Raw genomic sequence first — 55726 nt, 5'->3', positions numbered from 1 at the left:
TCTGCTACGGCAGGGAGGTATACGCAATTGCCGATAAATAGATTATTGGCTCAAAGTAAGAATCTGAAATCGGAGGCGTGCATCCAGTATAACTTAGGTGCCCAATTCGGGAGTGAAGGGTGTTTTTATAAAGCGGAAGTTTATTATAAGAAATACGACCACCTGGCATTGATAGAGAAGGGAAACATGAATATGGCAGAGATGGTAACTTCCAATGGATACGGTCATAGCAAGGGGTTCGATTTGTTTTTCAATGACCGTGTGCTGGTGAAGAATCTGGAATACCAGCTTTCTTATACCTATAATATCTCCAAAAGAAAGTTTCAGGAGTACACGGAACTGACTACTCCCCAATATGCCACCCGTCATAACGCATCTGTAGTTCTGAAATACTCCATTCCCCGCATAGGGACGATTGTCGGACTGACAAACCGTTTCAGTAGCGGCCGTCCTTACCATAATCCCGGTTTGCCGGGGCTAATGAACGATGAAGTGAAGCCTTATAACAGCCTTGATCTGGGACTGACTTTCTTACCGAGCAAAAAAGTTATCATCCACGCCTCTGCCACGAATATCCTTTGCCGGAAAAATGAATTCGGTAAGGTGGATAATAAGGCGATATTGGCTTCGAGTGACCATTTCTTCTACATCGGTGTATTTATCACGATAGGCAAGAAAGCGGCTTATGATGTATCTAATTTCTAAATTCAATAAATTAACTCTTTAAAAAACAATGAACATGAAAGCATTTATTATTAGTTTTGTTTGCGTTTTGGCATTTGTTGCTCAAAGTCTGTCTGCACAGAATCTTACTCTGGAAGTACGTGGTATTGAGAAAGTAACCGGGAAACTCTACGTTGCCATTTACAATTCCCCGGAAACATTCATGAAGAAACCGCTTGCCGGGTTTGTGGTCGAGGTAAAAGATAAAGTGATGTCCGTTCCTTGCAAGGGCCTCCCCACAGGCACCTACGCTTTCTCCATGTATCAGGATGAGAACGGGAACGGTAAACTGGATACTGTCGCTTTCGGCATACCTACCGAAAAATTTGGTTTTAGTAACGATGCCGAAGGAGTCATGGGCCCGCCGTCTTACGAGAAATGCAGTTTCACGTTTTCCGCAGACACTACTTTAGTGGTAAATTTAAAGTGAGTTTCCGGATAATTCTTTAACTTTGTAGCTCACACCTTAATATATAAGTATTATGAGACGAGCTACACATCTTTTCGGAATATGCTGGCTGCTTTGCCTGCTTGCTTCCTGTGGAAAATCCCATTTCATAACTGATGAATCCTACCGTTCCCGTGTGGAACAGGACTTGCAGCAAAAGCAGACGATGCTATCGCAAGGAGAACTGTTTACCATATTGGACGATGAGTCGCTGACCACCTATGAGCGGGAAGCTCTGGAGTTTCTCTATGCCTATATGCCGTTGGCAGATATCACGGACTATCCCGGACAGTTCCATCTGATGAATATCCGCACTTCCCGGCGCACGGCGGAGGAAATGCCTTGGGGAAAGACTATTCCCGAAGATTTATTCCGTCACTTCGTGCTTCCGGCACGGGTGAACAATGAGCATCTGGATAGTGCCCGGGTTGTATTCTACGATGAGCTGAAAGACCGTGTGAAGTCTCTTTCCCTATATGATGCCATACTGGAAGTAAATCATTGGTGTCATGAGAAAGCAGTCTATATGCCCTCCGACGCCCGTACCAGTTCGCCGTTGGCAACTGTGCGTACTGCTTACGGTCGTTGTGGAGAAGAATCCACGCTTCTGGTAGCCGCCCTCCGTTCGGTAGGTATTCCGGCACGGCAGGTTTATACGCCGCGTTGGGCGCATACCGATGATAACCATGCCTGGGTGGAAGCTTGGGCGGATGGCAAATGGTATTTCCTGGGTGCCTGTGAGCCGGAACCGGTTTTGAACCTTGGCTGGTTCAATGCCCCTGCCAGTCGCGGCATGTTGATGCACACAAAGGTGTTCGGACGTTATGAAGGAAAAGAAGAAGTGATGTCTGTCACCCCCAACTATACGGAAATCAATGTGATTGATAATTATGCACCTACGGCACAAGCCAAAGTAAAAGTGACGGATGGACAAGGAAATCCCGTTTCCGGTGCACAGGTAGAATTTAAACTCTACAACTATGCGGAATTTTACACGGTAGCAACCAAGCAGACCGATGCTGATGGTACCTGTGCCCTGACAGCCGGAAAAGGAGACATGCTGGTGTGGGCATCCAAAGACGGAAAGTTCGGTTTCGCCAAACTCTCTTTTGGTAAGGACAATGAGTTGACCGTGGCGTTGGATAAAACTCCCGGTGATAACTGTATTATCGACTTTGATGTTGTTCCGCCCACAGAAAGTGCCGACCTGCCTGCCGTTACTGCCGAACAGCGTGCCGAAAACAATCGCCGTCTGGCACATGAAGACTCCATTCGCAATGCCTACGTTGCTACATTCATGTCAGAAGATTCTGCCCGTCGTTTGGCAAAGCAGTATAAGCTGGATGCAGATGTAGTGGCGAAGATTCTGGCTGCTTCCCGTGGCAATCATAAAGTGATTGCAGACTTCATTACCCGTCTGCGTTCTGAGGATTCCAGAAAAGGCGGCATCGACCTGTTGCAACAGATTTCGGCAAAAGATCTTCGTGACGTTAGTTTGGAGGTGTTGATAGAAAATATGCTGTCTCATGTGCGCACAAGTGCTGTGAACTTCCGCAAATATGTACGCAATCCGCGCATAAGTAACGAGATGCTGACTCCATACAAAACTTTCTTTGACAAGGTGATTTCTCAGGAAACAGAGCAGATTTATCTGGAAGAACCTGCCAAACTGATAGCGTGGGTAGCTGAGAATATCCGTGTGGAGAAAGATTGCAATTTGGGTGGCCCGGCCATTTCTCCTGCGGGAGTGTGGAAAGCACGCGTGGCAGACGCTCATAGCCGTGATATTTTCTTTGTAGCTATGGCTCGCAGCATGGGGATGCCTGCACGTATTGACGAAGTGACTGGTAAAGTGCAATTGATAGAAGATACAGGTCTTATTGATGTGAACTTTGAAAAAGCGCTGTCCGAAGGAACACGGTCGCAGAGAGGTAAACTCATTGCCGGATACAAACCCGCCAAGTCATTGGACAATCCGAAATATTATTCTCATTTCACTATATCCAAAGTCACTCCGCAGGGACGTTTGCAATTGCTCGCTTATGAAGAAGGCGATGCGGATATGGGCAGCGGTACCACATGGAGCAGTCTGTTGAAGGAAGGGGCAGCGCTGGATGCCGGAAACTATGTATTGGTCACCGGTACGCGTCTGGCTAGCGGTGCAGTGCTGTCCAATATCACTTTCTTTAGTGTCGAGCCGCAAAAGACAACGAAAATAGACCTGGTGATGCGTGAGAGCAAAGATGAAGTGCAAGTCATCGGAAACTTCAATTCCGAGTCTCTTTTCACCCCGATGGCGGATAAGGGAACATCCTCTTCCAAGCAAAGTCTCTTACAAGCTTGCGGACGTGGCTATTTTGTGGTCGGCATATTAGGCGTCAATCAGGAACCTACCAACCATGCATTACGTGACATAGCCGTGTATAAAGCGGATTTGGAGAAATGGGGACGAAAGATGGTGTTGCTTTTCCCGGATAAGGCTCAGGCCGGAAGATTTGCTAAAGAATCATTCCCCGGTATGCCTTCTACTATTATATATGGTATAGATACGGACGGCGTCGCCAAACAGATAGCCGAAGTCATGAAATTAAAGAATAAGAATAGTTTGCCTATCTTTATTATCGCTGATACCTTCAACCGCGTGGTGTTTGTTTCGCAAGGATATACCATCGGGCTGGGCGAGCAGTTGATGAAAACGGTGAAAGGATTATAAGGGATAAGGAGTTGACGAGGGAACAAGGGGCTGCGCTGTACTTTGTTCCCTTTTTTTGTCAACTGATTCAAATCTGTATAGTAATGAGTCAAATGATGATTTAGCGCAGCCCAAGCCTGAAAGGCTTTTATCTTATAGCCCAGGGCAACGCCCTGGATAATGGATGGCCTCACAATCTTACGCCCTGTAAGGGCAAAAGCCAGTGTGTACTGTTATGCCCTTACAGGGCGCAGGGATAAACATTACTCAATTCCCAGGGCGTTGCCCTGGGCTATAAGATAAAAGGCTTTCAGCCTTGAGCTGCGCAATGAATGCCTGCTCTGTTCAAATCCCTACAGAAATGAACAAAAATCAACTACTAATCCGCCTTGTTTATTAATACTTCAATCGTTTTTCTAACCCGTCTTGCAGTAGTCACAGGGTGGCAATACTCTTCTATATGTACTGTTCCTCCCATAGATACTGCCTCATTGTGGTGCGTCATGGCACTTTTTACATTCTCCCTTGCCGAAAAGTGATATTCACGGATTCCTGTTTCGGCAGCAATGCGGGCAATGTTGTTTTCGTTCACTCCGCATCCCGCCAGTAAGGTGATGCGCCCTGCTGCCTGTTGCTGCAACTCTTTCAGCAAAGGGATGCCTTGTTCTGCCGTGGACTGCTGCCCGGAAGTAAGGATACGGCTGCATCCTAATTCAATAATCTGCTCCAGTGCTTCCTGTGGATTGCGGCATACATCAAAGGCGCGGTGGAAGGTGACGGGCATACCTTGCGAAGCCTCCATAAGTTGCTCCATAAACGGTATGTCTATATCACCTTTGGCAGTGAGGCAGCCGAATACTAATCCGTCCGCTCCCAGCCTGTGAGCGTTACTGATATCTTTCAGCATGATGCGCTGTTCGATGGGAGAATACAGAAAATCTCCGCCACGCGGGCGGATAATGACGTGCAGCAGAGTATTGTTCAATACTTCGCGTGCAATAACAATGTCTCCGTAGGATGGGGTAATACCGCCTTCCGGTATCCCTGCGCATAACTCCACCCGATTTGCTCCCCCTGCCTGGGCGGCAAGGCAACTCTCTACGGAGTTGGCACAAACTTCAAATTGATATTGCTCCATAACTTTTATAATGCAAGAAATGATAATGATGTCTATCCTGTTGTCATTCTGAGCGAAGAATAACAGATAACCTCTGCAAAAATATTAAAAACTCCGTGAACTCTGTGTCTTCTGTGGTGAAATAAAAGAGGCGGAGAATCAATTCCCCGCCTCTTATCATCTATTTCAAACTTTACAATTTACTTCGCATAGCTTACAGCGCGTGTCTCACGGATTACCGTGATTTTCACCTGTCCCGGATACGTCATCTCATCCTGTATCTTCTTCGCTATTTCACCGGAAAGGTTTTCTGTCTGCTTGTCGTCAATCTTGTCGGCACCAACGATTACGCGCAACTCACGACCTGCTTGGATAGCATAAGTCTTTGTCACACCCGGATAAGACATTGCCAACTGCTCCAGATCATTCAGGCGCTTGATGTAAGCCTCAACGATTTCGCGGCGTGCTCCCGGACGTGCACCTGAGATGGCATCACATACCTGTACGATAGGTGCCAGAAGGCTTGTCATTTCCACTTCGTCATGGTGAGCACCAATGGCGTTGCAGATGTCCGGTTTTTCTTTGAACTTCTCAGCCAGCTTCATACCATAGAGTGCGTGCGGCAATTCCGGCTCTTCATCGGGCACTTTACCGATGTCATGCAGCAATCCGGCACGTTTGGCTTTCTTCGGGTTCAGTCCCAGTTCCGATGCCATCACAGCGCAGAGGTTGGCTGTTTCGCGAGCATGCTGCAGCAGGTTCTGACCATAAGAGGAGCGGTATTTCATCTTACCGATAATACGGATCAATTCAGGATGCAAACCGTGGATACCGAGGTCAATCGTGGTACGTTTACCGGTTTCAATGATTTCTTCTTCCACTTGCTTGCGCACTTTGGAAACTACTTCTTCGATGCGTGCGGGGTGGATACGTCCGTCAGTCACCAACTGGTGCAAAGCCAGACGGGCAATCTCGCGGCGAACCGGGTCGAAGGCTGACAAAACGATTGCTTCCGGAGTATCATCCACAACGATTTCAACGCCTGTAGCTGCTTCCAATGCACGGATATTACGACCTTCGCGACCGATGATGCGGCCTTTGATTTCATCCGATTCTATATGGAATACGGTAACTGAGTTTTCGATGGCAGTTTCCGTAGCCACACGCTGGATGGACTGTATCACGATGCGTTTGGCTTCCTTGCTTGCAGTCAGCTTGGCATCGTCCATAATGTCGTTGATGAAGGACTGTGCCTGCGTTTTGGCTTCCTCTTTCAAAGATTCTACCATACGCTCTTTAGCTTCTTCGGCGGAGAGCCCGGAAATGGTTTCCAGTTTTTCGATTTCCTGCTGTTGCAGTTTGTCCAGTTCTTCCTTCTTCTTATCAATAATCACTAATTGGGCTTCCAGGTTTTCTTTCACCGCTTCGGCTTCCGATTTCTTGCGCTGTATCTCTTCCTGGCGTTGGTTCAGCACCAATTCGCGTTGTTTCAACTTGTTCTCCGCTTGCTGAATTTTCTGGTTGCGGATGGCTACTTCTTTCTCCAAGTCTGCCTTTTTGTTCAGGAACTTTTCCTTTACTTCGAGCAGCTTATTCTTCTTAATCACTTCCGCTTCAGTTTCGGCTTCCTTCAGAATGTTGTCATATTTGGACTTCAAACCATGTTTGAAGAACATGTACGACAGAAATCCACCGATAATGAAACAGGCAATGGATACTAGTATTGTTACTGTCATTTCAATTTGTTTTAAAAATATAAATAAAAAGCGCACTGTAGAAAAGTCGCCTCCGTTTTCTGGAGGTCACTTTTACACAGTGCGCGGGGTTTCTTAATCTTTTGCTGGCTCTGGTGTTCTTGAAAAGTCTTCCGGGCGTTTACAGTCCCTTAAAGTATGTTTCCAACACCTCTGTCAGTTCTTCTATCTTGTCGGCATACGGACGAGTGTCGTTTCGGTTTTTCATTTTCAGGTTCTCCAAAGCAAATTGATAGGCCACCATGGCTATAATCTTCTCAGGAGTCACATTCTGGTAATGTTCTCGATACGCATTGAGCCGTATATCCACCTGTTTGGCGGCTTCTCTCACCATTTCTTCCTCTTCACGCAATATGGTGAGGGGATAGGTGGAGCCTGCCATCTGTAGGTTTATCTTTATCTTATCGTTCATACATCTTGTTATTCATTCAACAAAGCGATGCATTTATCGACTTCACGCACTAATTTGGACAATCGCAGTTTCGTCTCTTTTACGTCGCTGCCGTTAAGGCTGATTGTCATTGCTGTTTTTAGGTTCGTATAGTCGCCTTCCAAAGCTTCATATTCAGCATGTACCTGCTCGCATTCTTCTTGTTTAGTTTTTAGAAGTTGCTTTAGTTCAGCATTTTCGCGTCTCAATTCGTCATGTAAAAAGACTAAATGACGCAGTCTCGCTTCAAAGGTACTTAATCGCTTCTTTTCTTCGTCAGTCATTACTATACCAAAATTGTACACAAAAATACAATTAACTTGGAGATTACAAAAACTTTTCAGGGAAAAATGTTGCCTGAGTATCGAAATAATATGAAAACGGTACTTATGCGGACTGAAAAGGGTTTGTTTGGCGGATGCTTAAAACTATTCCTATTCTTACAAGAAACTAATCCCAGCACTGCGATGAACTAATATTTTTCTTGCATCTTATTATTCATTCAACAATTATAAAAGTTTCCTACAATAATTATATTTCTTTCTTACAACATCTGTTGTAGGAAACTATAATATATATAGTATGAATAATAAGATGCAAGAAAAATATTAGTTCATCGCAGTGCCGGGATTAGTTTCTTGCAAGGTAGGGATTAGTTTCTTGCAGCGTAGGGGTTGGCTTTTTGCAATGGTGGAATTATTCGTCTCTATTAGGGTTTTGAATCAAATGGACTATTTCAATTCCCCTCCTCCAGTTGGAGGAGGGGTGCCCGCAGGGTGGGGTGGTAGGTGAGAAAAGAAGTCCTTAATGTTCTTATTAATAGGTATTTTATTGTTTTGCCTACCACCTCCCCCTACGGGTGCTCTTCCTCCGGGGAGGAGGAGAATTAAGATAGTATCGCTTATCATTTGCTCCCTTTCTTATCACTTGTGAATTAATTCCGGAGTATTCGTACCTTCTCGAAAGCTTTCTTTTTGTTTTCTATAAATTAATTTATAGAATAATTTGGTTTATAGAATAAACTACTTATATTTGCACCGGAGTTCGAACCCGAAATGTATGATTATTGTAGAAATTTAATTGGTGTACAGTTATGAAAACGATTGGTTTTAAATGGGTTGCATTGTTTGTTGTAAGCGTATGTGTGGTCTCGGCATCAGCACAGGGCGACTTGACAGTGAAAGTGAAGAACATTCGTTCTGCAAAAGGAAAGGTGATGATTGCTGCCGATAAAGGGCAATATGCAATGGTGGATGCTACGGGTGATACGGCAACTCTTGTATTAAAAGAGATGCCCGAAGGAAAATGCAAATTGTATGTGTATCACGATGAAAACGGCAATTATCAACTGGATCGGGAAGACGGGGTGCCAGTAGAGAATTGCGCGATTGTAGATTTAGACATGACGGCTGAAACAAAAACGATTGATATAGAGCTGAAAGATGTAAAGGCCTTACAGGACAAAGCAAAAAAATAATTTTATATATAAAGAGAAACACTGTTATGGAAGACAAGAAAATGACTGAAAAGGAGAGTTTGGAGCTTATCACGCAGATGATACAGAATAGTAAGAAAAACCTTCGGTTGGGGAATGTGAATATTCTTTTGCTATGGGGGTATCTTTGTGCGATAACTGCGCTTGTGGTTTATGTTCTGATTTTGATAACTGGTAATCCGCTTTGGAATTGGGTCTGGTTGGCTATACCGGTTATTGGTTTTCCGGTGATGTACTGGTTGAAGAAAAAGGAAGATAAGCCGGTTTTGACTTACACGGATAAGGTTTTACTTGCTATCTGGAGCAATATCGGGCAATATGGAATTGGTATTTCTATAATAGCCGCTCTCTATTTTGACTCCATGTTATTATTGCTGCCGATTATTCTGCTGCTGTGTTCATTGGGAGTTAATATTACGGGGAGCATTATAAATGATTCATGGATGAGAAATGCTGCTGGTTGTTCATTGGCAATATCCGTGGTTATGATATCGCATATCTTGTTAAATCCGCCTGAATTCAACTTTATGTATCCTGCTTTTGCTGTTTGTTTTATTATTATGCTGATTATTCCCGGGCATCGGTTGAACAGAAGATACACAAAAGAATAATTGCATTAAATCAATAAGTTATGGAAGATAGAAAAATAACTGAGCAAGAGAGTTTAGAACTCATCTCTCAGATGATACAGAATACACGTCGTAATCTAGATGCGGGTAGCGGAAATATATTTCTGTTGTGGGGATATATTGGAACCATAGCGACTTTAGTTGTGTACGCAGGCTTATGTTTTACAAAAGACCCTCATTGGATGTGGGGCTTTTGGGGAATACCTGTTATTGGAATCCCTTTGGGAATATATTTAGAACATAAATCACAGAAACGGGCTAAAGCCTATTCGGATAGGGTGCTGACTGAAATATGGCGTATACTGGGTGGACTCTGTATGGCTGTGGCAATAGGAGCTACCTGTATGAAACAGTTTGAATTTATCCTGCCGTTAGGAACATTGATTATGTCGTTGGGGAGTATTATTACAGGTATTATTGTTCGCTACAAGGCTTTTTATCTTTTCTCGTCAATCGGGTTGGCAATAGGCTTGTATATGGTGTTTGCAGCAATGGGAGAAGATGCTCCTACCTATGTTTCTTTACTTTGTTTCGCTGTGGCTGCTGTCTTTGCAATGATTATTCCCGGGCACATGCTGAATATTGCTGCGAAGAAAGAAAACTATGTTTCAAATAAATAATTAGGAGGAACTGCGATGAACTCATTTCTTGGTTGTCTTCTCATTGGAAACATGGTGTTGCTGGCTTTCTTGCTGGTAAAGGTGCTCGATCTTACAGATTATTAACTTCTAAAGTAGAGATGAAATGATGGATGTTGCAAGATTAAATAAACAAAAGAGCCAATTATGGTGGACGGTTACGATACTGATGATAATGTGCATGTATTGGCTTTCCAATGTCGTATTATGGGTTCCTTGGAGTCATAATCCGCAGTTGGGAATACTGTTGATGCTTACGGTGAATCCTCTTTTCTGGGCGGCAGGTATTTATATTTGTCTGGCTTCTGAAAATAGAACAGGGAATCTGATGAAAAAAGCCCTTGTGGTGGCATCGCTTGCCGTTGGGATATCGTTGATTTCTGATTACCTGTTTTTTGCAGTATACATGGGGTCGAAGGATGTTTGGCATATCACGACTTTTTATGGTTATGCCTGGTTGGCTGTATTGACATTTGGCGAAGTACTTTTATTAAAGAAAAAGTTGCTTGCCAGACAATATGCTGTGACGACAAGGCTGTTGCTGATATTAACCCTATGTTTATTGTTTCTGCTGTTCTTCCTGTTTTATTATTTAATGTAAGATAAGGAATGAATGTTCGTTTGTATGTATGATTTCGGATAAATAAAATAGTTGGTAATGGATAATAAAAATATGACTGAGAAAGAGAGTTTGGAACTCATCACTCACATGATACAGAACGCAAAGTACAAGATGGCTGAGAATGCTGGAATGCCTTTTCTGATATGGGGATATTTGTGTACGGTGATATCTCTGGTGATTTGGTTTCTCCTGAAAGAAACCGGTAATTACAACTGGCAATGGATGTGGTTCCTGTTGCCCGCGATTTCTTTTCCTGCCACCTTGTGGATAAACCGGAAGAAGCAGAAGATGGCACGAACCTATATCGACCGGATATTAGGGTACGTCTGGACCGTGTTCGGATTGGGTGGTTTTCTGATAACCTGGGTGGCCATCTTCTATTGGAGTTTGCCTGTCTTGTTCATCATACTGTTGATAATGGGAATGGGTACGGCATTGACCGGTCTGATTGTAAACATGAAGGTAGTGACTATAGGAGGAACTTTGGGAGCTCTGTCGTCATTAGGTTGTCTCTTTATACACGGCTTCGACCAGATATTGCTTTTTGCCTTGGCTTTTATTTTTATGATGGTTATTCCGGGACATTTCCTGAACTATAAAGTGAAGAAAGGAGGCGGTGCGTGACAAAAAGTCGTTTCGAGAATTTCCTGACCTCTTGGAAGTTCTTTTTGTTACTTGTACTTTTGCAGTTCCTTTTGATGCCGGTGGCGACGAAAGGCTTTAAGTTTGAGGCTGCGGGAGATTTGATATTTTACACACTGGGACATGCCTTCATTATGGATATGTATCCTTATACTGTTTATTTTCAGATAGTAATGATACTGACTTTGGTGGCTGTTATTGTCTGGAGAGGTAAGTTCGGCAGATGTTTTATGGCGATTGCAGGGTGTTTCTATCTGCTGTATGCCGTGATACAGAATATGGCTGTGACGGAACAGTACGGTTTCAGCATGGGTTGGGTATGTCCCTATTTGCATTGTTGAGTAGTAAACGAAAGAAAAACGAATGATATGTTTAAAGAACTGAACCCTTTGCTCCACTCTGAGCTGCGTTTAGCGGTGATGTCGTTGCTTATTGGCGTCGAAGAGGCAGACTTTGTCTTTATCCGCCAACAAACAGGGGCAACGGCCGGTAACCTCAGCGTGCAGATTGACAAGCTCAATAAAGCAGGCTATGTGGAGGTGACAAAGACGTTCAAAGGAAAAATGCCTTGTACTCTCTGCAAGATTACGCCGCAGGGGGTGGACGCCTTTGAGGAATATGTGGAGGCACTGAAAACGTATATTATTAAAAAATAAAAAGATACTGTATGAGAATTTTAGTCACTTACGCTGTTCAGGGCGAGTTTACGGAATTGAAATTTCCCGGATTGATAGGGGAGGAAGAAGTACACGTTGGGTATCTCCGTACGGGGGTAGGAAAAGTGAAGTCGACGTATTATCTTACCGAGGTGATAAATCAGGGACAACCGGATCTGGTGATAAATGTCGGCACGGCAGGAAGCATCGACCGCCAAGTGGGTGATATATTGGTATGCCGTCATTTCATCGACCGTGATATGGAGAAGCTTGCCAATCTGGGTGTGGAGTATGAGATAGACTCTTCTGCTTTGCTTGCCGAAAAGGGATATTGTATGCATTGGACAGGAGAAGGGGTTTGTAATACGGGTGATACTTTCCTGACGGAGTTGTCGGATGTGAAAGGCGATGTTGTCGATATGGAAGCTTTTGCGCAGGCATTTGTGTGCCGTGCCAAGAAAGTACCTTTCATTGCGGTGAAGTATGTGACGGATATCATCGGACAGAATTCCGTGAAGCATTGGGAGGATAAACTGGCTGATGCACGCAAGGAGTTAGGGGAGTTTTTTGAGAAGATTGGTGGGGTGGTTAAATGATAATTTATTTCAGCGTCTTGAACGATAGAATATGATACGTCACTCCTGCAGCGATAATCAGAAGCAATATCTTCATCCATAGATAGGGAATGATGAAGAAAACACAGTATAGCATCGTAATCCACATCAAGGAGATGGAGATAATCTTTGCTCGTAAAGGAATGGCTTTGTTTTCGCGGAAGTTGCGAATATAAGGACCGAGATGTTTTTGGTTCAGTAACCATGTGTATAAGCGGGGAGAACTTTTGAAGTATAGTGCGGCAGTGAGTAGTAAAAACGGTGTGGTGGGCAGCAGCGGCAGGAAGATGCCGAGGATGCCGAGAGTTAAAGAAATTGTACCAAACGTGATATAGAGAGTTTTCATGCCGCAAAAGTACTCTTTTTTTGTTTACGGGAAAAGTCCGGATGATTTTGTGAGGAAGAATATCCGGAATTCTTTCCTCGCGGTGGGCTTAAAAATATAACCTTTTGTAATACAGTATTCGTTTTAAATGCTTATGTTTGCGGAAGTATATCAATAAAGTCAAGCCATGAATTTCCACAAGGCCACCCTTATATTGTTGTTGATGCTCTGCAATGCATTTGTTGCATTGGCACAGACTGCCGCAGACTCTTTAGTAATTGTTACTGCCAACTGGAATACCACTCCTATGGGAAAGGGCATTCTTCTCCGTGAAGCGGAATTCACCTCTTTGTATGGTGTCCCCCAACACATCGCTATCCTGGAAATAAAACCTGAGCAGCATCGTTTTGACATCCTTGTTCATTCACCTAAAGAAGAGACGAGCAGTGCCGCCCGTCGTTCGGGAGCAGTGGCAGCCATCAATGGCTCTTATTTCAACATCAAGCAGGGAACATCTGTCTGTTATCTGAGGAAAGACGGCGTAGTGATAGATACCACCGCTACCGGCGTACTCAGTACCGTCTCTACCGGTGCTGTGCGCATCAGTAAAGGGAAACTGGATATTATCCCCTGGCATAAACAGAATGAAAAAACTTGCGATCTGAAAGAGGGCAGTATCCTTTCTTCCGGTCCGCTGATGCTGCTGGATGGGAAAGATTGTGACCTTTCGGCTTGCGATCGCTCATTTGTCAGAACCAAGCATCCGCGTAGTGCGGTGGCCGTGATGAAGGATGGAAGTATCTTCCTCATTGCAATAGCCGGTCGTTTCGCAGGTAAGGCAGAGGGCATCAATATCCCCGAACTGACACATCTGCTTCGCGTATTGGGTGCCGAGAAAGCCTTGAATCTCGATGGTGGCGGTTCTACCACCCTTTGGAGTGCGTCTGCACCGGATAATGGTGTTGTGAATAAACTCTGCGACAATAATCTCTATGACAATAAAGGAGAGCGTAAAGTGGCCAATTCACTTTGCGTTTACGAATAAAAGCAGAAGATTCCGCCCGTAATCCATCTATTTTTTGTACTTTTGTGCCGTGCCGAGGTGACATCAGGTGCGACAACAGACAGAGTATTTTCTTAATCAGTGTATTAATAAGAGTATGTATACAGTTATTAAACGTATGGAAATATCGGCTGCCCACAGTCTGAAACTTTCCTATCGCAGCAAATGTGAGAATCTGCATGGTCACAACTGGATTATCACAGTCTACTGCCGTTCTCGGGAACTCAATGCCGATGGAATGGTGGTTGATTTCAGTCACATCAAAGAGACGGTGAAAGAGAAGCTCGACCACCGGAATCTGAATGAAGTTCTTCCTTTCAATCCCACTGCCGAAAATATAGCCCGCTGGATATGTGAGCAAATTCCTACCTGTTTCAAAGTCGAGGTACAGGAGTCCGAATCCAATGTTGCCGTATATGAGAAAGATTAATGAGATTTTTTATAGCTTGCAGGGAGAGGGGTATCACACCGGTACACCGGCTGTCTTTGTCCGTTTCTCCGGCTGTAATCTGAAGTGTTCATTTTGTGATACACAGCATGAGGAGGGCACGTTTATGTCGGATGAAGAAATCGTAGCGGAGATACGGAAATATCCTGCTGTTACGGTTATCCTGACGGGCGGGGAACCTTCCCTCTGGATTGATGAGGCTTTTATAGATTGCTTGCATCAGGCTGGCAAGTATGTGTGTATCGAAACAAACGGTACACGTTCGTTGCCGGAGAATATCGATTGGGTGACTTGTTCGCCCAAACAGGGAGTGAAGCTGGGTATTACCCGTATAGATGAAGTGAAGGTAGTGTACGAAGGACAGGATATAGGAGTATATGAGTTGCTTCCTGCCGAACATTTCTTTTTGCAGCCTTGTTCGTGTGCCAATACGGCGGAGACGGTGGCATGTGTGATGCAACATCCCAAATGGCGGTTAAGTCTGCAAACGCATAAGCTGATTGATATTCGTTAGATTGACTGTTACGTATTAGATTGCTGTTACGCAAATGTAACAGGAATGATATCTTTCTTTTCTTTTTTACCGTTTACTTTGCCACGAAATAAAATTGTAAATGAGAGAGAATATGAAATCAATTCGTTTTTTGTCCCTGATGTTCCTGCTGGGTTTGCTGGCAGTGAAGGGATATGCAACCGACCAGCCGGTCAAAAAAGAGATTACCGTAAAGGGTGTGGTGACCGATGGTGTTAATTTCACCCAAACAGATGAAAAAGGACGTTGATTTGAGGTGATATTCTGTTGATATAAGGATAGAAAAATAAAGAGAGAGAAACCAATTTCGTTTCTCTCTCTTTATTTCTGCACGGGAGGAGAGGCTCGAAGTACAACGACGTTGTGCCTGTTCCTTATGCTTATTGACTGTTAACATCTTACTATTTCTACCTTGGTTAAATGAATATTATTCTGTGTCCGAAATATGTCCGACATTGAATGTTTATTTATTATTTAAAGTATCTGATACAAAGTTTAATACCGTGGACACTTTATTTGGTTATCGTTAAACCTGACCCACTTGCATCGGCACATCCAGCAGATATGTCCTGATGGGCAACTATTTTTTTCATCTCAGCAATTTGTCCTTCAAGGCGTCCAAGTTCACGATTTAATTCTTCATTTCTTATTTTTAATTCTTTATTTTCTTCTTTTAAATGCTGAAAAAGGGCATCTGTAGGTTCAGGAGTTATGAACTTTTCTCCTTTTCCAGTGATAAGCCACATAATATTGACTTGAGGATATGTGATTAATATATCATTCAAAACTCCTGAGGTTATATCATTATTTAAACTTGTCACATAGGTTGATGTACGACCTATGCTGATGGAAAATTCACGGCGTGATAGCTCTAATGCCTCACAGAGAGCAATTAATCTATCTCGAACAGCTGATGACTTTTGTTCTGTATCCATAATAAAGGTTAATTGAATGATATATAGTTCATATTTTATTTGTTTTTAAACTATATATCATTCATATTTGTATTGTATTTTAAATCACACGAAACAAATGTACAAAGAAATCGAAACCCCTGCAATAGCGAAAAAACGCTATTACTTTAAAAAAGGCTATCGGCAAGTGACTATAGCTCAGAAAGATGAAGTTCGCAAGAATTTGATGTCTGCATTAAACATCACGCGTTACACCTATTTCTCGCATTTGCTTAATAATGGTATTGTGGATATTACCATGTCTAAGTATGAAGTTATCACCCATATTCTTCAGAAATATGGAGTGACTGATATTTGGGATATTGTTCCTGAAGATCAAAAAATATGATGATATGGCTGCATTATCAGAACGGGAAGTACAGATTGCGGAGCGTATAGCTTGGGGTGCTTCCCAAAAAGAAGTTGCTGATGATCTTGGTATTTCCCGCTATACAGTAGATAATATTCTTCGTAAGATATATCAGAAACTTCATATTGGCAAGATAAACGAACTGTCTGCATGGTGGTTCTGCACACATTTCAATATCAGCTTTGAACTATCACCTTTAAAGCGTGCCATTGGTGCGGTGGCTCTGGTCGTTTTGATAATTTTCAACGATTTTATCTCAGGAGATTACTATTGCCGTAGTCGAGGGCGCAGAGAAAAAACAGAGGTGTCGGTTCGCTTGAAGGAAGTTTAACTTATTTGTCTAATATATAATTAAAATGATTATGGGAGAAAAGATTTTTCTTTTAGCTCTTAAAAAGAGTAGCAAGCATGAAGGTACTACTTATTGTATAGGAGTATATAAACTGGGAACTCCAAGTATGGAGTTTGTTTTAGGTGAAACTGACAATGACCGGGATTATAGAGCAGGTGATGAAGTTTCATATATTTATAATGCAGATTATACAGACAATTTACAGAGCGCTTTAAATTGGCTGAATAACATTAAATAGATGGTTTGAAACAATAAAAACTAACTAATATGAAATTGACAAAGGAAGAAGATCAAGTAATCTGCAAGTTTTTAAAGATCGTAGCAGAAGAAGGTGGTAAGGAGATGTTAAAATTGATGCAGTTTGTTCTTATGAAATTATCTGAAGAAGCCATTCAGATGAATGCTGCTGAAGTTGTTTTAAGCCAGGTTCTAAATTATAAAGGTGAGAAATACAATACGCGTATGGTTATCCAGTATTCCAAAGTGGGTGAAAAAACATTGGAAGAACGTGCATACGAAATTGCTGACCGTATGCTCTTATCAGGATCAGGAAATTGTGATCTTCGGGAAGAGCTGAAGAAAGCTGTATTAGCTGGGTATAATTTATATAATGAGGATTTCGATGACGAAGTATGAATGATTTTATAAAAAAATGAATTTAAATATAATATACCTAATCCCCTTTATGCTTTATATCATACTCTTTACATTTACGAATAATAAAACCGATGAATGCAATAGGAGCATAAATAATAGCAGAAGATCTAAGAAATATTGATAAAGCATATTCGTGTCCAAGTGAATAGCTTTCTGGTGAACGTATAAGATAAAAAGATGTAGCTAGCATTGGACATATGAGTATTAGAATTTCAAGCTTATATTGATGTTTTGCCAATACAGAACATAAGCATAACATTCCATAGGAATAATATATTGATAAAACGGAAGCCGTAGCAGAAAATATAACTTGCAAATAGATATCTAAACTGTTGAATTGTGGAATATATAAATATAGTATAGTGAAGATTAATGGCAGTTGTATGCAAAAGCCTGTAAAAACATTCTTTTGTTCTATATTATAGATTTTGATTATTTCAGATATATCCATAAAGTATTTAATTTTTCACAAAGTTAATATTAAAATTAAGAATAGAAAGAAATGAAAATTAGAAATAACGATTTATCAAGCCGAAATATAGATATAGATATATCAGATGGCGTTTCAATTCACTTGTACAAGGAAGAATATAACGAACTTATTCGGTTATTGCTCCCAAGTATGGAACAAGAAATCAAAGATGCTCATGCAATTCAGGAAAAAGCAATGACTTTACATATGGATTGCTGGAATTTTCTAAAGGAAGTTAGAGAGCATTTTTATGATTGCTCTGATGGAGAATATTGTCTTCGTAAAGAGTTGAGTGAAGTGAATGAAGATAAGCTATTTGAAACGCTGGATAAGTTCAGTAAGCTATTAGGGTTTGCGTAAATCTAATTATGTATGAAAAAGCAATATGTTATAGCACGTTATTTTCGAGGTTGGCACGTGGAAACGATGTGCCAGCCTACGACAAAGAAGGATGCTGATAAACGATGTGCTAAACTGCAAAAAGAAGCGTCTCCATTGACTGAATACAAGGTGCTTAAAATTGGCACTACGAATAAAAAAGTAACTTACATTTAACGTAAAACATTAAGATGGTGAGTAAGAAAAAACAAAAGGATGACCGTAAACAACTTCTAATACGGTATCGTATGAATGAAAAAGGTTGTATATCTTTTATTGATCCTTGTTGTGATGAAATTCCAGCTCTTCTTTTTGGCAAGATAATGGAAGCCATATCCGATGTCGAAAAAGAATGGAATGCTCGCAGGATAAATAAATTGAGGGTCTAAATTTGATAGAGATAGAATGACGATGTATGTCCTTGATGACATATTTGTCTTCTCTTTCCTTTGTACCCGGCCAATGTTTTAGATCATGGATTTGCTTCAATATTTTCCGGACGACTGTCAATCCTGGATTTCGTCTTATATTGAGTTGATGGGGGTGGAGAGGTTGACGGAATATTATAATAAAGTACTCATCAGGCTGTATGATATGCAGCCCGGTGAATCTTTCCGGGTACTTGAAAAGGTCAGTCCGGAGAACTATGATCTTTTCATGAAATGCGTGTATTCATGCCTGTGTGCGTTTGACTTATATGGCATATACAGCTACTATATCGAAGAACAGGGTACTGTCATTCTCAGAAGATAGTACCTGAATATATAAATGCAATGATAGACGAAAGAATTATAGAACAAATTTTGGATCGTGCCGACATTGTGGACGTGATATCCGGTTATGTTGAACTGAAGAAGAAAGGTGTTAATTATGCAGCTTGTTGTCCGTTCCACAAAGAGAAGACACCCAGTTTTATGGTGAACCCGGCACGCGGTACATGGCACTGTTTCGGATGCGGTAAAGGTGGAAATACTATTGGTTTCTTGATGGAACATGAAACTATGACTTTTCCGGAGGCAGTATGTGCTCTTGGTAAACGGTATGGCATTACCGTTGAGGACGAGAAATTGACTCCTGAGCAGGAACAGGCACGGATGAAGCGCGAAAGTATGTTTATCATCAACCAAAGATGTGCCGAACATTTCCGGCAGAATTTACTTCTTCCTACTAATAAAACGGCTGCTGAATATGTTAAAGGACGTTGGGGGCTGGAGTATGCCGAAGAAATGGGAATTGGTTTCGCCCCTGACAAATGGGATGATTTGTTGGGGTTCGCCCGATCATCCGGTCTGTCTATCGACTTGATGAAGGAAATGGGATTGCTGAAGGTCGGTGAAAAAGGTAATACTTATGATGTTTATCGTAATCGTGTCGTTATCCCTATACGGGATCGGTTCCGGAGAATAATCGGCTTTACTGCCCGTGATATGTCCGGTGATAAGGTGGCTAAATATATGAATTCTACCGAAAGTGATATCTACCATAAGAGAGATTCAATATTCGGTATCGATACGGCTATACGCCAGGCGGCTAAGGAAGATAAATTTTATCTGGTGGAGGGTGCCCCTGATGCGATGCAGCTTAAACGCATTCGCGTCAATAATGCAGTAGCGCCGCTTGGGGGAGATTGGACTGAAAACCAAATGGAGCAACTGAAGAAGTATGCTACTAAACTTTGTTTTCTTCCGGATGCAGATCCGCCAAATTTGGAGAGAAGCGAAAAATTAGGTGCAGGTATTCGTAACGTGATGCGTAACGGTATGTTGGCTATGAAATGCGGATTTGGCGTGTCGGTTAAAGAACTTCCCATGGGGGAGGAGCAGAGCAAGAACGATCCGGATAGTTATTGCACAAGCATTCAGAAGTTTCAAGAACTAAAAGAAGTTGATTTTATACCATGGTACGCAAGTTACATATTTCAGGATATAAATACTACTGAAGAGCGCAGTGATGCCATCAATACCATTTGTACGATGGTAGTAATGGTGAAGGATGAAGTAAAGGAGTCCATGTACCTAAAGCAGTTGCAATCATTTTATGAGGACAAGAAACTTTGGCAGAAGGCCATTAACCGCGCTAAAAAACTGGATAAGGCCAAACAGGTTATTGATGAAAGCAAGAAGATAGACCGGGATCTTTATCAGAAATATGGCTTTTACGAAGAATACAACGCTTATTTTGCTTTAGCTGGTGACAGTGGTAAGGCGGTACAATGGAGTAATTTTATCATGATGCCCATGTTTCACATTAAGGATTCTTTACTTCCAAAACGTTTGTATCGCATCAAGAATCAGAATAAACAGGAGGAAATCATTGAAATGAAGCAGGAGGATCTTGTGTCACTTTCCAAATTCAAGCAGAAAGTTGAAGGTCTTGGTAATTATATTTGGCTGGCCACAGAAAAGGAGCTGACCAAACTGAAGATGTTTCTTTATGAACAGACAGAAACAGCGCTTGAAGTCACGCAGCTTGGTTGGCAACGTCAGGGATTCTTTGCATATGGTAACGGTTGTTTTGATACGGAATGGCATGCTGCTGATGAATATGGCATCGTACGTCTTAAAAATGGCAACTTTTATCTGCCCGGTTGCAGTACTATTTATCGTGATGATGTGAAGCTTTTCCAGTTTGAACGCAAATTTATATATACCTCTTATAATAATGTTAGCCTGCGTGAGTATAGCGAGAAATTGATTAGGGTATTCGGAGATAACGCAAAGGTGGGATTATGTTTCTTGTTTGCTACATTATTCCGGGATATCATTTCCGGACAAACCAAAAGTTTTCCCATTCTTAATATATTCGGTCCGAAAGGTTCCGGTAAGTCTGAGCTTGGTAAAAGTCTGATGTCATTTTTCGTCATTGACAATAAAGCGCCCAATATTCAGAATGCAACTATCGCAGCATTGAGCGATGCGGTTGCACAGTGTGCAAATGCTTTGGTTCATCTTGATGAATATAAAAATAGCATTGACCTTGATAAGCGCGAGTTCTTAAAAGGGTTGTGGGATGGAACTGGGCGTAGCCGCATGAATATGGACCGGGACAAAAAACGTGAGATTACAAGTGTAGATTGTGGTATCATATTATCCGGTCAGGAGATGCTGACTATTGATATAGCCCTTTTTTCTCGTTTGATTTATCTGACATTCAACAAGACTGAATATTCTAATGAAGAGAAACGGGCTTTTAATGAATGTGACGCTATCAGTTTACAAGGGTTGTCACATTTGGCCCTTCAGCTATTGCGGCATCGGTCTAAAATGGAGACTGATTTTTCTACCAATTACCGCCAGTGCATGAATGATCTCAATGAGCGTCTGAAGGAAACAACTATTGAGGACCGCATACAACGCAACTGGGTCATACCATTGGCAGCCTTCCGAACACTTGAAGCTGTGCTTGATGTGCCGTTTACCTATCGTGAATTGTTGGGGATTTGTGTGGATGGTATCATCCGCCAGAACCGGGAATGTAAAAGTAATAACGAACTGGCCAATTTTTGGAATGTGGTCAGTTACTTGCAACAGGATGGAGAAATCTTTCTGGAAGCTGACTTTCGTATAGACTATCTTTCCAATCTCAAAACCAATAAGGTAAAGGACTTGACATTCAAACAACCGCGCCCCATTTTGCGGATGCAGACAGACCGTATCTTTATGCTGTACAAGAAGTTCGCCAGGCAGGTAGGTGACAACGCGCTACCGACGGAATCCCTGAAATTTTATATCGAGAACTCCAAAGAATACCTGGGTGTACAAAACTCCGTTCGTTTCAAGAATATATTGAAGGGAGTAGAAGTTACTAAAGAGGTGGAAACAGGCGGTCAAAAATATTATCGGAAAACCAGCATGACCAAACAAGCCCTCTGTTTCGATTACACTGAGTTGATGACGAACTATAACATCAATCTTAATATTGATATGGGGATGACTGATGGGGAAGAGGAAGCACAGAATAACAAACCGAGGGAGAACGGTACTTCTCCGTATATGTTCTAATACGTCTATCATAGTTGTGTAGAAGCCCTTGCCTGTGAAGGTAGGGGCTTTTTTGTGTCTTTCTGAACGTAAAGTACGTATTATTTTGGGGCAAAAAATGCGTCTACACTTTCTACACTTTCTACAATGTTATAAATCAGTATATTACATTATAAATATAGATTCTACATGCTTCTACAAATTTCTACAAAATATGACTTTTCTACATTTCTTCTACAAAATGGTACTTTGTAGAAGCCTTTTCTACACTTTTTCTTCTATACTAAAACCGTTATATTGTTGATATATAGGTATTTCTATGACTTGTAGAAAGTGTAGAAGGTGTAGAGGGCAAAATGTGTCTGCTCAATATAGGAATAAAAATGTGGAGAAGTGATTAATATATTAATCAATCTTGCTATTTTTGTGTAAAAATCAACACTTTAAATGATAAAGAAAGACCGATTTGTCTGTTGGCTGCCTTGCAAACCATATGTTAAGCAGTTCCTTTTGCATAATTTCAATACGCCTGATGATACCTGGACTGAAATCGTTAACCTGTCTTCCGACAAGGAGTTGCAGAACGATTTCCTTTCACGGCTATCCAAGCCTGGACGCTACGAGAACAAATACCGTAACCTCTACCGCTATACGGCCAATGTAGCGGTAGAGATACGCCGTGATGACTTCTACCGTTATGGCTGGTCGATGTCGAACACCGAAGTGGTGGCATTCGGTACCAAGATTGAACGGCGGATCAAACAGATATTGTTCCTCTATCTTGATACGCACGTGAGTATGGGGCTTCCGCTATCAGCCGCCATCCGTAATTTCCAGACGAAGTTCGGATTTACTGAAGACACCTGGTCTTATGACACCATCCGCAGGGAGTATAACCGACACGGATATCGGAAGACAGTGGAGAATACTACTATTTTTGATTTTATTAACCGTATAATATTGGGGAAGTTGTCCGAGTTTGGGACAATTTCCCAGCAAGGAAGATTAGCGTATGAAAGTGATAAATTATGATTTTGAAAACGTCGGAGGACTGTTGCAGGTGATTGCCGTTTCCCCGACCTCGTTTTTGCGGATCCGTAAGGATTACAATGCCGGTCTGAACTACCTGGAGCTTCGCGACCGGGAGAATATTATTTCCATTCCGGTGTATGCCAATGACACTTATATATATAATGAGGACAAGGAAGTGAATGATGCGGGGGATTGCTGGAATGTTTCCATTGAAGGGGTGATTCCTAAACTTTCCTCAGTGAATAATCAGCTGATGGAGACGCTGGAGCGTGGCTTGTGGTATGTGCTGGCAGTGGACGGTAACGGCCAGGTCCACTGGTGCGGTCAAGAAGACGCACTTATGTTATTCGCCACGAACAAGACAAGCGGGCGTTCCGTTTCAGAACGGAACGGCACGTCTTTTACATTCACCTGCGTACAGGATGAACCCACCATTTATATATCCGGATTGGAAGAACTGGAAGCGTAAAAACAACGCTTATTCCCTGTTTGACGGTGCCCTGTGTCCTTGGGTACCGTTTTTTTTGCGCTTTTCTTTGCGCAAAAAAGTTATATGAACGAGACAGTTATCACATTATTCGGCAGTATTGACCGGTATTGTTACAACAAAAATTATCTGAAGTACTATTTAGATAAGGCAAAAGGCCAACCCGTCCGCCTGAAAGTCTCAAGCTTTGGCGGTGATGTGGCCGAAGCGGTCGCCATGGCAAACCTTATGGCTGAGCATGGCAATGTGACGGTGGAATTTATCAGCTTCAATGCTTCGGCGGCTACCATACTGGCGTTCGGTGGCAAGTCCATTGAGATGCATGAGGACGGTATGTGGCTGGCGCATAAGTGCAGCCTGGGCGTGGACATTTGGGGACAGCTTAATGCTGATCAGCTCGAAGACACCATTAAAGAACTACAAAACAAGAAGAAGAGTGCCGAGGCGATTGACTTGATGATTGCACAGAAGTACATCAACCGCAGCGGCAAGAGTCTGAAGGACGTTATCACCCTTATGGAAGAAGAACGCTGGATGCCTGCCGCTGAAGTCAAGGAATGGGGCTTCATAGACAGGATCATTCCCGGTGTGCATAAAAAGCCTCAGGTGACCAATGAAATAACCGACTGCTTTACTGCCATCGGTTTACCGTTACCGGTACTCAATGCTTCCGAATCGGAAACGCAACCCAAAGGCAATGACAGAAACCTTGTTTCTCAAATCATTGACGGTATCAAAAGTCTGTTTCCTGCCAATAATACCTCTGAAGACATTTCTAATTCAAATACAGTTATTTCCATGCGTAAAGAATTTACTTTCATTAATCAGATCCTCAATTGTGAAGGCATTGAGGAAAAAGACGGTAAGATATCGCTTACCGTAGAGAACTTGCAGGCCATCAATAACGCCATCAAGGTAGCCAATGAAGCGAAAACCAAAGCTGAAAGCGATTTGACAGCCGCCAATACAGCCAGACAGACGGCTGAAAACAATCTGACGGCAGTTGTCAACGACCTCGATAGCCTGAGCGATAGCGTCAGGAATGCGGCCGACAACAAGACTAAGGTACAGGTTATCCGCAATATCGTGGCCAAGATTCCCGGAACGGCAACCGCCAGTCATCAGGAATCGAACGAGGACAGCAAGTTTGCGGACATTGCCACGGACCCTATCAACAGTTATGAGAATGAATAACATCTAAACTATTCTATTTATGGATTTTAAAGCACCTATTGACATTACCACGGTTCTGACCGCGGTAAAAAAGCACAGAGACATCCTGAAGGCGGTCGATAAGCTCGACGCTTCGGAGGTATTGAAACATTTCACTCCGGTACCGGGCATTACCGATTCCCTTGAATTAGGCAAGGTAGAAGGCGGAAGTATTTCCAGCAAGTACACCGGCAAGTTTACAGCTGGCAAGTATTTGGGTAAGATTGTTCCGCGTCGTCTGGTCGTTCGTCCCGTCGTGATGGAGATGTCCGATGAGCCGGAACGTTACCGTCGCACCTACATTGCTGAGGTACCGGGTACGCTCCGCAAAGAACATCCCTTCGAGTTGTGGCTGATCAACCACGGCCATGAACTGGCATCCAATGATTTGCTGTTTGCCATCTTCACAGCGAAATACAGCGCTGATGAGAACAAGACGGACATTCAGGACTCTTTCGACGGTATCGGTACCATTGTTACCGAAGGCGAGGCAGTCGGAGATATTTCCAGTGCCGAGGGCAATGTTTACGCTACCGGTGAGCTGACTCGTGCCAACATTGGCGAAAAGTTGCTGGAGATGTGGCGCCACATGCCGCGTACCTTCAAGCGCAAGAAGAACATCAAGATGTTCATTTCCGACGATTTGGGCGACATGTATGATGACTGGCGCAAAGATGAAGGTACTATCGTTATCGGATTAAAAGAAGATACTTCCGATACACAACACCTGCTCGGTTCCAACAACCGTTGTGAGCTGGTACGTGTTCCGAATCTTCCCGATGGTAGCCAGTTCGTCATGCTGACCACTAAAGGGAACATTTGCTACGGCTTTGACAAGGAGAGCGATTTCAAGTCCATCAAGCCGTTCTTCTCCGGTAATCCTTATACGTTCGATGCTTCGGGCAAGTACGTGATAGGCTTCCAGTTCGTATCGGTACATAAATCGGAGTTCTGCGTCAATGACCGTCCGGTGGATCCTGAAGGTAGCAACCCGTTCGGATATATCGAGGTCACAATTGCACCGGATGAAGCGAAGGCCAACGGTGGCAAATGGCGCATTCAGGGTGAAGAGGCTTGGCGTGATTCCGGTACGTATGTAGCGGTTCCCGGTGGTAAGGAATATACTATCGAGTTCCTGGAGGCCGCCGGATATACCACTCCTGCCGTGCAGAAGAAGACTCCTGCTGCGGGTGCAGTAGAGAAAGTGACGGGTACATACGTTGTTAAATCTGAATAAATCCTGTGACTATGGCAGAAGTAGATCCCAAATTATGTATTGCCCTTGATGATATCAACGAGGCAATGGACTGCGAGAACCAGGATAATATGGGCGGTATCATACCGTCCGTTATCTTCGGTTATCATGCAGATGTGGCGACATGGCCGGACTACCCGAAAAAGACGGATGATCCGCTTTCACTGGAGGCCGCCGGTGCACTGGTCGGTGATCTTGTTATGAAAGAAGGTTGCCGGGCCTATAAGATGGATATCACTGACGAACTGGCTGAGTTCAAGATTACGGATCAGGGAGAAACCGGTGGTGAATCGTTCCTGATGGACCTGAATATCATTTCGGCCAAGATGCGGAAGAAAATATTCGGTTTTGAGAATGCGACCAAAGGCCGCAAGATGTTCTTTATCGTGACCGACAACAACGGCACGAACTACCTGATGGGTGACAAACGCCGCGGTGCCATGCGTGCCTCCGGAGACGGTTCTACCACCGGGGCAAACTCTACCGCGCGTAATCAGAACACACTTCATTATACTTTCACTGCACCGCGTAAATGTGTGTATGAAGGTGATGCGGAGGATATTCTTACTGTAAAGACTGCACCTGGAGGCTGATTTTTGTTTCTTCGTTTGGTTAGTTGGTTGTTTATGTCCGTCTCCGGATTCTTTCCGGGAGGCGGACATTTTGTTTTGTCCTATCACAGCAATAAAATTCGCAACACCTTTGTATAACGTTAATATCAAGAATCATGGCTGAAATTACAAATGCTTATATCGAAGCCCGCAGAGAAGGTATCGCCTGGCTGAACTCTGCTAAGAGAGAATACAATACTGGTGTGGCTATCCTTGCTAAATCAGGTTACAAGACAATCGTATCATCCAAACTGGCTAAATTAGGCGAAAAGCCGCATACCCGCGAGAAGCTGGAATACGAGATCCGGCAGATGATTAAAGTCTGGTATCATCCAGATGATCCGCGCTTTGAGGATGTGGACCTGGCGGATGATGCGGTACCGGGTAATGACGGACGTTCCGAGACGGTTCCGGAAGAAACGGCGGCGGCCATCGTTACCATTGCGGAAAAGGAACTGGCACGTGAAACGGATGAACAGCCCGCTTATCCGCCTGTTATTGCCAAAATTATCTATGATTTCCGGGATTGCTATAATGAACGTTCACGGCTGCACCGGTTACTCTCCGAACAGGGTGAGACCAATACGGCGGCTGTATGCGCACAGCGCAAGGATATTGTTACCCGTATAGCCTCCCTCTCCAACCGTATGACATTGCTGGCGGTCATCAAACAGCAATATGAGCAGAAAAAGGAGTTGCCGACTGATGAGCAGCTGGACGAGCTTTATAAAAAAGTGGATGCTGCTGAAGAAAAGCCGGAAAAGGAAGATGAACAGACCGACATCAGTTCCCTTTCCGTCGAAGAACTGAAGAAAGCAAAATCCAATGCCAAGAGTAAGATTACCAAGGCAAAAAACATGTTGCTGTATTCTTCGGAGAGCAAACCTAAAGACGGCAAGGAAAACCCGCTTCCTGACTGCCCCAAACGTGTGAGATACGAGAAGAAGGTGGCTGATCAGGAGGCATTGGTAGAAAAGATAGAATATCGTTTGGCAGAACTGCAATAGGTTATGTTGGTTTGTTGCAGTGAGATTGAGAATAAGATGATGCCGGCGGATGACGCAGTAAGTCCTATACAGGGAGATCGATACCCGACAGGCTACATCCGCCGAACGGATGCGGCGGCCTCCGGCCATGACCTGGTTGCGGAGAAGCTGCTGCATCCGGACGCTATGGGGATGCTGGTACCCGGCACAGACAAGCATTTTTATTCTTCAGGCGCGTTCAATCTCATTCAGCTGATTTTCTACATTCTCAAGCAGACCGGTCCGGCACATCTGTTCCTGACAACCTATTCCATCTCTATGGATAGCATCAACGCCCTTCATCGTAAGGTTGAGACCGGTGAGTTGCTATCGGTACGGTTCCTGATCGATAACCGCGTACGCAGCATTTCACCCAAGCCGTTCGATTATCTGGTGACTACATTTCCGGACTGTTACCGTTGCTTGGCACTGCATGCGAAGGTGGCGTTGCTGTATAACGAAGATTGGAACATCACCGTAGTAGGCAGTCAGAACGCGACGCATAACCCGAAGCTGGAGCGTGGAATCATCCATACCGGCAGAGATATTTTTGATTTTGACTTTAAAATGTTGAATGATGAGTTTGACTCAGGAACAACGTGAGGAGATAGAGAAAATGGCGTACCGCCTTATCCCGCCGGGGATGATCGCAATCAATATCGGTGTGGATGAGACGGATTTTCTTGCAGAACTCCGTACTCCGGGCACTGAAGTTCGTATAGCTTTCTACCGGGGACATCTCAGACAGATGGTTGAAGTACGGGAGGCTATCATCAAGTCCGCCATCAACGGCAGCAATCCGGCACAACAGGAATTGATCAAGTTCTTTAAATCGCAACAGCAGTATCTTGAGTATGAGTAACAGCTTGACAACATCCAAAAGCAAGGCCGCATTGGAGGAACAGTCATACGACCTTATACAGCAGCACATCATTGACCCGGAGAACAGCCCGTTGCCGGAGCATCTTCGGGTGCAGTGCAACCGGGTGTTGCAGATAGCCCGTTTGCTGGATGATTATCCCAATGAGAGCCATATCATCAACATCATGCTGGCGAAATACCGGATTTCACGTACACAGGTACGTAAGGATATCGCCCTGGCAAAAGAACTGTTCAAGACACAGCACCAGTTTGACTGGGATTTCTGGTTTGCTTGGATGATCAAGGACCAGATACAGCTTATCCGGGACTGTAAGCTCAGAGGTGATCTGAAGAACTGGAACAACGCCAAGAAGGTGCTGCATCAGATGATTGGCGAACGTCCGGCTTCGGTTGAGGATCCGCGACGCATGGAGAAGAATGTGTTCTATATTCAGATCAACAGTATGGGGCAAAAGGTAGATGTTCCGCTGAACGCCATCCGCAATCTTTCCCAGGAAGAGCAGAAAGTCCTTGTGGATTCCATGTACACGCCTATTGACGATGTGCAGGCAGAAGAAATAATGAACTCATAAATAGATTATCATGAAGAAACTGACAAACAAACGCTTAATCTCTTATTTGGTTGACCACAAGCATATCGATATGGTGTCGGTCAGCAAGACACAGATTGTTTGTACCGTATCCGCCAAGTTCAAGCCGGATGAAGTGAAAAAACTATTAGACGATACAGGGCAGCCTATGCCCCGTATGACTTCCTCCGAAGGTGTGAACTACATTGTTTTCCCACGTTATTGATACGGCAGGACAATGGACGAAAACGTTTGGGAAGAGGTTATACAGGTCAATCCGGCACAGGCGGCATTTTTGGTAATGCCGTACAAGAACGGGTATGTCATCTATTCACGTGCAACGGGTAAATCATTCATTACCGGTGCCGTGATAGATGATAATATCCGGCTCATGCCGCGAGGTATTACCACACTCACACAGGCTACCATTGGGCAGGCGCTCACTAAAACGTTGCCCTCGGCATTCAAGATGCTGGAGATGCTCGGTTACAAACAATGGGATCCGGTCAGCAAGACCGGTGACTATGTGGTTTGTCGCAGACCCATTGAGGGCTGGTACAAGCCTTATGAGCACATCATGTCGTTTGAGTATGGCATCAGCTTCTCCAATGGTCACATGCTCTACATACTTACCCAGGGCGGTAACAGCCGCGGACCGAATGCTGACTACAACATCACTGACGAAGCGCTGACGCTCGATAAAGAGAAGTTCGATCAGGAGGCGGCACCGACCAACCGGGGCAATGAACACATCTTCGGACGCAAGTCCGAGAATCCCGTTCTGAAACATCACGGCAACACCTTCCTCTCTTCCATGCCTTACACGCCTGAACAGAAATGGTTGCTTGAACCGGCCAAGTATTACGAAGAAGAACGCGGCATCCGACTGTTTGATGTCTGGAATAAGATTGTGCGGTTACAGATGCAGCTCATTGATGCAAGGATTGCGAATGATGCGGGACTCTTCAAGGAAATCTGGAATGAAACCGTCCGTCTCCGTCAGAGCATCACGCCGTTCGTTTCACGTGACGGCACGCTCTTTATCCTCGGCTCTATCTTCGACAATATCGCCAATGTGGGTATGAACTATATCCTGAACCAGTATAAGGTGATGGATAAGCTTTCCTTCATGATTGAGATCCTGAATTTCATGGTGGATAAGATTGATAGCTGCTATTACCAACTGGATGAACGGCATGTGTATTACAATGCGACCAATGACGACTATATACGTGACTTTGCCGAAGATCATAACTACAACTGGCAGCAGCTTGCCAATAACGATGACAGCCGGCGTGACCTGGACTGTACCCCCACGAAGCCGCTGGAACTGACACCTGACTGGGGTTCTGCCGCCTCATTTCTTGAAGTGGCACAGGAACGCAACTATGATTTCGTGACGAAGCTGCTGACCCGTGAGCCGGTAGATAACAATATCAACGAGTTCTTTGTCAAGCGTGACGAAGAAGACGATACGATGGTCAACGCGCTGATGGATAAGTTCTGCCACTATTACAGGGGGCACATCAACAAGCATGTACACTATTACCGTGACCGTTATGGTGACATTCGTCTTGCCAACAACAAGAAGTCCTATAACCAGCTTGCCATTGAGCGACTGGAAAAACACGGCTGGACAGTGGAACAGCACACCCACGCGGGTATTGAACCTCCGCAGCACGACAAATTCCTTTTGTGGGCATCCATCCTTGCGGAGAAAGACGAACGTTTTCCAAAGAAGCGTTTTAACGGCTCGAAATGCAAGTACACGCTGATATCCATGAACAACACACGCGTCATCGAGAAGAACGGCCGTTTCGAAAAGGATAAGCGTAGCGAGCGCAACCAGTCCATCCTTCCTGAAGAGGCAACGCACTTCGGTGATGCGGTCGATAAACGTATATGGACGAAGTACGGGCATTTGCTCAGGCAGGCTTATGGGTTCGTTGATGCGCGTATCTGATTCACTTCACACACTCCGCAACAGTTATCGCAATACTTATAACAGGACTCGCAACGCTTGAGGACCGGATGCCGCATCGGAGGACAGGCGGAGGGTGTTTTCTTTAATGTAAAAACCTATTACTTTTGTCATATTTCCTTACTTTTTGCGGTTTCCCTTGCGCTTTTTGATAGGGCGCGGTAGGAAGAAACTTCCGTTTCTTTTTCCATTCGGATGGAAAACGGGGTGTTGTGTGTTCATTTTCAAGAAGGTAGTTTTCTTATAACATTCATTAACAGAGTCCCCGGCGCGAGCAAAATCCGTACTGAAGAAATAGGCAGGCAAATCTATTTCCCCAGTACGGATTTTGCGCGCTTATAGAGGTAGGAAGCGACGCTTCCTGTATTTGTTTGCACCCATGCAGGTCCCCGGTCTTTTCTGTTTCAAATTCTAAGGTAGGGACCGTAGAGCGGTAAGCGTTCCGCTTGACGTACCCCCGTTTCTCTTCCGGAACTCCTTTTCATTTCTGCATGTCTGTATGCGGTCAGGTAGTCTTTTGAGTCCGCAAATGTAGGGCACCGGTCTGACAAGCAAGGTCAGGCGTTGTCCGCTAAAAAATCTCCACCTTGCAGGTAGTATTCAAGCCTCCGGTTTTAGTCGGAACCTTGCAGAATGTCATCCTCGGCACCTCAATTATTGCGGCATCAAAAGGCAACCATACCGCACGTCATACAGACACGCCGGAATAAAAAAAAAGTCGTTCCGGGAAACGGAGAATCTGAAAAAGGCTCCACCCGACGACTCCAAAAATCCAGAATAAAATTAAAACTTACAGTTATGGCAGCAAAAAGAAACATTCCCGAAGCATGGAAAAATCAGTGGCATAAACCGATGATTTCCTTATTTGACTACATACCGGCAAGATACGAGGCTACAGAACGGGAAAAACAAATCCGCTCACTGATATGGGACTTCAAGGCTGGGAAACGCAGCAAACAGGTAGCGGCTATCGTAGCGGGTAAGATAGCGGAAAAATTCGGTTCGTTTGCCGATACCATTGTGTTTGTCTGTGTTCCTGCAAGTTCGGCAGAACGGACGGAAAAACGCTATCGGGACTTTTGCGAAGAGGTTTCCAACCTTTGCGGGTGTATGAATGGCTACAAAGCCGTGAAAGTGGGCGGAAAACGTATGACCATCCACGAAACCAAGAAAGGCAAAAGCATACAGAACACGGAAACTATTACGCTGAATACTGACTTTTTCAACGGGAAGCGGGTACTGGTTTTTGATGACATACTAACGAAAGGACACAGCTACGCACAATTTGCGTGCGCACTGGAGCAATTAGGTGCGGAAGTGTTGGGAGGTTATTTTTTAGGTAGAACAATTCTTTCTTATAACTAATATATATTTTTTGTTATGAATACTTTATTCGATAATGATTGCCGCTACATGAGTGACAGTGAACTGATTTACGAGATTAGCAATAACAGGCAGATTGTTTCAGACGTTGAACGCAGCAACGGGGAGATAGATATAGACAGGCTGTTTGCATCTTTGACGCCTGGACGCAAGAAAGTAGCTGTGGCAGCAGTGGAGATATACAAGAGACAGCAGTCTCAACAGGTTGAACGCAGGCTTATACGAATGAGCAAGGATGTATATGATTTGATGCAGCCGTTAATTGGTGATTTACGGAATGAGGAGTTTTGGGTAGTGGCTATTAATAATGCATCCCGAATAATCAAGAAAGTACAGGTTTCAGTAGGCGGTATAGACCAGACTTCGGCAGATGTACGGCTGATAATGCAGGTGTTGATAAATACGGGAGCTTCGCAGTTTGCAGCGGTACACAATCATCCGAGCGGCAACAGCCGACCGAGCAATGATGACAAGAGGCTGACGGAACAGCTTAAAAAGGCGGCAGCGTTATTCAATATTCGGATGATGGACCACGTAATTATAACGAATGACGGATATTATAGCTTTTGTGATGAAGGGATGATTTGACGGATGGGGTGCGGGCGCACCCATTCCGTTTGCTCGCACGCTCGCAAACGGAATGGGACCCAAAGCGGTATTTTGTTTTATGTTTCCCGTTCCTTCAACCACGGAGGGGCTTTTTTTGTCCTATGAAAGCGGATGGTATGATTTTACCTTTGTGACAAAAAAAGATATGATACGCTTCATTACCAAGTTCGTCGGTACCTATGGATATGATTCCCTGAAGGAGTTTTTTCTTTCAGTGGCACCCAGTTTTAAATATAACCTGCAACTGCCGGCTATTTCCTTCAGTGCAATCACTGCGGTAGTCAGTGAATGGATAGGTATTACCCCGCTGCTGGCGATGGCTATGCTGATCGCCATTGTTTCCGAAATGTGGACGGGTATCAAGGCAAGCAAGATTCAGGGCATAGGATTTGAATCCTTCCGTTTCTCACGCTGTATCATCAAACTGTGTATATGGCTGACCATCATTTATATCACGCACTCATTCTATCTGGAGAGCAAGGCAGGGGCGGAAGATAGCTTCATCATGCTGCTGGCGACTCTGTTCTTTTCAATTGTCAAAGTGTTCGTCATGACCTGGTTCTGTGTGGAGCATGTGACAAGCATATTGGAGAACCTGGCGGTTATTGACGGTAAACCTAAAGATACGCTGATCAAGCAGGTGGGCATGTTGTGGGTTACGGTTACAGACAAGTTTAAAAGAAAGGTAGATGAGACGGAACGTTAGTTGCATATTACTATGTGCGTTTATAGCACTTCTTTCCGGTTGGGCAGGTCACTGGCTGGGTTCTCGCCACCGGAGTATTGTTTACACTCCGGAAACGGTGGTCAAACATGACACGATACGACCTGTCATTCCTAAACCGGAGGTGATTGTCCGTGAGGTACCCGCAGAAGTAGATACGGCGGCTATACTGGCCGATTATTTCTCGGAGAAGCATTATCTCGATACGATTATTGAACGCCCATACCTGCGGGTGGAAATGACCGATGTCATATCCCGCAATGCGTTGCTTGACCGTACCGTAGTGGTGGATTACCGACAGCCGGTCGTTTATAACAATGCCCTAGCTCTGGGGTTGGATGCCGGGCGTTACAGCTGTGTGTTATTCGCGGGGTATCGGCGTAGGTCGTGGGAGTTCAGGGCGGGCTATGACCTGTACAATAAATCACTGGTGTTGGGGGTATCTAAAGATTTGTGGAGATGGTAGCGAATTTGGTCAATAACACGTATCTGTTTTCCGCCGATATGGAGGATATCCGTATTACGGACGTACACGAAAAACTGGTTTTCAAGATGACAGTTGACGGACAGGAAGCGCTTTCTGAAGTGTACTATCCGGACAGTGGGAACGCAGTCGTCATTTGCGATCCGGGTGATATCATCAATGAGTATTTCGTTCGTCCGGAACTGGGCAGCGGTGATGACCGGATCGTATTGACTCCTATGACGGTACAACTGTCTCTTTCAGACAGCGAGGCAGCCGCTGACTACACGCTGTATGTGTTCCACTCAAGATACCGCGTGTCTTTCGAGCCGCTAACGGGCTTCATCTTTTATTCACGCTATAAAATCAAGCATATCAGGCAGAATACGATTGATTACCTTTCCTTCTTCGTGTCTGACAAGACAAAAGTGTATCTGGATATCATCCACCTGGAATCCGGCAGCAGCGTCAAGAAAACCGTTGAGCTGCAACTCTCCGATGCCAACCGGATGATGGCATACAACATGAGTCCGGCCAAGGTGGGTAAACTCGCAGGTCTCAGGGCCGACAATATCCTATCGTATGATGCACGTATCACCGACGGCACGTTGACGGATATTGTAAGGTATGTCATGGATCGGAAAAGCCACCGTGAAATGCACCAATTCCTTTATTACAATGTATTCGGGTTGCCGGAATCCATATCATTCTCAGGATTGGTGCAGTATAGTCCGGAACTGGAGGGTGATATCGCGGACATGGTGAAGCTGAAAAGGAGATTCAATCCGTTTTTCAATGATCTGCGCACGGTCAACACCGGGTATTTGGACGAAAACAAGTACAAGGCCCTGATAGACATGCTAACCTCTCCGGTACAGCGATGGTACGACACGCCTTCGCTGCCGATGGAGATCATCATCACAGATATTGACTTTACGCATACGAAAATGGGCAACCAGCGGGTAAACGTGAATCTGACCTTCTGTCCGGCAAGCCGGAAGCATCAGGTATTTGACAGGTACTCGTTTGGTGGCGGTATCTTCGATTACACATTTGACAGGACATTTGAATAAATAATATACACAATGGAAACAATACGCAGAAATTTAGCATTGGCCGATATGGATATCCGCAGGGATGAACGCGGGAACCGGCGCGTCTTTTCGATAAAATTCGTCAGCAAGGAGGGTAAGGTCTACTTTATCCCGCAGGCATACGCCTGTGGTGCCGGACGCATGAACATGAAGGAATACCAGCTTCGGGGGGTACAGCCCTGCGACTGCAAGGGCAATCCCGAAGGGCATCCCTATCCCGTGGATATAGACCTGATACTGGAGTATAACAAAATGAAAATCGTATTCTGATGAACATACTGTTTAATTCAAGCGGCATTCCCCTGCTGATGCAGTCCACGTACATATTCGGAGAGACAACCGGGGCACCGCAGAACGAGATGAAGGACCGTGCCCGGATCCTGTCGCCATACGACTTGTCGAATGTCAGTTACATAGATATCGACGGGGTGAAAGTACGCCCGTGGGGAGACGAGAACGATTTCCCGCAGAAGGCGGCCGAAGAGATCGGAAATACCAGTGTGCTTAATACCGGCTTGAAATTTCTCCGTAACCTGACACTTGGGCAGGGCATTTATCCTTGTACGGTGAACGGTTACGATGATGGCGGTAACGAGATACTGAAGCCGGTTACGGATAGCCGGGTACAAGCTTTTGTCGCTTCCCGGAACGTCCGGCGTTACATGGAGAAGGTGCTGCGGGATTACCTGAAGTTCGGAAACGGGGCCGTCCAGTTCGTCCCGTCGGCAGCCGGCAATTCTTTTGCAGGTGTCAATCCGGTTAATGCGCTTTATCGCCGTTATTCCGAAGTGGATGAGTACGGAGCATGTAAATGTATTGTTTCCGGATATTGGCCGCAGCATCCGGGCAAGGGGCAGTACACCAAGCTGGAGGTACTTTCCGAGTACGATCCGCAGATGCACGCCGAGGTGTTAAAGTTTGCCGGGAAGATGAAGAACGGTTTTATCCTGCCGGTGCGTGACAGCTGGAGCAATGACGATCTTTACGGCATGCCTGTCTGGTGGCCGGCATACGTTTGTGGATGGGTGGAGATTGCCCATCTTATCCCCCATTTCCTCAAGAAAGCCTATAAAAACCAGATTACCTGGAAGTGGCATGTACAGATACCGTATTCTTATTGGGAGAAGAAATACCCTTCCAAGGACTATTCCGTCACAGAACGCGAAGCGGCCATTCAGAAGTATATGGATTCGGTAGAACAGAATCTCTGCGGGCCGGACAATGCTGAGAAACCGATCTTCTCACATTATGCCGTCAATGAGATGAACGGCAGGATTGAAGAGGAATGGAAGATCAAGCCGCTGGAGAACAAGTACCAGGGAAGCGATAATCTTCCGGTATCGGCAGCCGCCAACTCGGAGATCCTGTTCGCCCTTATGGTCAATCCCAATGTCCTCGGTGCTGGTATGCCGGGTGGTACATACGCCGGTAATCAGGGAGGTTCCAATATCCGTGAGGCGTTCCTTGTGAATATTGCCAATGCCTGGATTGACCGGCAGAATATTCTGGATCCGATTGAACTCTACATAAAAATGAACGGTATGCCGGAATGTGAGCTGCGTTTCCGCAATACCATCTTAGTAACCCTCGATACCGGTAGTGGTACCAAAAAAACGTTGAGCTAATGATATTCAGTGCAGAGAAATGGAACAAGGGTGCCGAACTCAAGGCACTGATGAAGGTGAATACCGCGATTTCGTTTGACATGATGGAGGCGCCGCTTCGGGGTGCCTTCCGACAATACCTTGTACCGTTATTGGGCGATGCGATGGCGGGCGAAGTGGTTGAGATTTATAATTTCGGTCCGGATCCGGATGTGTTGGAACCGAATGCTGAAGGGGCAACCGAACGGGAGAAGCTGGATGCCCGGCTGCTTGAGATTTGCCAGCGTGCGAATGCGAACTTGGCGTTCTGGAATGATTTCGATGAAATCAGCGTCCGGATCACGGATGCGGGATTTCAACGGCAGAAGTCCGACAATGAATCCTTTCAAGGGGTGTATAAATACCAGGAAGACAATCTTCGCATGTCTTTCCGCAATAAGGGGTTCAATGCGCTGGATGAATTGCTTGAGTTCCTGTATGCGCATATAGCGGAATATCCGGAATTTGCGACTTCACAGGCTTATCAGGACCGGAAATCCGCCATTGTCCGCAGTACTGCAGACGTGAATGATGTCTGTTTCATTGGCGGCAGCCGGATTATCTTCCTGCGGTTGCAGCCGCATCTGAAATTTGTGGAGGAAATGCTGCTTCAGCCGGCTATCGGTGACAGGCTCTATGAGCATCTGATTGACGGGCTGGTCAATCCGCCTAAAGATGAAGAGCGGCAGAAGAATGTGGAACGTTTGCGCCTGGCTTGTTCCCGATACATCGGGACAATGGCGGTCAGACGGCTGTTGATGGAGACGGGCAGTATTACGGACCGGGGGTTATACTTTACTACAATCCGGTCAGGTGAAAAGGGCAATGAACAGAAAGAGCCGGTCGATATGAAACGGATAGCCGTACAGATACAGAACCTGAAGGCGGATGCCGACATGTATATGACCGCATTGCTGCGGATTGCCCGCAGTTATTTTGCCGATTACTATGCCGGTGATCCCCGAAGGATATTCGACCGGGACAATGACCGTAAACGTACATTCTGGGTATGAGAGAGCTTCGTATTGCATATCGCAGCTTCGGAGTCCGGCGTGAGGTTATACGCCGGGTGCCTCAGAAATGGGAAGAGCTGACACCGTCGCAGTTCCTGCTCGTGTCACGGTTTTACCTTCAGGAGACGGATGAATCATCCTTCCTGAAGGAGTTCTATCCCCTGCCTTCCGGTGTCATTGCGGACAGCTATTACAGGTATAAGCTGAGTGAGCTGATAGAGTTCATCAGCGACTGTCGTGTCCGGATGGATCGCTTTATTCTTTCCGGTGTGTCCGGATTGAAAGCACCGGGTGAACGCCTGAAGGGGATGTGTTTCGAGCACTTCATGCATGTGGACACCGCCTTCAACCGCTATGCGCGCGACGGCAAGGATGCCTCACTGGATGCTTTCATATCAATGCTGTACCTGAAGGATAACGAATATATTGTCCTACCGGCAGGTGGAAAAAACGGCTTATTTAGCAGGCAGAAACCGCTGATACTGCAAAAACGGCTGTCGGAAGTGGCGAAGATAGACAGGCATGTCAAGTATGCTATATTCCTGAACTATGTTTTTGTCAAAAGGTGGCTTTCCAAGGCGTTCCCTTTCCTGTTTCCGTTGAACGAAGATCCGGAACCGGAGAAGAACAACAAGAAACCGACCGCGCCATCGGTCAACTGGCTTGATATCTTTGATTCTTTTGTCGGTAATGATGTGGCGGTGATGGAGAAATACCAGGCGATGCCAGTGGCAACGGCGTTCCGCCTGCTTAATAAAAGAATACGTGACGCTCAAAAACAGAAGAAATGACATTTTCAGAGTACATAGAGAATTTGGCCGAACGCCATGTCGATATCCGGCACAAGGAGAATGACGAGGTACATTTCCTTTCATCCGAACGGGAGAAGCACACGGCACTGGACAGCGTGCTCCACTATCCGGCGGTGATTCTGGACCGTGGCTCAGGGTTCGGATATGGCGGTGCTACGGGGGCATACCTGAAGGATCGTGATTATCTGCTCTTTGTATTGGAACATGTGTCCGATACTTCAGACTACGAACAGATAGAGGCCGCACTTGATAAGTGCGAGCGCATTCTTGATGAGATGCTGAACCAGGTACTTGAAGACAAAAGGAAGAACCGCCAATGGATTGCCTTTTCACTTGAAGAGGTAGAAGCGGATTATGTGGTGAATATTGATAGCCAGCTTTATGGGGTGATCGCGGCAATACACTTGTCGCAACCCTATAAGGCTGTTAACTGTAGGAAGGCATTCAACTGATATGGCAGATACGGTTGAAACACTTAAAGAATTAGCCCGGCAGGTACGATATGCTACGCAGGAGGGAGAAAACACGGGAGAACGTGTTGGACGTACCTTGGTGGGCATTTTGAATCTGTTATCACAGTGTTCTTTGGAAGAACTGAATAAAATCTTCCTTCATAAATCCAAGCCTGACGAAACTCCTTTCCTGCTGAAATTATTAGGAGGTGCCGAAGTTGGCGAAACAATAGACTCATTAGTTGCCGGGAAAGGGATTCTACTTAAAAATGGCCGTGTACAGGCTGATACTTTGGAAGCTCGTTTTGCTCTCATTGTTCAAGAAGTGATATTCAACCGGCTTTCTGCCATGGAAAGTGATTATTCTTTTTCTGAATCGGGCACGATTGAGAGCGTAGAACTTCTGGAGGATGGCACTTACCGTTTACCGCTCCGTAAACGTTTGGAGAATGATTTCACGGCTTTGGATGAAAATGATATCATTTACGGCATGGTAAACAACCTTGCCTCCGGAGGAGGAGATTATTATACTTCCTGGTTACGTGTCCTGCATGTGGATACTTCCGCTAATGTGATTACTGCTGTTCTGTATCCGGATAGTGAAGTTCCAGGGGGAAAGAATTACCCGCCGGAGCCATTGATGATAATAACGCGTCGCGGCAATCCGGTCAATGAAGATCGTCAGGCGTACTGGTATCTTTCTACTCGTGAGAAATGTATCTGCATGCTCGATGGCGTAACGAAACCCATACTGGAAGAGCATAATTACGCCATTATCATCGGCAGACTGAAACAGTTATCATTATTCGATAACCTGCCTATAAATTACCGGCATAGCTATGTCTATTGCAGGGGTATAGCCTTTCAGGAACGCCTACAGATTCAGTATCCGGGGATTCCTGTCGTTTCCCTTGTGGACCGCGGAGACTGGAGCTCCGAGGTTGCTGCTTCTGATAATCCCTATTCTGTATCTTCTACGTCTGCGGATACCGTATGGCATTACGGGTGTCGTTGGCAATGTCTGATTAACGGCACGCTTGATGAGCCCCGATTCGGTTCGACGGGATGGGCCATGAAAGAAGGAAACCCAAACTTCTCTATTGATATATCTTCTGCCAACGATTGGAGGATAGACCTGGACAAGATGGATGAAAACGGCAATCTTGTTGATGATCTGGACGTGCTCACTATAACCGGAATGCTATATAACCGGGATGTTACTGAACATATACTTGATGCTGATGTGGAGTGGACGCGTGATAGCGGTAATATTACGGAAGATAACGCCTGGGCAGTGAAACATGCCGACACGGGAAAAGTGCTGGTGCTCAGGCGTGATGATCTTGGAACGAGCTTTGTGCAGGTCGGTTCCTGTAAATTTAAGGCTACCGTGCTGCTGCGTGACGGTAAGAATGTATACCCTGATGAAATAGAAGTTGTGATATGAAGACAAAGAAAATAGAAGTAAACTACAAACCTCTTAGCGTACATATGGCGATTAACGAGGTTGGTTCCGTATCATCATTGCAAACGTATGATGCGGTGACGGGAATCTTTGAGGCGGACTATACGTTGACGCCATTGGTGTTGTTGCCTCAATGTGATGTTGTTGACAAGGATGGTATTATTAAGGAATTTAATATAAATTCCTCTCTAACCAATCTTAAGTGGTATGAAATCATTGATGGCAAAAGAATCCTGATTGAAACGACGAATACCGGTTATGAAATCACTCAGGAAGGCTCAAATAAAGGTCAGATAAAAGTAAAGAAGAATGCCGCACTCTTGCACCCTATAACGTTGGATTTTTATGCAGAATACCTGGATACGCGCACAAATCAGATCATCGTTTACCGTCAGTCAAAATTAATAAAATGTATCAATGCTACCAATGCCAATCCTTTATTGACGCTTGATAGTGAATCTACCCATTTATACAACCCCTGGGAGGACCCTGTACAGCAGACCATAGTAGCTACCCTGATGGCAGGTGAAACCGATTTTACCGGTGTATCAGCAAAAAGAAAATTCTTCTGGTACAAACGTCGTGAAAATGGCACCCTGACGCTTGCCGGTTCTGATGAATTTGATCTTGATGTGGTCAGTGTGAATGATAATGTGCTTGTCATTGATCGCGAGGCGATAGGAGAAAAGGAGACCTACATTTGCAAGGCTACCTTTTCCCCTGATGGTTCCCCGGCTGCCTCACCGACGGATGCGGACCCTACGGCTACCACTACTATTGTGCGTCGTCTCCCGAATTATGATTACGACATAACCAATCTGCCGAACCGTATTGCTCCTGGAACAGTGACCGTAAATCCCAAAGTCGTGGTAATAGGAGCGAAAGGCATTATCAGCAATGCCATGCAGGAGTTGAAAGCGACCTGGTATAAGGACAGTACGGTTATCGGGACCGGTGAATCCCCCTCTCTTTCCGCCAATAATGTGACCAGCGGATTATTGGGTGTGGATATGACAGACAAGGGTAATTACAAGATACTGACAACCAGTGACGGAAAGGCAATATTAGCAAGTGCTGATAAAGTAATAATAGCAAAATAACAATTAAATTTTAAGAATATGGCTAATTACATCAAAGTAACAGAAAAGGTGGCTGCGTCAATGGGATTGACAAGCATCCGCAACAAGACTGCAGACGGGAATTATCTATTATGGCAGGCTGACATCCTGCGCTTTCCGGGAGACGACATATTTTCCCGTGCGGCTTATTGCGGTGGAGCCGTGCTGACTCCCAATGCCGCAAAAGAAGAAGTGGATGGTACTGATCATCCTGTGCAGGTTGCTACACCTGAAAGGTTCCTGTCTTCCTCAGAGCAATCTCCGTCTGAAGAGGAAAAATCGGAAATAAATAAGGAGGATGAGGTATGAGTATAGCAACCCGACAAGTGAATGTAAGATTTTCGCCGAAGGCGGGAACTTACACTACTATTATCCAGTCTCCAAGCGGGGACCTTTACCAGGAATTTGAAGGGTCCGTGGGAGCAATCGGTGCTATATCGCCCGATTTTTCCCAGACGCAGCCGCAGTTGGTGTTTATTGCGACTTCATCCCGTGTGGCGGAAGGTATTTCCGTACCTATCTCTTGTGACTGGTATTTCAACGGTGTGAAGCTCACTTTCACCAATAATGTTTCCACTAATGTGTTTAATGGAGAGACAGGGCATTTCCGCAAGTTGCCGTATGTTGCAGGGACGCAGGATTATTGGGGCTTGAAAATCTTGAAAAACCTGGTTGTGGCTGCGGGTGCGGCTCCTTGCAGCATTAAGGGAGAAGCCATAGTCGTATATGGTAATGTCACCGATAAAGTAGAGGCTATCTACAATATACCTATTCGTCGGGCTACCGGTTCTCCTTATTTTGTTACTATTGCCGCTGGAGATAATAAGTATTATACCATCACAGAAAAAGGCGGTAGCTGTATACTCAAGGCTATGACTTATCAGGCGGGTGTTTCTGTTACCTCTAATCTGACTTACAAGTGGTATAAGTTGGTTGGCGGTGTCTGGTCCTTACTCTCAGGAAAAACGGCACAGACATTGACCGTTACAGGTGATATGGTAGATTGCTATTCCAGCTTCAAATGTGTTGTCTCGCAAGGGGGAACTGAAATCGGTACGGATATACAAGGCGTAATGGATGCTTCAGACCCTTATGATATCATTCCTAATCCAAGTCCGGCTGATGAGACGATTGTTGAAGAGGGCGATACTGTGGTGTATACTCCTATGGTTGTGAAAAGAGGCTCTACGACTAAGGCAATGGAGATGAACTTTAATTTTACCGCCATTGATAGTGTAGGACTTATCCTTGGGCAAGCTACTAATCAGGCAAAATTTACTGTGACCTATGCGATGTGTGAACAGGCTGGTACGGATGTAGGCGTGTATATTGAAACTGTGTCATAAATAAAGGAATGTAATTGTATGCCGATAGCGAGTGTAACAAGAAGTGTAAAGTATGCACAGAAGGGTGCTCCCGGAAAGAGTGGGCGTATTCCGTATCCGGCCGGAGAGTACAATCTATATACTTCCTATATTTGTACAGATACGGTTACTCCTTATGTGTTAGATGGGAAGTATTATGTAATGAATCGAAATACGACATGGGTAGGACAGGGTATGCCCTCAAATATCAATTCTCCGCGGAAAGATGTTGCCGTAAATGGATCGAACGCCACTTGGACGCTTGTTGAAGACTATACAGCTATTTTCGTGGAGATTCTGATGGCTAACTTCGCTAAATTAGCGAGTGCCATCTTTTCAGGAGATTACATGTTTTCGCAACAGGGGGTTGGCGCTGATGGTAATCCGACATCGAATTATGAGGAATTTAATACGGGGAATTTTGTACCTAATCTGCTTTTGGATTTTGCCACGGGTTTGTTCAAGGGTAATAAAGTGGAGGTGAATGGAGGCGTTTTCAAGAACATCCGCTCTCCGAATGGTTCTTTTAAGATTGATGAAGAGGGAAATATACAGATAATCGGTGAGTTGTCAACCTCAATGAATGGTACGCGTATTGAAATCTCTCCTAAAACCAATAGTATAAAGATGTTCAATCAGGACAATAATGAAGTTGGCCGTATATCCTTTATGACTGAGGAGTGGATGGGTACAACGAACTATTATCCACGGGTGTTTCTTAGGAGGTTTTCAGGAAATAATATGATCGATGAGATTCAGACTACCGGTTCATCCATTAATGGGTATTCTGTAGTAGGCTCTAATTATCTTGAATATAATTTAGGACCATTTGGACTTATCTTTTCAGAAAATGGAAAAGAGACTAAAAGATATTCAAATAAATAATAGTTTTATAGAAATTTATAATTACAAAAAGAGATTAAAAACAAAATGTTAAATTGGGCTGATTTTTATAATAGAAATGACGCCCCTTAAAAATACAAGGGTATGGAAAAGATAAAATTGTCAGAGGTTGCATTCACCAATGCTCCCTCATCAATTATTGGATTAACGGCCGATCAGAATGTAGCGCAGGTAACTGTAGATAGCTTGTCTAAGGTTGAATATACTGCTTTAACTTCAGGAACGGACAAAATGAGATATACACAATTAAGATACAGTACCAGTTCTGGGGCAGGAAGTAGGATTCTGCTATTTGTTCCTATTTCCGGTTTAACAGATAAAATAGATGCTGCCGGAGTCTTGGGAAGTTTGTATGTGTTAAGAGCAGGTGTAGGCTACAGTCCGATGATGGCCAAGGCCGATATCGTATTATTTCGTTCTGCTTCATACCTAATAAAAGACATGAATGTGACAGGTGGATGGGGAGGAGGAAATAATCTTGTAGACTTTAAATTAGGACATTGCCGTTATAATGGAGAACTATATCTTGCAATAAAATTTAATACAGAGTTCTCTATTACAACCTGTTTTCAAGGTTTTTACACTTCAGATTGTGTATTTCGTAACGTTATAGAAGAGGATGTAACCGACTGGACGGAATTGTAATGGTATAGAACGGAATTGCTCTAGATAATAGGGGCATAGTGCCCCTACTATTATTGTGTCACATCAATATATGTCGCTGCGTCAACTTCATCTTGATTAGCTACTGATAAAGGTACAATATCATAAGTAGGTATAATAGTATTCAGAATCTTTATATATATGGATGGCGTATGTTGCGTATGCTCTAATATGATTTTAAACGCTCCGGTACTTTCGTTTGACCATATTTTAAATCGTAGAGTTGTCGGAGCATTTGCCCCACCTATCCGATTTAAAATGATAGTGGGGGCTTTCAAAACATCGACTGACCTGTTAATGGTCATATAGAATAAGGTCATTGGCCCGCCACCGTAAGCGGCAAGACTGATAAGTAAGGAGGTAGATATTGCTGTTGTTGAGGATGATCCTTCATACACAATTCTTGAGGTTGTGGTTGCGATCATCTTTTCCTTTCTTACATCACTGGCGGGTTTAAGACCATTTTTCTCAGTTGTAGCAACCGGAATTGTGGTTATCAATTCGTTCACTACATCTGAATCCTTCAAATAAACTTTTTCCATACCATTGTATTTTTAAGGGGCAAAAGAATGGATAGTATTACAGAGGCAAGTGTAAAATGCAAATGTATTACAAAAATCTTTACCATATAGGTTGTATTGCTTCCTCTGGTGGTGTTTCGATTATCATCGGAAATTCTGCATTACCATGTAAGATGGTTATACATGATGCTTTATTACTAACGGCGGAATCTTTAGCCCAAATGGATATTATTCCATTCTCTTTTCTGTATTTTATATTAGGATTATACGATTCACCGGCTTTCCCTATAAGTTGCTTAAAATCACAATGCATCACATTACCTTCATAACTCATTGCATATCCAACAATTATAGATGCTGGTTGATTTGCATAACATATCATATTTAACAGAAACGAACAATTTATTCCACGCTTTATTTCCATAATTTTGAGCCATTTGGCACCAGTGCCAAGAGGAAAGAAAATACGTTTAAACATCCCTGCATTTTCTAATGCAGTCATTAACTCACTTGGAGTTGATAATATTGGATCACCATTGGCGTCTATTGCTTGAATTTTTGTAGGTACTCCATTCCCTAAACTATTTTGGTATTCTTTGTTTGTTATCTTTTCCATCATTGCACTTTTAACGGGCAAAAGACATGGTACAAAAATAGGCGACCGTAGTCGCCCTCTTTTAAAATGAAAATTCTTTGACTGAATATCCCGCATCAGGTTCTTCAGGAACTTCAATCGGTGATTGGAAAGTAAAATTCATGTTACATGAGTAAGAAAGCGTTAATTGATTTGTTTTTGCAGTTCGAATAAATATATCAAGCATTGGCCCGTTAGCCGTTGATGCTTGATATAAAATTCGAGCTTTACTTATTACTCTGCCGGAATTTGCCAACTGAACAATAGATTGCCTATCACTATATCCATCAGCATGGATATATAGTAACTGAGAACTTGGAACCTCACTATTATAATAGTTGCCTACCATCAAGAGCACAGCATGAGGAACATTCCCATAACGCCCCAAAGCAATTCTGTACCATTTGCTTTGCGATACCCTTTCATCCGGAGTGTATCTTCCACACCCTCCAGATTGTACGACAATTCCAGGATTAACAAGTATATCATTACCGGAACCATCAACAGCTTTCACTTTACTTAGGCTATCCTTGGTTTCCAAGCCATTGTTGTAGTCCTTAATTGTAGTCTTCTCCATATCCTTGTATTTTTAACGGGCGATTGATGCGTAATTTGTCCGTACAGGATTAGTTTACTAACTTCACCGACAAAAATGATTTACGCTTATATTCGTGTCAGCACCGATAAACAAACGGTCGAAAATCAGCGGTTTGAAATTCAAAATTTTGCTAATGACCGTAGGCTGGTAATTGATAAATGGGTTTCGGAGACGGTATCAGGCACAAAGGCCGCTAAAGACAGAAAGTTGGGACCACTTTTAAAGAGAATGAAGAAGGGTGATACGCTTATACTTTCTGAAATTAGCCGGTTAGGTCGTAATCTTATGGGAATTATGAGTATGCTTCATCTTTGTATGACAAAGGAAACCTTTGTGTTGACAGTAAAGGAGAAATACGAGCTTGGCAATAACATTAATAGCCAGGTACTTGCTTTCGCTTTTGGTTTGTCCGCTCAGATCGAGCGTGATTTGATTTCACAACGTACTAAAGAAGGACTGGCACGGCGTAAAGCAAGCGGTCAACAGTTAGGTCGGAAGAAAGGCGATAAGAACACGCACTATAAGCTGACCGGAAAAGAAAATGTTATCCGGACTATGCTTAATTATGGTTACTCAAAGGCTGCTATCTGTAGAAAACTGAAATGTAACTTTAAAACACTTGATGACCATTTATTAAGAATGAATGTCCTATGTACCGGCTAAGCTACATGTTACTTTTGCCAATGTTTCATTCATTTATACAATATGGCAAAAGCAGAAGTTTTATTCAAAATCATCCGCAAATGGGAAGGCGGATGGAGTGATCACAAAAATGACAAAGGTGGTAAAACCAACATGGGTATTACCTTGTCAACATGGAGATCATGCGGTTATGACAAAGACGGTGATGGCGATATCGATGCGGATGATCTACGATTGATTACTCCGGAAGATGTATTCAATATCTTCAAAAAGTATTATTGGGACCGTTATCAGGCTGATTTTATACATAACCAGTCCATTGCCAACATTTGTGTGGACTGGGTATGGGCTTCCGGACGTCCTGGAATCACAAGAGTACAGCAACTCCTACAGATTAAGGTGGATGGTATTGTAGGACCTCAGACGGTTGCCAGTATTAATCTGGCCAACCAGCGCCAGTTGTTTGAAGCTGTCAAGGCGGACCGGATCCGGTTTGTTGAAGAAATCTGTAAAAAGAATCCGTCGCAGCTTGTGTTCCGGAAAGGATGGTTGAACCGAATCAATGATTTCAAGTTCTCCGTTCGCTAATTTCTTGTCCTTTTTCCCACTCTTTTCAGCCTTTAGTTTTGTACCTGAAACTAAAGGCTTTTTTTATGGCTATCATTGAAGAAAACAGGTTAATGAGTCCCGCTGAATATAATAAGGGGGTGGAAAATTGGACTCATAAAGTTCGGGGAATATCTATAAATATCCTACATCGTACTCATGCTTCAGGCAAACTTCGTAGAGGACTACAAGCACGTTTGCTAAATGATCGTGAAGGTGGACCGGCTTATGTAGGGCTTGGCTTTCGCTTTGAACGTTATGGAGCATATCGAGAATACGGTGCCGGACGTGGATACATTGTTAAAGATGGTATCATTATGAAAGGTCATTCGGCATGGAGTGACAAAAAGAAGCGTCAGGAGCTTCGCTCATTGCGTGTTTCGGAATACCGCATCAGGCGTATGCGCACAATTGATGAACACTATGCGGTTATCCGCCGTACTCCATTACCTTGGTTGGATCCGCCCATTGTAGAAAATATAGAATCATTGGCCGACCTCTCCGGAGAATATTACGGAGACCAGGCACTCAAAAAAGTACTTCAGAAGTTTGATAAAATAACAATCGAGAAACGTTATGGCAAAAAATAACAAAACTGTCAAGAGAGGTGTGTATCTCTATATTGACGGAAAAGAGATCAAGAATGACATAAATTCCATTGATTTGGAAATGAAGCGTCTCCAGCGTGACATTAAGGAAATGACACGTGGTTCCGAAGAATACAACCGCACCATGGCGAAGATAAAGCATCTTCAGGGCATACTCAAGCAGCATCGCCAGGAGATAAAAGGTATCACTACCGAGACCAAGAAAGCAACGATCAGTATCGGCAGTATGGTAGATTGGTTTAACCGCTTTGGGGGTGTAATCCTTTCGGTGATCGGTTTTCTGACCGGTTTTACTCTTGCCTTGCGTGCCATCAGAGATGAGCGCAACAAGTTAGAAGAGTCACAAGCCGGGCTAAAAGCCTTGACCGGGCTTGATGATGATAACATTGCCTGGCTGACAGAACAGGCTAAGACGCTTTCCACCACCATGACAAAAGAGGGGTTACGTGTCCGCCAGTCGGCTGCTGAGATCCTGGATGCGTTCATGCTGGTGGGGTCGGCCAAACCGGAACTGCTTGGAGATAAGGAGGCATTGAAGCAAGTGACAGAAGAAGCGATGCGGTTACAGGCGGCAGCTAAGGATATCACCCTCAATGAGGCGGTTGATTCGCTTACTTTGTCGCTCAACCAATATGGCGAAGCTGCTGACCAGGCAGGACGTTTTGCCAATGTGTTGGCTGCCGGTTCTCAAGCCGGATCCGCCAATATCGCAAGCCAGGCAAAGGCAATCCGGAATGCAGGTACAGCAGCAGCTTCAGCTAATGTTCCCATTGAACAGACAGTTGCTTTGATTGAAACGCTTGCCTATCGGGGTCTAAAAGATGAAGTGGCCGGAACGGGATTGAAAAAGTTCTTCCTGGTACTTCAGACCGGAGCGGATGAAACCAATCCTAAAATCGTTGGCTTGGATAAGGCACTGGAGAACCTGAAGAATAAGAACATGGATGCAGGCGCCATTAAAAAGATGTTCGGGGAAGAAGGTTATAACACGGCATCCGTAATCCTTCAGAACACGGAGATGGTGAAGGACTTCACAACTGCCGTTACCGGTACGAATGTGGCGTATGAACAGGCAGCAATAAACAGTGATACGGCACAGGCAAAATTGGAACAGGCGCGCAATAAAATGAAATTGGCGGCTATTGATTTGGGTGAAAAGCTAAATCCGGCTTTAACAGTTAGCACCAATATGCTCACCAATGTCATCAAATTCCTACCCGGACTGATTGATTGGTGTAAAGAATGGGGTGGTACTGTATTGTGGCTTAGTACGATATTGCTTGTATATGCTACCCGGCTGAAGATAATTACAACATGGTATTCAATTTGGAACTCGCTTACCAAAGTTGCAACAGTTCTCAATTTGGCTTATGCCGCATCAATGAATACACTATCCGGTTATACTGTGACATCATTCGGAAACCTGCGTAAATTGTCAACTCTCATGCAGGGACATACAGTCTTGCTAAAGTCACTACGTATTGCCACTTATTTATATGCTGCTGCCGTGCAGGTTTTACGAGGTCGTGTTGACCTGGCTGCAAAATCCATGAAAGCAGCCTGGGCTATCATGGCCAGTAATCCGGTTGGTTTGCTGGTAACATTAGTTCTTGCTGCTGCTACTGCGTCCTATAAATTGACGCAACGCACCAAAGATTATTATGATCTCAATAAAGTCAATGAAAAAATTACAGAAAAGTCAAATGATGAATATGCACGCCAATCATCTCTTGTTGAGCAACTAACAAAAAAGATACATAATAATAATCTCTCAAATTCCGAACGGAAAAAGGCAATAGAGCAATTACAGGCCATTATTCCAGAATATAATGCTGAGATTGATAAAGAAGGAAAAATCATTAATGAGAATACAGAAGCACTTGACCAGTATAATGCTGTGTTGGCAACCAATATCGAATTGAAAGAGGTTGCCGACGAACTGGATAAACATCGGATCAACTTAATGCGCCTTCAAAAATCCCCGGCATTGAGTGACCATTCACCGATGGGGGCGATGGCTCGCGAGGATGTTCGCAACAAGATCTCTCAAGAAGAAGAGATTGTTGCATCTTTAACTGCACGTTATAAGAAACTGGTACAGGAAAAATGGAAAGCATTGAATCCAGGCACGCCTAAAAACAACCCCACCGGAGGCAATGGTGGTGGAAAATGTCCGAAATGTGGCAATGATCCTTGTACTTGTGAAGAAGACGAAGCCAAACGTAAAGAACGTATTCGCAAAAGATTGGAACAGATTGAGACGGAATCCCTTAAAGAACAGGCGGAACTGAAGAAACAGTATTTAGCCAGTGATGAAATGACACAGGCAGAATACTTGCAATTCTTATCAGATCTGGAAATGAAGTATTTGAATAAGAGGCTTGAAATCGTTGGTTTGGAGCCTAAAAAACGAGAAGAAATAATGAACCAAATCCTTGCGTTACAGCTGAAACTGAAGGAGCAATGCATAAAAGAAGATCTTGATGAAAAGAAACAATTCCTAAGTAATCAACAAAAAGCTTTGGACGCAGAATTGGCAGAAGAGAATCAACGGTATAGGTTAGGATATATTTCGCGTGAGGAATATTTGATGAAAATTCTTGAGCTACTAAAGAAATATAAGAAGGATATTCAAAAAATAACAGAAGATGCAACAGGAGAAGAAGAAAAAGCTGTAGAATCATTTCTTGAATATGTTATGAAGAAGCTCCAAAAGGCTTTTGAAGAAACAGAAGAGGAGGAGAAAACATGGCAGGAAAGAGTAAAAGAAGGCTGGAATGACATTACCAAATGGTCAGACATCTCGACTGAGCAACAAATGTCAACATTAGGTATGTTGTTGCTTGATATTTTCGATTTTCGAGATGAATCAATTGATGCTTTTGAAGATGTAGAAGAAAAAATGGAAGCTACTTTTATGCTGATGTCGAGTATTGCACAAGATTTCGGAGTTGCACTGGGTAAGACTTTGGCTGGTGAAGAGGAAGCTATGGGAGAGTTTTTGCAGAATCTTGTTGTTATGGTGCTTGATACCGTTCAGAAACTGCTTATTGCTTATGTGTCTATGACAACTATTCGGAATGTCGGAGAAATGGGTATTTGGGGACTGGCTAAAGCTGCTGCCGAAATCGCCCTGATTACAGCTGCTTTCGAAACGGCCAAGTCCGCCATAGGCAATTTTTATACTGGTGGCTATACCGGTCCCGGTAACTGGGATCAACCACAAGGTATCGTTCACTCCAATGAATTTGTAGCCAATCGTTTCGCGGTGGCCAATCCGAATTTACGGCCGATATTCGATGTTATTGATGTGGCACAGCGCACCGGAAATGTTGGTAATTTGACAGCCGAAGACATTGCTTCCGTGGCAGGATCCGGCAAGAGTACGCGTACCGTTCCGGCCAAGGCACCCGGAGCCAGTGCCACTACAACAACCAATGATCCGGCTATGGTGGCGATGCTGGTAGAATGTACCCGCGTGCTGCGTAAGCTTAAAAATCGCCTGGATGATCCGTTAGTGGCGGAGACTTATGTTACCGGTAAACGGGGTATTAACCAAGCGCAACGAGAATATAAAAAATTAGAGAATAACAAATCACGTAACAAGCAATGACCGAATTATACATTGACGGACAGTTGGCCGCCCTTCCTGAAGGGTTCAATATTACTTTTACCTCGGAGAATCCCTATTTCACCCGTAGTTCCAATTACTCATTGGATATAGAACTCCCCATGCCGGCTAATCATGCCATATTCAAACATGTTAACAGGCTGGATGTGACGAAGAAAAAGACCATCCTTCCGGCTATGCTCATCGTGGATGCCAGGTGTCTGCTTTATGGCAGCGCAGTTTTATTGTCGGTTGAAGACACGCTTGTTAAAGTACAGATCGTATCGGGCAATGCGGAGTTCAACCTTTTGACAAACGACAGTACCTATATTGATGAGCTTGATTTAGGTAGTGTTGGTTGGCCTAACAATAACCAAAACTATTTCCAACCACCCGCTAACATGGTGGGTTATTATGGTTCAGTAGATGATGTTGAAGTTGTTTGGCTTCCGGTATTCTATCAAGAAGCTCAATGGAAGAATCTGAATAATGATGTTATTTATGAATTTGGAACGAATAACTTTACGCTTTGTCCGTATGCGCGTAATCGGTGCGTACAACCTTACCTGATAACTGTCATCAAGAGGATAGTAGAACACTTCGGTTATACGTTTGATACATCATTTTTCAATGATAATTTTCTACGTAACGTTTATATTTGTAGTGCCGTTACCTCCAATAAAATAGCTGATGCCCTACCACATTGGACCATTTCCGAGTTCTTCGATGAATTGGAGAGATTTCTTTGTGCGGTTACGGTAGTCGATGAACGCACAAAAGTTGTACGACTTGTTGGACTCAACGATTACTTTGCCAATTCTGAAAAAGAAATTATTGATAGTTCTGCATTGATTCGTGAGTTTACCGTAGAAATTGAAGACGAAAAAAGCGAAAAGGATCTCAGTTCCGGGAACATAGGTTATGATTTGCCTTCACATACCGATGATGGTTATCTGCGTATTGAAAGGGATATTGTAGATGCAGCCTATAAGCTCGAATGTGATACTTATGATGCAATGGTAGCCGCTTACAATGGAATGAATGACAGTGACAAGAAGAGCACTCTTTTTGTCGTTGGTAAACGCTATTATATCAATTATAATGAGAATGATCAAAACAAACTGCGTGAAGTCAACCTGTATGCAGATTTGATACGTAATCCGGAATCTTCCGATATAGATACCCCACTAAAGATTGTACCTGCCAAAATCCTTCAGTTCAATGTTGGTGTCTACGGTTCTGTTGCTGAATATACATTAAATCGTCCTTATGCAGCTATGTATCTCAATATTCCGGCTGTAGGATATCAGGCTACTACTGTCCATCAAGAACACTTTAATATCCAGGAAGCAATCAATGGTGACGTGGAATTACAGGAGAAGCAAGAAAAGAATGAATATATGGAGGTGGCTATCAATACCGGCAAGTTCAACCGACAGGATGTGACTTATAGCGGTCAGGTACATTCGTATGATTATGCTTATCCTTTTACAGACTACCAGCAGAAGACTGCTGCGCAGCTCACTGATTTTCTTCCGTATTCGCTCAGTCTGAATGATGTTTGTCCGGACAGCGTAGGTCATCGGCTTTCTGTTCTGAAGATGTTTCATTCTAATATTCCCTATATCATCAACTTTCAAGCTAACCGTTTGCCGGATGTAAACAAGGTGTTTCTTATTGGCAATAAGCAATATTTGTGCGAGAAGATTGAGGCGGAAATAGATGCGGATGGGTTGAATAGGGTGCTGAAGGGGAGTTTTTACAGGGTAGAATAAATGGTATTTATAATAAAACAAAAAGATGAAGTCGTTGTTCTCTATATTATAGTATAAAGACAAATAGGTGCTATTTATAGGGATAATTTAGTGAGTACTAAATAAAATTGATTATAAAGTTTAATATAAAATTTAGTGCAATAATTATATTATCATTATATTTGCAACGAATTTTTGTTTCAAATCTATTAAAACTATTAGATAAATAAAGAAATAATTATGGCAAAGATGTGGCCGAAGTTAAGTAAACCACCAGTAGAAGTAGCTTTATTTCAATTGAAATTTGAAATGGGAAATACAGCACTGAGTGATTTTCTTAAATGTGATTCTCAATTGAGTAAGTATTTTCCTAAAAGGAATGATACTATTGAAGCTAGTATAAATTTGCCTTCGTCATCAATTCCATTAGGTGTCTCTAAAATATCAGGAACTTCCAATGCTAAAATGGTTAACTATGTATACTATAGTGAAGATCAAAAATGTAAATTAACTATAGGAGAAGGTAGTTTAACCTATACTGATGAACGTGATTATATTGGATGGGATGAATTTGAACGTATTGTTTGTCAATATCTTATGGTGTTTGCTCCGATATTGGAAAAGCATATTATAACAAGAATTTCTATCCGATTTATTAATCAATTTGTTTTAGACGAATTTGAGGATCCGACAGTTTATTTTAAAACTATTATATCATCAGCAGAGAATGGAGTTCCATACCCTTTAATTAAATATGGATTTAGACTAATGTTGGATATTAAAGAGGGTGTCTATTCTATTGTTAATCAGAATTTAGATAAGACTCCTGAAAAATATCTTTATATATTCGATATTGATGTTTTGAATAAAAGTAATCTCATATTTGATATTAGTTCTATACAATCGGTTTTACAGGAACTTAGAGAGGTAAAGAATGATATATTTTTTAGTAATGTCACAGATAAAATAATCGAATTATGCAATTAGTAAGCTTTAAAAATGGGTTTAAACCTTTGACTATTGCTGCTGGTCTATTGGTTAGCAGTCCGGCACTTATGTACGCTGATTTAGATCAATATAGTGACATAACTGCTGTCATATCTAAGCCTAAAGCATCAAAGTATATTCAAGAAGTAGATAATCAAGAAAATAATATTTTTATTGCAAAGAGGAAGTTTTATGATTATTATAATTCATGGATGGACAATACTTTCTTCCTTTCTTCTGTGAAAGATATTATTGAACAGAATGATTTTAAGGCTATTGTGAATATGGGAACAAAAGCTGTTCCGTTTATTTTGGAAGAGTTGGAGCGTGAGCCTTCTAACTTGGTTTGGGCACTCAATATGATTTATAAGAAGAAAATAACCGATAAACCAAACGTTACTATTAGTGATGCATGTAAATTATGGATAAAAGCACTGAAGAGTTAATTAAGAAAAGGATTATTGGTATTTTCCCAAAATTGGCAACTGATAAGAATTTTAAATTGACTAGTCCTATTAATCCAAATTACAATTGTCTTGCATGGGCTTGTCACTATAATGATCGGTGGATGCAACCGCCAAGTATAACTCCTCCTCCCTTAGATAGTGTTGTTTATTGGCCTGAGGATGCCAAACAAGGTATGGAAATTGAATGTCTAATAGACGCATTTAGAACTAAAGGGTATGAGTTGTGTGATAGTTGGGAGTATGAGGATAAATATCAAAAGGTTGCGTTATATGTGAAAAAAGATAGTAAAACATGGACACATGCAGCTCGTGAGTTGAGGAATGGTTTTTGGACAAGCAAATTGGGACAAGGATATGATATTCAACATGGAACTCCATTTACAATAGAAGGCGATAGTTATGGTGAGGTATATTGTATAATGAAGCGTATATTTTAGTGAGGATGTGTCGCGAATGAAGTGACCCCCGAAAGTTGGACAAAAAACTTTCGGGGTTTATTTATGTCAAGACATCACACATTAGCAGAAAAGCAAGAAATCCTCCGTCTTC

General features: G+C 43.5%; 69 protein-coding genes (1 of these 69 cut by a window edge). 59 read left to right on the top strand and 10 right to left on the bottom strand.

What is annotated here, in order from left to right:
- The 3 genes in view from BUC01_RS17900 to BUC01_RS17890 are tightly spaced (at most 52 nt apart) and all read left to right on the top strand, a layout consistent with a single transcriptional unit that may run on beyond the window.
- Window positions 1-705 carry the end of a TonB-dependent receptor plug domain-containing protein gene (locus tag BUC01_RS17900; RefSeq protein WP_025835082.1) on the top strand. It extends 1236 nt beyond the left edge of the window, so the window shows 705 of its 1941 coding nt (coding positions 1237-1941); its start codon lies beyond the left edge, outside the window; the stop codon is at window positions 703-705.
- A 34-nt stretch (window positions 706-739) separates the two neighbouring features.
- On the top strand, window positions 740-1153 hold the full coding sequence (locus BUC01_RS17895) for a DUF2141 domain-containing protein (RefSeq protein WP_025835083.1): 414 nt from the start codon (window positions 740-742) through the stop codon (window positions 1151-1153).
- 52 nt (window positions 1154-1205) lie between these two features.
- Entirely contained in the window at window positions 1206-3884 is a 2679-nt protein-coding gene (locus BUC01_RS17890; RefSeq protein WP_025835085.1) for a transglutaminase domain-containing protein, read from the top strand.
- Window positions 3885-4242: 358 nt separating this feature from the next.
- Here BUC01_RS17890 and BUC01_RS17885 read toward each other — a convergent pair whose 3' ends face one another.
- From BUC01_RS17885 to BUC01_RS17870, 4 genes are all read right to left on the bottom strand, one after another.
- Window positions 4243-5001 (bottom strand): copper homeostasis protein CutC, encoded by a 759-nt coding sequence (locus BUC01_RS17885; RefSeq protein WP_025835087.1) that lies wholly within the window; start codon window positions 4999-5001, stop codon window positions 4243-4245.
- Window positions 5002-5180: 179 nt separating this feature from the next.
- Entirely contained in the window at window positions 5181-6716 is a 1536-nt protein-coding gene (gene rny / locus BUC01_RS17880; RefSeq protein ID WP_025835089.1) for a ribonuclease Y, read from the bottom strand.
- Between the two features lie 139 nt (window positions 6717-6855).
- The gene (locus BUC01_RS17875; RefSeq protein WP_007213043.1) at window positions 6856-7146 is read right to left on the bottom strand and encodes a cell division protein ZapA; all 291 of its coding nucleotides are present in this window, start codon (window positions 7144-7146) and stop codon (window positions 6856-6858) included.
- 8 nt (window positions 7147-7154) lie between these two features.
- A complete protein-coding gene (locus BUC01_RS17870; protein WP_034524711.1) occupies window positions 7155-7448 on the bottom strand; it encodes a hypothetical protein in 294 nt (97 codons plus the stop codon).
- An 809-nt stretch (window positions 7449-8257) separates the two neighbouring features.
- Here BUC01_RS17870 and BUC01_RS17865 point away from each other — a divergent pair.
- From BUC01_RS17865 to BUC01_RS17830, 8 genes are all read left to right on the top strand, one after another.
- The gene (locus BUC01_RS17865; RefSeq protein ID WP_025834298.1) at window positions 8258-8641 is read left to right on the top strand and encodes a DUF2141 domain-containing protein; all 384 of its coding nucleotides are present in this window, start codon (window positions 8258-8260) and stop codon (window positions 8639-8641) included.
- Between the two features lie 26 nt (window positions 8642-8667).
- Window positions 8668-9270 (top strand): hypothetical protein, encoded by a 603-nt coding sequence (locus BUC01_RS17860; protein ID WP_025834300.1) that lies wholly within the window; start codon window positions 8668-8670, stop codon window positions 9268-9270.
- A 20-nt stretch (window positions 9271-9290) separates the two neighbouring features.
- Window positions 9291-9908 (top strand): hypothetical protein, encoded by a 618-nt coding sequence (locus BUC01_RS17855; RefSeq protein ID WP_025834301.1) that lies wholly within the window; start codon window positions 9291-9293, stop codon window positions 9906-9908.
- 124 nt (window positions 9909-10032) lie between these two features.
- Window positions 10033-10527 (top strand): hypothetical protein, encoded by a 495-nt coding sequence (locus BUC01_RS17850; protein ID WP_034524638.1) that lies wholly within the window; start codon window positions 10033-10035, stop codon window positions 10525-10527.
- Window positions 10528-10584: 57 nt separating this feature from the next.
- Window positions 10585-11172: a hypothetical protein gene (locus BUC01_RS17845; protein WP_007666111.1), complete on the top strand. Its 588-nt coding sequence runs from the start codon at window positions 10585-10587 to the stop codon at window positions 11170-11172.
- Window positions 11169-11531 (top strand): hypothetical protein, encoded by a 363-nt coding sequence (locus tag BUC01_RS17840; RefSeq protein WP_244895759.1) that lies wholly within the window; start codon window positions 11169-11171, stop codon window positions 11529-11531. The genes BUC01_RS17845 and BUC01_RS17840 overlap by 4 nt, the downstream gene beginning before the upstream one ends.
- 27 nt (window positions 11532-11558) lie before the next feature.
- Complete coding sequence (locus tag BUC01_RS17835; RefSeq protein WP_009128841.1) at window positions 11559-11846, top strand: winged helix-turn-helix domain-containing protein; 288 nt, start codon at window positions 11559-11561, stop codon at window positions 11844-11846.
- Window positions 11847-11857: 11 nt separating this feature from the next.
- Complete coding sequence (locus BUC01_RS17830; RefSeq protein WP_025834308.1) at window positions 11858-12442, top strand: 5'-methylthioadenosine/S-adenosylhomocysteine nucleosidase family protein; 585 nt, start codon at window positions 11858-11860, stop codon at window positions 12440-12442.
- Between the two features lie 4 nt (window positions 12443-12446).
- Here the strand turns inward: BUC01_RS17830 and BUC01_RS17825 are convergent, their stop codons facing one another.
- Window positions 12447-12806, bottom strand: coding sequence for a YbaN family protein (locus BUC01_RS17825; protein WP_073314402.1), 360 nt, complete (start codon window positions 12804-12806; stop codon window positions 12447-12449).
- A gap of 166 nt (window positions 12807-12972) precedes the next feature.
- On the opposite strand from BUC01_RS17825, the gene BUC01_RS17820 reads away from it, so the two are divergent.
- The 4 genes from BUC01_RS17820 to BUC01_RS25235 all read left to right on the top strand — a co-directional run bounded on the left by BUC01_RS17820 (window position 12973) and on the right by BUC01_RS25235 (window position 15078).
- The gene (locus BUC01_RS17820; RefSeq protein WP_073314400.1) at window positions 12973-13830 is read left to right on the top strand and encodes a phosphodiester glycosidase family protein; all 858 of its coding nucleotides are present in this window, start codon (window positions 12973-12975) and stop codon (window positions 13828-13830) included.
- Between the two features lie 115 nt (window positions 13831-13945).
- Window positions 13946-14278 (top strand): 6-carboxytetrahydropterin synthase QueD, encoded by a 333-nt coding sequence (queD, locus tag BUC01_RS17815; protein WP_025834310.1) that lies wholly within the window; start codon window positions 13946-13948, stop codon window positions 14276-14278.
- Window positions 14265-14810 (top strand): 7-carboxy-7-deazaguanine synthase QueE, encoded by a 546-nt coding sequence (locus BUC01_RS17810; protein ID WP_025834312.1) that lies wholly within the window; start codon window positions 14265-14267, stop codon window positions 14808-14810. The genes queD and BUC01_RS17810 overlap by 14 nt, the downstream gene beginning before the upstream one ends.
- A 112-nt stretch (window positions 14811-14922) precedes the next feature.
- The gene (locus BUC01_RS25235) at window positions 14923-15078 is read left to right on the top strand and encodes a peptidase associated/transthyretin-like domain-containing protein (RefSeq protein ID WP_243462658.1); all 156 of its coding nucleotides are present in this window, start codon (window positions 14923-14925) and stop codon (window positions 15076-15078) included.
- 262 nt (window positions 15079-15340) lie between these two features.
- Here the strand turns inward: BUC01_RS25235 and BUC01_RS17805 are convergent, their stop codons facing one another.
- Window positions 15341-15763 carry a hypothetical protein gene (locus BUC01_RS17805; protein WP_073314398.1) on the bottom strand — a complete coding sequence of 141 codons (423 nt, stop codon included), beginning with the start codon at window positions 15761-15763 and terminating at the stop codon, window positions 15341-15343.
- A gap of 97 nt (window positions 15764-15860) precedes the next feature.
- On the opposite strand from BUC01_RS17805, the gene BUC01_RS17800 reads away from it, so the two are divergent.
- The 4 genes from BUC01_RS17800 to BUC01_RS17785 are packed head-to-tail and all read left to right on the top strand — an operon-like array spanning window position 15861 to window position 17139.
- Window positions 15861-16130 carry a hypothetical protein gene (locus tag BUC01_RS17800; protein ID WP_025834315.1) on the top strand — a complete coding sequence of 90 codons (270 nt, stop codon included), beginning with the start codon at window positions 15861-15863 and terminating at the stop codon, window positions 16128-16130.
- A 4-nt stretch (window positions 16131-16134) separates the two neighbouring features.
- On the top strand, window positions 16135-16482 hold the full coding sequence (locus BUC01_RS17795) for a response regulator transcription factor (RefSeq protein WP_034524643.1): 348 nt from the start codon (window positions 16135-16137) through the stop codon (window positions 16480-16482).
- A 31-nt stretch (window positions 16483-16513) separates the two neighbouring features.
- The gene (locus tag BUC01_RS17790; RefSeq protein ID WP_243462659.1) at window positions 16514-16741 is read left to right on the top strand and encodes a hypothetical protein; all 228 of its coding nucleotides are present in this window, start codon (window positions 16514-16516) and stop codon (window positions 16739-16741) included.
- 29 nt (window positions 16742-16770) lie between these two features.
- Window positions 16771-17139, top strand: coding sequence for a hypothetical protein (locus tag BUC01_RS17785; protein ID WP_025834321.1), 369 nt, complete (start codon window positions 16771-16773; stop codon window positions 17137-17139).
- Between the two features lie 37 nt (window positions 17140-17176).
- On the opposite strand, the gene BUC01_RS17780 is transcribed toward BUC01_RS17785, so the two are convergent.
- Window positions 17177-17611 (bottom strand): hypothetical protein, encoded by a 435-nt coding sequence (locus BUC01_RS17780; protein WP_025834323.1) that lies wholly within the window; start codon window positions 17609-17611, stop codon window positions 17177-17179.
- A gap of 51 nt (window positions 17612-17662) precedes the next feature.
- Here BUC01_RS17780 and BUC01_RS17775 point away from each other — a divergent pair, with 51 nt between their 5' ends.
- The 32 genes from BUC01_RS17775 (at window position 17663) to BUC01_RS17615 (ending at window position 44732) form a co-directional block, all read left to right on the top strand.
- Complete coding sequence (locus tag BUC01_RS17775; RefSeq protein ID WP_025834324.1) at window positions 17663-17992, top strand: hypothetical protein; 330 nt, start codon at window positions 17663-17665, stop codon at window positions 17990-17992.
- Between the two features lie 12 nt (window positions 17993-18004).
- Window positions 18005-18187: a hypothetical protein gene (locus BUC01_RS17770; RefSeq protein ID WP_025834325.1), complete on the top strand. Its 183-nt coding sequence runs from the start codon at window positions 18005-18007 to the stop codon at window positions 18185-18187.
- 71 nt (window positions 18188-18258) lie between these two features.
- A complete protein-coding gene (locus BUC01_RS17765) occupies window positions 18259-18399 on the top strand; it encodes a hypothetical protein (protein ID WP_243462660.1) in 141 nt (46 codons plus the stop codon).
- Between the two features lie 85 nt (window positions 18400-18484).
- Complete coding sequence (locus tag BUC01_RS17760) at window positions 18485-18763, top strand: hypothetical protein (protein WP_139261883.1); 279 nt, start codon at window positions 18485-18487, stop codon at window positions 18761-18763.
- 20 nt (window positions 18764-18783) lie between these two features.
- Window positions 18784-22011, top strand: coding sequence for a DNA primase (dnaG, locus tag BUC01_RS17755; protein WP_073314396.1), 3228 nt, complete (start codon window positions 18784-18786; stop codon window positions 22009-22011).
- A 426-nt stretch (window positions 22012-22437) separates the two neighbouring features.
- Complete coding sequence (locus BUC01_RS17750; protein WP_073314394.1) at window positions 22438-23022, top strand: hypothetical protein; 585 nt, start codon at window positions 22438-22440, stop codon at window positions 23020-23022.
- Window positions 23003-23491: a hypothetical protein gene (locus BUC01_RS17745; protein WP_025834328.1), complete on the top strand. Its 489-nt coding sequence runs from the start codon at window positions 23003-23005 to the stop codon at window positions 23489-23491. The genes BUC01_RS17750 and BUC01_RS17745 overlap by 20 nt, the downstream gene beginning before the upstream one ends.
- An 84-nt stretch (window positions 23492-23575) precedes the next feature.
- Window positions 23576-24703 (top strand): Clp protease ClpP, encoded by a 1128-nt coding sequence (locus tag BUC01_RS17740; RefSeq protein ID WP_025834330.1) that lies wholly within the window; start codon window positions 23576-23578, stop codon window positions 24701-24703.
- A gap of 19 nt (window positions 24704-24722) precedes the next feature.
- Complete coding sequence (locus tag BUC01_RS17735; protein WP_025834332.1) at window positions 24723-25958, top strand: hypothetical protein; 1236 nt, start codon at window positions 24723-24725, stop codon at window positions 25956-25958.
- A gap of 11 nt (window positions 25959-25969) precedes the next feature.
- Window positions 25970-26569, top strand: a complete 600-nt coding sequence (locus BUC01_RS17730) for a hypothetical protein (RefSeq protein ID WP_025834334.1) — start codon at window positions 25970-25972, stop codon at window positions 26567-26569.
- A gap of 134 nt (window positions 26570-26703) precedes the next feature.
- A complete protein-coding gene (locus BUC01_RS17725; RefSeq protein WP_025834336.1) occupies window positions 26704-27594 on the top strand; it encodes a hypothetical protein in 891 nt (296 codons plus the stop codon).
- 3 nt (window positions 27595-27597) lie between these two features.
- Window positions 27598-28215: a hypothetical protein gene (locus BUC01_RS17720; RefSeq protein WP_073314392.1), complete on the top strand. Its 618-nt coding sequence runs from the start codon at window positions 27598-27600 to the stop codon at window positions 28213-28215.
- The gene (locus tag BUC01_RS17715) at window positions 28187-28474 is read left to right on the top strand and encodes a hypothetical protein (protein WP_025834338.1); all 288 of its coding nucleotides are present in this window, start codon (window positions 28187-28189) and stop codon (window positions 28472-28474) included. Before BUC01_RS17720 ends, BUC01_RS17715 begins: the two co-directional genes overlap by 29 nt.
- Window positions 28467-29066 carry a hypothetical protein gene (locus tag BUC01_RS17710; RefSeq protein ID WP_025834340.1) on the top strand — a complete coding sequence of 200 codons (600 nt, stop codon included), beginning with the start codon at window positions 28467-28469 and terminating at the stop codon, window positions 29064-29066. Before BUC01_RS17715 ends, BUC01_RS17710 begins: the two co-directional genes overlap by 8 nt.
- Before the next feature lie 10 nt (window positions 29067-29076).
- Window positions 29077-29289, top strand: coding sequence for a hypothetical protein (locus BUC01_RS17705; RefSeq protein WP_025834342.1), 213 nt, complete (start codon window positions 29077-29079; stop codon window positions 29287-29289).
- A gap of 12 nt (window positions 29290-29301) precedes the next feature.
- A complete protein-coding gene (locus tag BUC01_RS17700; protein ID WP_073314390.1) occupies window positions 29302-31026 on the top strand; it encodes a hypothetical protein in 1725 nt (574 codons plus the stop codon).
- A gap of 816 nt (window positions 31027-31842) precedes the next feature.
- Window positions 31843-32409 (top strand): phosphoribosyltransferase, encoded by a 567-nt coding sequence (locus tag BUC01_RS17690; RefSeq protein WP_073314388.1) that lies wholly within the window; start codon window positions 31843-31845, stop codon window positions 32407-32409.
- Between the two features lie 15 nt (window positions 32410-32424).
- Window positions 32425-33015 (top strand): JAB domain-containing protein, encoded by a 591-nt coding sequence (locus BUC01_RS17685; protein WP_025834348.1) that lies wholly within the window; start codon window positions 32425-32427, stop codon window positions 33013-33015.
- 166 nt (window positions 33016-33181) lie between these two features.
- Window positions 33182-33742 carry a phage holin family protein gene (locus BUC01_RS17680; RefSeq protein ID WP_073314408.1) on the top strand — a complete coding sequence of 187 codons (561 nt, stop codon included), beginning with the start codon at window positions 33182-33184 and terminating at the stop codon, window positions 33740-33742.
- Complete coding sequence (locus tag BUC01_RS17675) at window positions 33726-34226, top strand: hypothetical protein (RefSeq protein WP_025834350.1); 501 nt, start codon at window positions 33726-33728, stop codon at window positions 34224-34226. The genes BUC01_RS17680 and BUC01_RS17675 overlap by 17 nt, the downstream gene beginning before the upstream one ends.
- Window positions 34220-35296, top strand: coding sequence for a hypothetical protein (locus tag BUC01_RS17670; RefSeq protein WP_025834351.1), 1077 nt, complete (start codon window positions 34220-34222; stop codon window positions 35294-35296). Before BUC01_RS17675 ends, BUC01_RS17670 begins: the two co-directional genes overlap by 7 nt.
- A gap of 12 nt (window positions 35297-35308) precedes the next feature.
- Entirely contained in the window at window positions 35309-35587 is a 279-nt protein-coding gene (locus tag BUC01_RS17665; protein WP_025834352.1) for a hypothetical protein, read from the top strand.
- Window positions 35587-36942, top strand: coding sequence for a hypothetical protein (locus BUC01_RS17660; RefSeq protein WP_025834354.1), 1356 nt, complete (start codon window positions 35587-35589; stop codon window positions 36940-36942). The genes BUC01_RS17665 and BUC01_RS17660 overlap by 1 nt, the downstream gene beginning before the upstream one ends.
- Window positions 36942-37973 (top strand): DUF6712 family protein, encoded by a 1032-nt coding sequence (locus BUC01_RS17655; protein ID WP_025834356.1) that lies wholly within the window; start codon window positions 36942-36944, stop codon window positions 37971-37973. Before BUC01_RS17660 ends, BUC01_RS17655 begins: the two co-directional genes overlap by 1 nt.
- The gene (locus BUC01_RS17650; protein ID WP_025834357.1) at window positions 37970-38764 is read left to right on the top strand and encodes a hypothetical protein; all 795 of its coding nucleotides are present in this window, start codon (window positions 37970-37972) and stop codon (window positions 38762-38764) included. The genes BUC01_RS17655 and BUC01_RS17650 overlap by 4 nt, the downstream gene beginning before the upstream one ends.
- A complete protein-coding gene (locus BUC01_RS17645; protein WP_025834359.1) occupies window positions 38761-39237 on the top strand; it encodes a hypothetical protein in 477 nt (158 codons plus the stop codon). Before BUC01_RS17650 ends, BUC01_RS17645 begins: the two co-directional genes overlap by 4 nt.
- A gap of 1 nt (window position 39238) precedes the next feature.
- The gene (locus tag BUC01_RS17640; protein ID WP_025834361.1) at window positions 39239-40684 is read left to right on the top strand and encodes a hypothetical protein; all 1446 of its coding nucleotides are present in this window, start codon (window positions 39239-39241) and stop codon (window positions 40682-40684) included.
- A complete protein-coding gene (locus BUC01_RS17635) occupies window positions 40681-41802 on the top strand; it encodes a hypothetical protein (protein WP_025834363.1) in 1122 nt (373 codons plus the stop codon). The genes BUC01_RS17640 and BUC01_RS17635 overlap by 4 nt, the downstream gene beginning before the upstream one ends.
- A gap of 18 nt (window positions 41803-41820) precedes the next feature.
- Window positions 41821-42129, top strand: coding sequence for a hypothetical protein (locus tag BUC01_RS17630; protein ID WP_025834365.1), 309 nt, complete (start codon window positions 41821-41823; stop codon window positions 42127-42129).
- Entirely contained in the window at window positions 42126-43166 is a 1041-nt protein-coding gene (locus tag BUC01_RS17625) for a hypothetical protein (protein WP_025834367.1), read from the top strand. Before BUC01_RS17630 ends, BUC01_RS17625 begins: the two co-directional genes overlap by 4 nt.
- 18 nt (window positions 43167-43184) lie before the next feature.
- Entirely contained in the window at window positions 43185-44069 is an 885-nt protein-coding gene (locus tag BUC01_RS17620) for a hypothetical protein (protein WP_073314386.1), read from the top strand.
- Between the two features lie 102 nt (window positions 44070-44171).
- Window positions 44172-44732 (top strand): hypothetical protein, encoded by a 561-nt coding sequence (locus BUC01_RS17615; RefSeq protein WP_073314384.1) that lies wholly within the window; start codon window positions 44172-44174, stop codon window positions 44730-44732.
- Between the two features lie 50 nt (window positions 44733-44782).
- On the opposite strand, the gene BUC01_RS17610 is transcribed toward BUC01_RS17615, so the two are convergent.
- The 3 genes from BUC01_RS17610 to BUC01_RS17600 form a co-directional block, all read right to left on the bottom strand.
- Window positions 44783-45292 (bottom strand): hypothetical protein, encoded by a 510-nt coding sequence (locus BUC01_RS17610; RefSeq protein ID WP_025836068.1) that lies wholly within the window; start codon window positions 45290-45292, stop codon window positions 44783-44785.
- Between the two features lie 79 nt (window positions 45293-45371).
- Window positions 45372-45890: a hypothetical protein gene (locus BUC01_RS17605; protein WP_025836071.1), complete on the bottom strand. Its 519-nt coding sequence runs from the start codon at window positions 45888-45890 to the stop codon at window positions 45372-45374.
- A 58-nt stretch (window positions 45891-45948) separates the two neighbouring features.
- Complete coding sequence (locus BUC01_RS17600) at window positions 45949-46482, bottom strand: hypothetical protein (protein ID WP_034524878.1); 534 nt, start codon at window positions 46480-46482, stop codon at window positions 45949-45951.
- A gap of 75 nt (window positions 46483-46557) precedes the next feature.
- Between BUC01_RS17600 and BUC01_RS17595 the strand changes: the two genes are divergently transcribed.
- The 8 genes from BUC01_RS17595 (at window position 46558) to BUC01_RS17560 (ending at window position 55614) form a co-directional block, all read left to right on the top strand.
- Complete coding sequence (locus BUC01_RS17595) at window positions 46558-47166, top strand: master DNA invertase Mpi family serine-type recombinase (RefSeq protein ID WP_025835808.1); 609 nt, start codon at window positions 46558-46560, stop codon at window positions 47164-47166.
- Window positions 47167-47208: 42 nt separating this feature from the next.
- Entirely contained in the window at window positions 47209-47733 is a 525-nt protein-coding gene (locus BUC01_RS17590) for a glycoside hydrolase family 108 protein (RefSeq protein ID WP_025835810.1), read from the top strand.
- A gap of 65 nt (window positions 47734-47798) precedes the next feature.
- Complete coding sequence (locus BUC01_RS17585; protein WP_073314382.1) at window positions 47799-48341, top strand: hypothetical protein; 543 nt, start codon at window positions 47799-47801, stop codon at window positions 48339-48341.
- Window positions 48328-51972, top strand: coding sequence for a phage tail tape measure protein (locus BUC01_RS17580; RefSeq protein ID WP_073314380.1), 3645 nt, complete (start codon window positions 48328-48330; stop codon window positions 51970-51972). Before BUC01_RS17585 ends, BUC01_RS17580 begins: the two co-directional genes overlap by 14 nt.
- Entirely contained in the window at window positions 51969-53744 is a 1776-nt protein-coding gene (locus tag BUC01_RS17575) for a hypothetical protein (RefSeq protein WP_025835811.1), read from the top strand. Before BUC01_RS17580 ends, BUC01_RS17575 begins: the two co-directional genes overlap by 4 nt.
- A 219-nt stretch (window positions 53745-53963) precedes the next feature.
- A complete protein-coding gene (locus BUC01_RS17570) occupies window positions 53964-54710 on the top strand; it encodes a TIGR04255 family protein (RefSeq protein WP_025835813.1) in 747 nt (248 codons plus the stop codon).
- Entirely contained in the window at window positions 54701-55156 is a 456-nt protein-coding gene (locus BUC01_RS17565; protein ID WP_025835815.1) for a hypothetical protein, read from the top strand. Before BUC01_RS17570 ends, BUC01_RS17565 begins: the two co-directional genes overlap by 10 nt.
- The gene (locus BUC01_RS17560; protein WP_025835816.1) at window positions 55132-55614 is read left to right on the top strand and encodes a DUF7689 domain-containing protein; all 483 of its coding nucleotides are present in this window, start codon (window positions 55132-55134) and stop codon (window positions 55612-55614) included. Before BUC01_RS17565 ends, BUC01_RS17560 begins: the two co-directional genes overlap by 25 nt.
- Window positions 55615-55726: the final 112 nt, after the last annotated feature.

This window comes from Bacteroides stercorirosoris (assembly GCF_900142015.1).
In the GTDB taxonomy this organism is placed as follows: Bacteria; Bacteroidota; Bacteroidia; order Bacteroidales; family Bacteroidaceae; genus Bacteroides; species Bacteroides stercorirosoris.
The sequence above is the reverse complement of the archived record's forward strand: the minus strand, read 5'-3'. Positions and strand labels throughout refer to the sequence as shown.

Coding starts and splice junctions, on each gene's coding strand:
- BUC01_RS17895 (WP_025835083.1), top strand. CDS start 740: ATGAAAGCATTTATTATTAGTTTTGTTTGCGTTTTGGCATTTGTTGCT.
- BUC01_RS17890 (WP_025835085.1), top strand. CDS start 1,206: ATGAGACGAGCTACACATCTTTTCGGAATATGCTGGCTGCTTTGCCTG.
- BUC01_RS17885 (WP_025835087.1), bottom strand. CDS start 5,001: ATGGAGCAATATCAATTTGAAGTTTGTGCCAACTCCGTAGAGAGTTGC.
- rny (WP_025835089.1), bottom strand. CDS start 6,716: ATGACAGTAACAATACTAGTATCCATTGCCTGTTTCATTATCGGTGGA.
- BUC01_RS17875 (WP_007213043.1), bottom strand. CDS start 7,146: ATGAACGATAAGATAAAGATAAACCTACAGATGGCAGGCTCCACCTAT.
- BUC01_RS17870 (WP_034524711.1), bottom strand. CDS start 7,448: ATGACTGACGAAGAAAAGAAGCGATTAAGTACCTTTGAAGCGAGACTG.
- BUC01_RS17865 (WP_025834298.1), top strand. CDS start 8,258: ATGAAAACGATTGGTTTTAAATGGGTTGCATTGTTTGTTGTAAGCGTA.
- BUC01_RS17860 (WP_025834300.1), top strand. CDS start 8,668: ATGGAAGACAAGAAAATGACTGAAAAGGAGAGTTTGGAGCTTATCACG.
- BUC01_RS17855 (WP_025834301.1), top strand. CDS start 9,291: ATGGAAGATAGAAAAATAACTGAGCAAGAGAGTTTAGAACTCATCTCT.
- BUC01_RS17850 (WP_034524638.1), top strand. CDS start 10,033: ATGATGGATGTTGCAAGATTAAATAAACAAAAGAGCCAATTATGGTGG.
- BUC01_RS17845 (WP_007666111.1), top strand. CDS start 10,585: ATGGATAATAAAAATATGACTGAGAAAGAGAGTTTGGAACTCATCACT.
- BUC01_RS17835 (WP_009128841.1), top strand. CDS start 11,559: ATGTTTAAAGAACTGAACCCTTTGCTCCACTCTGAGCTGCGTTTAGCG.
- BUC01_RS17830 (WP_025834308.1), top strand. CDS start 11,858: ATGAGAATTTTAGTCACTTACGCTGTTCAGGGCGAGTTTACGGAATTG.
- BUC01_RS17825 (WP_073314402.1), bottom strand. CDS start 12,806: ATGAAAACTCTCTATATCACGTTTGGTACAATTTCTTTAACTCTCGGC.
- BUC01_RS17820 (WP_073314400.1), top strand. CDS start 12,973: ATGAATTTCCACAAGGCCACCCTTATATTGTTGTTGATGCTCTGCAAT.
- queD (WP_025834310.1), top strand. CDS start 13,946: ATGTATACAGTTATTAAACGTATGGAAATATCGGCTGCCCACAGTCTG.
- BUC01_RS17810 (WP_025834312.1), top strand. CDS start 14,265: ATGAGAAAGATTAATGAGATTTTTTATAGCTTGCAGGGAGAGGGGTAT.
- BUC01_RS25235 (WP_243462658.1), top strand. CDS start 14,923: ATGAAATCAATTCGTTTTTTGTCCCTGATGTTCCTGCTGGGTTTGCTG.
- BUC01_RS17805 (WP_073314398.1), bottom strand. CDS start 15,763: ATGGATACAGAACAAAAGTCATCAGCTGTTCGAGATAGATTAATTGCT.
- BUC01_RS17800 (WP_025834315.1), top strand. CDS start 15,861: ATGTACAAAGAAATCGAAACCCCTGCAATAGCGAAAAAACGCTATTAC.
- BUC01_RS17795 (WP_034524643.1), top strand. CDS start 16,135: ATGGCTGCATTATCAGAACGGGAAGTACAGATTGCGGAGCGTATAGCT.
- BUC01_RS17790 (WP_243462659.1), top strand. CDS start 16,514: ATGGGAGAAAAGATTTTTCTTTTAGCTCTTAAAAAGAGTAGCAAGCAT.
- BUC01_RS17785 (WP_025834321.1), top strand. CDS start 16,771: ATGAAATTGACAAAGGAAGAAGATCAAGTAATCTGCAAGTTTTTAAAG.
- BUC01_RS17780 (WP_025834323.1), bottom strand. CDS start 17,611: ATGGATATATCTGAAATAATCAAAATCTATAATATAGAACAAAAGAAT.
- BUC01_RS17775 (WP_025834324.1), top strand. CDS start 17,663: ATGAAAATTAGAAATAACGATTTATCAAGCCGAAATATAGATATAGAT.
- BUC01_RS17770 (WP_025834325.1), top strand. CDS start 18,005: ATGAAAAAGCAATATGTTATAGCACGTTATTTTCGAGGTTGGCACGTG.
- BUC01_RS17765 (WP_243462660.1), top strand. CDS start 18,259: ATGAATGAAAAAGGTTGTATATCTTTTATTGATCCTTGTTGTGATGAA.
- BUC01_RS17760 (WP_139261883.1), top strand. CDS start 18,485: ATGGATTTGCTTCAATATTTTCCGGACGACTGTCAATCCTGGATTTCG.
- dnaG (WP_073314396.1), top strand. CDS start 18,784: ATGATAGACGAAAGAATTATAGAACAAATTTTGGATCGTGCCGACATT.
- BUC01_RS17750 (WP_073314394.1), top strand. CDS start 22,438: ATGATAAAGAAAGACCGATTTGTCTGTTGGCTGCCTTGCAAACCATAT.
- BUC01_RS17745 (WP_025834328.1), top strand. CDS start 23,003: ATGAAAGTGATAAATTATGATTTTGAAAACGTCGGAGGACTGTTGCAG.
- BUC01_RS17740 (WP_025834330.1), top strand. CDS start 23,576: ATGAACGAGACAGTTATCACATTATTCGGCAGTATTGACCGGTATTGT.
- BUC01_RS17735 (WP_025834332.1), top strand. CDS start 24,723: ATGGATTTTAAAGCACCTATTGACATTACCACGGTTCTGACCGCGGTA.
- BUC01_RS17730 (WP_025834334.1), top strand. CDS start 25,970: ATGGCAGAAGTAGATCCCAAATTATGTATTGCCCTTGATGATATCAAC.
- BUC01_RS17725 (WP_025834336.1), top strand. CDS start 26,704: ATGGCTGAAATTACAAATGCTTATATCGAAGCCCGCAGAGAAGGTATC.
- BUC01_RS17720 (WP_073314392.1), top strand. CDS start 27,598: ATGTTGGTTTGTTGCAGTGAGATTGAGAATAAGATGATGCCGGCGGAT.
- BUC01_RS17715 (WP_025834338.1), top strand. CDS start 28,187: ATGATGAGTTTGACTCAGGAACAACGTGAGGAGATAGAGAAAATGGCG.
- BUC01_RS17710 (WP_025834340.1), top strand. CDS start 28,467: ATGAGTAACAGCTTGACAACATCCAAAAGCAAGGCCGCATTGGAGGAA.
- BUC01_RS17705 (WP_025834342.1), top strand. CDS start 29,077: ATGAAGAAACTGACAAACAAACGCTTAATCTCTTATTTGGTTGACCAC.
- BUC01_RS17700 (WP_073314390.1), top strand. CDS start 29,302: ATGGACGAAAACGTTTGGGAAGAGGTTATACAGGTCAATCCGGCACAG.
- BUC01_RS17690 (WP_073314388.1), top strand. CDS start 31,843: ATGGCAGCAAAAAGAAACATTCCCGAAGCATGGAAAAATCAGTGGCAT.
- BUC01_RS17685 (WP_025834348.1), top strand. CDS start 32,425: ATGAATACTTTATTCGATAATGATTGCCGCTACATGAGTGACAGTGAA.
- BUC01_RS17680 (WP_073314408.1), top strand. CDS start 33,182: ATGATACGCTTCATTACCAAGTTCGTCGGTACCTATGGATATGATTCC.
- BUC01_RS17675 (WP_025834350.1), top strand. CDS start 33,726: ATGAGACGGAACGTTAGTTGCATATTACTATGTGCGTTTATAGCACTT.
- BUC01_RS17670 (WP_025834351.1), top strand. CDS start 34,220: ATGGTAGCGAATTTGGTCAATAACACGTATCTGTTTTCCGCCGATATG.
- BUC01_RS17665 (WP_025834352.1), top strand. CDS start 35,309: ATGGAAACAATACGCAGAAATTTAGCATTGGCCGATATGGATATCCGC.
- BUC01_RS17660 (WP_025834354.1), top strand. CDS start 35,587: ATGAACATACTGTTTAATTCAAGCGGCATTCCCCTGCTGATGCAGTCC.
- BUC01_RS17655 (WP_025834356.1), top strand. CDS start 36,942: ATGATATTCAGTGCAGAGAAATGGAACAAGGGTGCCGAACTCAAGGCA.
- BUC01_RS17650 (WP_025834357.1), top strand. CDS start 37,970: ATGAGAGAGCTTCGTATTGCATATCGCAGCTTCGGAGTCCGGCGTGAG.
- BUC01_RS17645 (WP_025834359.1), top strand. CDS start 38,761: ATGACATTTTCAGAGTACATAGAGAATTTGGCCGAACGCCATGTCGAT.
- BUC01_RS17640 (WP_025834361.1), top strand. CDS start 39,239: ATGGCAGATACGGTTGAAACACTTAAAGAATTAGCCCGGCAGGTACGA.
- BUC01_RS17635 (WP_025834363.1), top strand. CDS start 40,681: ATGAAGACAAAGAAAATAGAAGTAAACTACAAACCTCTTAGCGTACAT.
- BUC01_RS17630 (WP_025834365.1), top strand. CDS start 41,821: ATGGCTAATTACATCAAAGTAACAGAAAAGGTGGCTGCGTCAATGGGA.
- BUC01_RS17625 (WP_025834367.1), top strand. CDS start 42,126: ATGAGTATAGCAACCCGACAAGTGAATGTAAGATTTTCGCCGAAGGCG.
- BUC01_RS17620 (WP_073314386.1), top strand. CDS start 43,185: ATGCCGATAGCGAGTGTAACAAGAAGTGTAAAGTATGCACAGAAGGGT.
- BUC01_RS17615 (WP_073314384.1), top strand. CDS start 44,172: ATGGAAAAGATAAAATTGTCAGAGGTTGCATTCACCAATGCTCCCTCA.
- BUC01_RS17610 (WP_025836068.1), bottom strand. CDS start 45,292: ATGGAAAAAGTTTATTTGAAGGATTCAGATGTAGTGAACGAATTGATA.
- BUC01_RS17605 (WP_025836071.1), bottom strand. CDS start 45,890: ATGATGGAAAAGATAACAAACAAAGAATACCAAAATAGTTTAGGGAAT.
- BUC01_RS17600 (WP_034524878.1), bottom strand. CDS start 46,482: ATGGAGAAGACTACAATTAAGGACTACAACAATGGCTTGGAAACCAAG.
- BUC01_RS17595 (WP_025835808.1), top strand. CDS start 46,558: ATGATTTACGCTTATATTCGTGTCAGCACCGATAAACAAACGGTCGAA.
- BUC01_RS17590 (WP_025835810.1), top strand. CDS start 47,209: ATGGCAAAAGCAGAAGTTTTATTCAAAATCATCCGCAAATGGGAAGGC.
- BUC01_RS17585 (WP_073314382.1), top strand. CDS start 47,799: ATGGCTATCATTGAAGAAAACAGGTTAATGAGTCCCGCTGAATATAAT.
- BUC01_RS17580 (WP_073314380.1), top strand. CDS start 48,328: ATGGCAAAAAATAACAAAACTGTCAAGAGAGGTGTGTATCTCTATATT.
- BUC01_RS17575 (WP_025835811.1), top strand. CDS start 51,969: ATGACCGAATTATACATTGACGGACAGTTGGCCGCCCTTCCTGAAGGG.
- BUC01_RS17570 (WP_025835813.1), top strand. CDS start 53,964: ATGGCAAAGATGTGGCCGAAGTTAAGTAAACCACCAGTAGAAGTAGCT.
- BUC01_RS17565 (WP_025835815.1), top strand. CDS start 54,701: ATGCAATTAGTAAGCTTTAAAAATGGGTTTAAACCTTTGACTATTGCT.
- BUC01_RS17560 (WP_025835816.1), top strand. CDS start 55,132: ATGGATAAAAGCACTGAAGAGTTAATTAAGAAAAGGATTATTGGTATT.